Origin of the sequence: Bradyrhizobium sp. OK095 (genome assembly GCF_900109945.1) — a bacterium.
In the GTDB taxonomy this organism is placed as follows: domain Bacteria; phylum Pseudomonadota; class Alphaproteobacteria; order Rhizobiales; family Xanthobacteraceae; genus Bradyrhizobium.
In genome coordinates this window covers 1-57,671 of record NZ_FOBX01000009.1, presented here as the reverse complement: position 1 = coordinate 57,671, position 57,671 = coordinate 1, and the positions used below count along the sequence as shown (strand labels likewise).

The 57,671-nt window shown below is 63.9% G+C and carries 49 protein-coding genes (1 of these 49 running past the window's edge); 23 read left to right on the top strand and 26 right to left on the bottom strand.

Translation table 11 applies throughout. From position 1 onward, the window contains the following. Positions 1-2,929: the 5' portion of a bifunctional diguanylate cyclase/phosphodiesterase gene (locus BMW89_RS23450; protein WP_177196259.1), read on the bottom strand. Its footprint begins 1,187 nt before the window's first position; only the first 2,929 of its 4,116 coding nucleotides appear in the window; the start codon lies at positions 2,927-2,929; its stop codon lies off the left edge, out of view. A gap of 296 nt (positions 2,930-3,225) precedes the next feature. Here BMW89_RS23450 and BMW89_RS23445 point away from each other — a divergent pair, with 296 nt between their 5' ends. From BMW89_RS23445 to BMW89_RS23435, 3 genes are read left to right on the top strand one after another with little or no spacing between them, the layout of a single operon-like run. After that, positions 3,226-4,278, top strand: a complete 1,053-nt coding sequence (locus tag BMW89_RS23445; protein ID WP_092029395.1) for an Ldh family oxidoreductase — start codon at positions 3,226-3,228, stop codon at positions 4,276-4,278. Positions 4,279-4,298: 20 nt separating this feature from the next. Continuing rightward, the gene (locus BMW89_RS23440) at positions 4,299-5,666 is read left to right on the top strand and encodes an LLM class flavin-dependent oxidoreductase (protein ID WP_092029394.1); all 1,368 of its coding nucleotides are present in this window, start codon (positions 4,299-4,301) and stop codon (positions 5,664-5,666) included. A 15-nt stretch (positions 5,667-5,681) separates the two neighbouring features. Beyond that, positions 5,682-6,467, top strand: a complete 786-nt coding sequence (locus BMW89_RS23435; RefSeq protein ID WP_092029393.1) for a fumarylacetoacetate hydrolase family protein — start codon at positions 5,682-5,684, stop codon at positions 6,465-6,467. Between the two features lie 135 nt (positions 6,468-6,602). On the opposite strand, the gene BMW89_RS23430 is transcribed toward BMW89_RS23435, so the two are convergent. After that, on the bottom strand, positions 6,603-7,058 hold the full coding sequence (locus tag BMW89_RS23430; RefSeq protein WP_092029392.1) for an Lrp/AsnC family transcriptional regulator: 456 nt from the start codon (positions 7,056-7,058) through the stop codon (positions 6,603-6,605). Positions 7,059-7,211: 153 nt separating this feature from the next. On the opposite strand from BMW89_RS23430, the gene BMW89_RS23425 reads away from it, so the two are divergent. After that, positions 7,212-10,661 carry an indolepyruvate ferredoxin oxidoreductase family protein gene (locus BMW89_RS23425; RefSeq protein WP_092029391.1) on the top strand — a complete coding sequence of 1,150 codons (3,450 nt, stop codon included), beginning with the start codon at positions 7,212-7,214 and terminating at the stop codon, positions 10,659-10,661. Between the two features lie 76 nt (positions 10,662-10,737). Beyond that, a complete protein-coding gene (iaaH, locus tag BMW89_RS23420) occupies positions 10,738-12,162 on the top strand; it encodes an indoleacetamide hydrolase (protein ID WP_092029390.1) in 1,425 nt (474 codons plus the stop codon). Here the strand turns inward: iaaH and BMW89_RS23415 are convergent. Beyond that, entirely contained in the window at positions 12,157-13,065 is a 909-nt protein-coding gene (locus BMW89_RS23415) for a LysR family transcriptional regulator (RefSeq protein WP_092029389.1), read from the bottom strand. The genes iaaH and BMW89_RS23415 overlap by 6 nt on opposite strands. A 287-nt stretch (positions 13,066-13,352) precedes the next feature. On the opposite strand from BMW89_RS23415, the gene BMW89_RS23410 reads away from it, so the two are divergent. From BMW89_RS23410 to BMW89_RS23400, 3 genes are all read left to right on the top strand, one after another. Further along, positions 13,353-14,534 (top strand): HlyD family secretion protein, encoded by a 1,182-nt coding sequence (locus tag BMW89_RS23410; protein WP_092029388.1) that lies wholly within the window; start codon positions 13,353-13,355, stop codon positions 14,532-14,534. Positions 14,535-14,651: 117 nt separating this feature from the next. Then, complete coding sequence (locus tag BMW89_RS23405) at positions 14,652-16,268, top strand: MDR family MFS transporter (RefSeq protein ID WP_092029387.1); 1,617 nt, start codon at positions 14,652-14,654, stop codon at positions 16,266-16,268. 29 nt (positions 16,269-16,297) lie between these two features. After that, positions 16,298-16,759 carry a carboxymuconolactone decarboxylase family protein gene (locus BMW89_RS23400; protein WP_092029386.1) on the top strand — a complete coding sequence of 154 codons (462 nt, stop codon included), beginning with the start codon at positions 16,298-16,300 and terminating at the stop codon, positions 16,757-16,759. Positions 16,760-16,993: 234 nt separating this feature from the next. On the opposite strand, the gene BMW89_RS23395 is transcribed toward BMW89_RS23400, so the two are convergent. The 6 genes from BMW89_RS23395 to BMW89_RS23370 form a co-directional block, all read right to left on the bottom strand. Further along, a complete protein-coding gene (locus BMW89_RS23395) occupies positions 16,994-17,854 on the bottom strand; it encodes a D-amino-acid transaminase (RefSeq protein WP_092029385.1) in 861 nt (286 codons plus the stop codon). Between the two features lie 93 nt (positions 17,855-17,947). Next, entirely contained in the window at positions 17,948-18,679 is a 732-nt protein-coding gene (locus BMW89_RS23390) for an amino acid ABC transporter ATP-binding protein (protein ID WP_092029384.1), read from the bottom strand. A 12-nt stretch (positions 18,680-18,691) separates the two neighbouring features. Then, positions 18,692-19,384 carry an amino acid ABC transporter permease gene (locus tag BMW89_RS23385; RefSeq protein ID WP_092029383.1) on the bottom strand — a complete coding sequence of 231 codons (693 nt, stop codon included), beginning with the start codon at positions 19,382-19,384 and terminating at the stop codon, positions 18,692-18,694. A 4-nt stretch (positions 19,385-19,388) separates the two neighbouring features. Further along, positions 19,389-20,120: an amino acid ABC transporter permease gene (locus tag BMW89_RS23380; protein WP_092029382.1), complete on the bottom strand. Its 732-nt coding sequence runs from the start codon at positions 20,118-20,120 to the stop codon at positions 19,389-19,391. Between the two features lie 129 nt (positions 20,121-20,249). Further along, positions 20,250-21,161, bottom strand: a complete 912-nt coding sequence (locus tag BMW89_RS23375) for an amino acid ABC transporter substrate-binding protein (protein ID WP_092029381.1) — start codon at positions 21,159-21,161, stop codon at positions 20,250-20,252. A gap of 114 nt (positions 21,162-21,275) precedes the next feature. Next, positions 21,276-22,661 (bottom strand): M20 family metallopeptidase, encoded by a 1,386-nt coding sequence (locus tag BMW89_RS23370; protein ID WP_092029380.1) that lies wholly within the window; start codon positions 22,659-22,661, stop codon positions 21,276-21,278. A gap of 264 nt (positions 22,662-22,925) precedes the next feature. Here BMW89_RS23370 and BMW89_RS23365 point away from each other — a divergent pair, with 264 nt between their 5' ends. After that, positions 22,926-24,305 carry an LLM class flavin-dependent oxidoreductase gene (locus BMW89_RS23365; RefSeq protein ID WP_092029379.1) on the top strand — a complete coding sequence of 460 codons (1,380 nt, stop codon included), beginning with the start codon at positions 22,926-22,928 and terminating at the stop codon, positions 24,303-24,305. A 14-nt stretch (positions 24,306-24,319) separates the two neighbouring features. Here BMW89_RS23365 and BMW89_RS23360 read toward each other — a convergent pair whose 3' ends face one another. The 5 genes from BMW89_RS23360 to BMW89_RS23340 form a co-directional block, all read right to left on the bottom strand. Then, the gene (locus BMW89_RS23360) at positions 24,320-25,981 is read right to left on the bottom strand and encodes a thiamine pyrophosphate-binding protein (RefSeq protein WP_092029378.1); all 1,662 of its coding nucleotides are present in this window, start codon (positions 25,979-25,981) and stop codon (positions 24,320-24,322) included. Between the two features lie 180 nt (positions 25,982-26,161). Then, positions 26,162-26,662, bottom strand: a complete 501-nt coding sequence (locus tag BMW89_RS23355; protein ID WP_092029377.1) for a GFA family protein — start codon at positions 26,660-26,662, stop codon at positions 26,162-26,164. 81 nt (positions 26,663-26,743) lie between these two features. After that, positions 26,744-27,871, bottom strand: coding sequence for an alkene reductase (locus BMW89_RS23350; protein WP_092029376.1), 1,128 nt, complete (start codon positions 27,869-27,871; stop codon positions 26,744-26,746). Positions 27,872-28,032: 161 nt separating this feature from the next. Continuing rightward, positions 28,033-28,896: an outer membrane protein gene (locus BMW89_RS23345; RefSeq protein ID WP_092029375.1), complete on the bottom strand. Its 864-nt coding sequence runs from the start codon at positions 28,894-28,896 to the stop codon at positions 28,033-28,035. Between the two features lie 209 nt (positions 28,897-29,105). Continuing rightward, positions 29,106-30,602, bottom strand: a complete 1,497-nt coding sequence (locus tag BMW89_RS23340; RefSeq protein WP_092029374.1) for an aldehyde dehydrogenase family protein — start codon at positions 30,600-30,602, stop codon at positions 29,106-29,108. Between the two features lie 193 nt (positions 30,603-30,795). On the opposite strand from BMW89_RS23340, the gene BMW89_RS23335 reads away from it, so the two are divergent. Continuing rightward, positions 30,796-31,641 carry an SDR family NAD(P)-dependent oxidoreductase gene (locus BMW89_RS23335; protein ID WP_092029373.1) on the top strand — a complete coding sequence of 282 codons (846 nt, stop codon included), beginning with the start codon at positions 30,796-30,798 and terminating at the stop codon, positions 31,639-31,641. On the opposite strand, the gene BMW89_RS23330 is transcribed toward BMW89_RS23335, so the two are convergent. Continuing rightward, on the bottom strand, positions 31,638-33,281 hold the full coding sequence (locus BMW89_RS23330) for a S53 family peptidase (protein WP_177196258.1): 1,644 nt from the start codon (positions 33,279-33,281) through the stop codon (positions 31,638-31,640). The genes BMW89_RS23335 and BMW89_RS23330 overlap by 4 nt on opposite strands. A 210-nt stretch (positions 33,282-33,491) precedes the next feature. On the opposite strand from BMW89_RS23330, the gene BMW89_RS23325 reads away from it, so the two are divergent. Beyond that, complete coding sequence (locus tag BMW89_RS23325) at positions 33,492-35,048, top strand: flavin monoamine oxidase family protein (protein WP_143062809.1); 1,557 nt, start codon at positions 33,492-33,494, stop codon at positions 35,046-35,048. Positions 35,049-35,115: 67 nt separating this feature from the next. Here BMW89_RS23325 and BMW89_RS23320 read toward each other — a convergent pair whose 3' ends face one another. From BMW89_RS23320 to BMW89_RS23295, 6 genes are all read right to left on the bottom strand, one after another. Further along, the gene (locus BMW89_RS23320; RefSeq protein WP_092029370.1) at positions 35,116-35,322 is read right to left on the bottom strand and encodes a hypothetical protein; all 207 of its coding nucleotides are present in this window, start codon (positions 35,320-35,322) and stop codon (positions 35,116-35,118) included. 72 nt (positions 35,323-35,394) lie between these two features. Then, positions 35,395-35,808 (bottom strand): Rieske (2Fe-2S) protein, encoded by a 414-nt coding sequence (locus BMW89_RS23315; protein WP_092029369.1) that lies wholly within the window; start codon positions 35,806-35,808, stop codon positions 35,395-35,397. 15 nt (positions 35,809-35,823) lie between these two features. Beyond that, positions 35,824-36,936 (bottom strand): amidohydrolase family protein, encoded by a 1,113-nt coding sequence (locus BMW89_RS23310; protein ID WP_092029368.1) that lies wholly within the window; start codon positions 36,934-36,936, stop codon positions 35,824-35,826. A 15-nt stretch (positions 36,937-36,951) separates the two neighbouring features. Beyond that, positions 36,952-38,013: an amidohydrolase family protein gene (locus BMW89_RS23305; protein WP_092029367.1), complete on the bottom strand. Its 1,062-nt coding sequence runs from the start codon at positions 38,011-38,013 to the stop codon at positions 36,952-36,954. 208 nt (positions 38,014-38,221) lie between these two features. After that, positions 38,222-38,497: a YiaA/YiaB family inner membrane protein gene (locus tag BMW89_RS23300; protein ID WP_092029366.1), complete on the bottom strand. Its 276-nt coding sequence runs from the start codon at positions 38,495-38,497 to the stop codon at positions 38,222-38,224. Between the two features lie 41 nt (positions 38,498-38,538). Further along, entirely contained in the window at positions 38,539-39,234 is a 696-nt protein-coding gene (locus tag BMW89_RS23295; RefSeq protein WP_092029365.1) for a PspA/IM30 family protein, read from the bottom strand. Between the two features lie 102 nt (positions 39,235-39,336). Between BMW89_RS23295 and BMW89_RS23290 the strand changes: the two genes are divergently transcribed. Both BMW89_RS23290 and hydA read left to right on the top strand, forming a co-directional pair. Next, on the top strand, positions 39,337-39,957 hold the full coding sequence (locus BMW89_RS23290; protein ID WP_092029364.1) for a TetR/AcrR family transcriptional regulator: 621 nt from the start codon (positions 39,337-39,339) through the stop codon (positions 39,955-39,957). 72 nt (positions 39,958-40,029) lie between these two features. Then, positions 40,030-41,484: a dihydropyrimidinase gene (gene hydA / locus BMW89_RS23285; protein ID WP_092029363.1), complete on the top strand. Its 1,455-nt coding sequence runs from the start codon at positions 40,030-40,032 to the stop codon at positions 41,482-41,484. A gap of 21 nt (positions 41,485-41,505) precedes the next feature. Here hydA and BMW89_RS23280 read toward each other — a convergent pair whose 3' ends face one another. Together BMW89_RS23280 and BMW89_RS23275 are read right to left on the bottom strand one after the other, a co-directional pair. Next, positions 41,506-42,255 (bottom strand): SDR family NAD(P)-dependent oxidoreductase, encoded by a 750-nt coding sequence (locus BMW89_RS23280; protein WP_092029362.1) that lies wholly within the window; start codon positions 42,253-42,255, stop codon positions 41,506-41,508. A gap of 107 nt (positions 42,256-42,362) precedes the next feature. After that, positions 42,363-43,040, bottom strand: a complete 678-nt coding sequence (locus tag BMW89_RS23275) for a peroxiredoxin-like family protein (protein WP_092029361.1) — start codon at positions 43,038-43,040, stop codon at positions 42,363-42,365. 98 nt (positions 43,041-43,138) lie between these two features. On the opposite strand from BMW89_RS23275, the gene BMW89_RS23270 reads away from it, so the two are divergent. Continuing rightward, positions 43,139-44,020, top strand: coding sequence for a LysR family transcriptional regulator (locus BMW89_RS23270; protein ID WP_092029360.1), 882 nt, complete (start codon positions 43,139-43,141; stop codon positions 44,018-44,020). Positions 44,021-44,110: 90 nt separating this feature from the next. Further along, positions 44,111-45,730, top strand: a complete 1,620-nt coding sequence (locus BMW89_RS23265) for an ABC transporter substrate-binding protein (RefSeq protein WP_092029359.1) — start codon at positions 44,111-44,113, stop codon at positions 45,728-45,730. Here BMW89_RS23265 and BMW89_RS23260 read toward each other — a convergent pair. After that, positions 45,727-47,070 (bottom strand): glycoside hydrolase family 3 N-terminal domain-containing protein, encoded by a 1,344-nt coding sequence (locus tag BMW89_RS23260; RefSeq protein ID WP_092029358.1) that lies wholly within the window; start codon positions 47,068-47,070, stop codon positions 45,727-45,729. The two genes, BMW89_RS23265 and BMW89_RS23260, sit on opposite strands and share 4 nt — an antisense overlap. Positions 47,071-47,259: 189 nt before the next feature. Between BMW89_RS23260 and BMW89_RS23255 the strand changes: the two genes are divergently transcribed. Genes BMW89_RS23255 through BMW89_RS23245 form a run of 3 tightly spaced genes read left to right on the top strand, consistent with a single transcriptional unit; the run spans position 47,260 to position 51,065 of the window. After that, positions 47,260-48,765, top strand: a complete 1,506-nt coding sequence (locus BMW89_RS23255; RefSeq protein WP_177196257.1) for a DUF4153 domain-containing protein — start codon at positions 47,260-47,262, stop codon at positions 48,763-48,765. Between the two features lie 12 nt (positions 48,766-48,777). Further along, positions 48,778-49,482 (top strand): response regulator, encoded by a 705-nt coding sequence (locus BMW89_RS23250; protein WP_092029356.1) that lies wholly within the window; start codon positions 48,778-48,780, stop codon positions 49,480-49,482. After that, the gene (locus BMW89_RS23245; RefSeq protein WP_092029355.1) at positions 49,479-51,065 is read left to right on the top strand and encodes an ATP-binding protein; all 1,587 of its coding nucleotides are present in this window, start codon (positions 49,479-49,481) and stop codon (positions 51,063-51,065) included. Before BMW89_RS23250 ends, BMW89_RS23245 begins: the two co-directional genes overlap by 4 nt. On the opposite strand, the gene BMW89_RS37990 is transcribed toward BMW89_RS23245, so the two are convergent. Then, positions 51,062-51,202 (bottom strand): hypothetical protein, encoded by a 141-nt coding sequence (locus tag BMW89_RS37990; RefSeq protein WP_008133926.1) that lies wholly within the window; start codon positions 51,200-51,202, stop codon positions 51,062-51,064. The genes BMW89_RS23245 and BMW89_RS37990 overlap by 4 nt on opposite strands. 268 nt (positions 51,203-51,470) lie before the next feature. On the opposite strand from BMW89_RS37990, the gene BMW89_RS23240 reads away from it, so the two are divergent. The 3 genes from BMW89_RS23240 to BMW89_RS23230 all read left to right on the top strand — a co-directional run bounded on the left by BMW89_RS23240 (position 51,471) and on the right by BMW89_RS23230 (position 53,456). Beyond that, positions 51,471-51,881, top strand: coding sequence for a DUF3606 domain-containing protein (locus tag BMW89_RS23240; protein ID WP_092029354.1), 411 nt, complete (start codon positions 51,471-51,473; stop codon positions 51,879-51,881). Positions 51,882-51,907: 26 nt separating this feature from the next. After that, positions 51,908-52,402 carry a hypothetical protein gene (locus tag BMW89_RS23235; protein ID WP_092029353.1) on the top strand — a complete coding sequence of 165 codons (495 nt, stop codon included), beginning with the start codon at positions 51,908-51,910 and terminating at the stop codon, positions 52,400-52,402. Between the two features lie 124 nt (positions 52,403-52,526). Continuing rightward, positions 52,527-53,456: an alpha/beta hydrolase gene (locus tag BMW89_RS23230; RefSeq protein WP_092029352.1), complete on the top strand. Its 930-nt coding sequence runs from the start codon at positions 52,527-52,529 to the stop codon at positions 53,454-53,456. A 34-nt stretch (positions 53,457-53,490) separates the two neighbouring features. Here the strand turns inward: BMW89_RS23230 and BMW89_RS23225 are convergent, their stop codons facing one another. Then, positions 53,491-54,543, bottom strand: a complete 1,053-nt coding sequence (locus BMW89_RS23225) for a DUF3047 domain-containing protein (protein WP_244547666.1) — start codon at positions 54,541-54,543, stop codon at positions 53,491-53,493. A 380-nt stretch (positions 54,544-54,923) separates the two neighbouring features. Here BMW89_RS23225 and BMW89_RS23220 point away from each other — a divergent pair, with 380 nt between their 5' ends. Continuing rightward, the gene (locus tag BMW89_RS23220) at positions 54,924-55,904 is read left to right on the top strand and encodes an AraC family transcriptional regulator (RefSeq protein ID WP_244547665.1); all 981 of its coding nucleotides are present in this window, start codon (positions 54,924-54,926) and stop codon (positions 55,902-55,904) included. A 309-nt stretch (positions 55,905-56,213) separates the two neighbouring features. Further along, positions 56,214-57,437 (top strand): ABC transporter substrate-binding protein, encoded by a 1,224-nt coding sequence (locus tag BMW89_RS23215; protein ID WP_177196296.1) that lies wholly within the window; start codon positions 56,214-56,216, stop codon positions 57,435-57,437. The last annotated feature ends 234 nt before the right edge of the window (positions 57,438-57,671 follow it).

Below are 57,671 nucleotides of genomic sequence, written 5' to 3'. Positions count from 1 at the left end.
CGAGCAGCAGCAAATCGCCGGCCTCGTGACCGAGCGAATCGTTGATGACCTTGAAGCGGTCGAGGTCGATGAACAGCACCGCAAAACGGTGGTCGTGGCGCTGCGCTTCATCGATCGCCTCGCGCAACAGCCCGTTGAAGGTCTCGCGGTTGGGCAGGTCGGTCAGGCTGTCGTGCGAAGCGAGATACTCGATCCGCTCGTCGGCCTCGCTCTTCTCATCGGCGCGATCGAAATTCTCCATCGCGAAGGAGACGTTGTCGGCGAGACGTTGCAACAGCTCGACGAATTCTTCCGTGAAGGTGTCCTGCTCGGTCGACATGTAGATCATGACGCCGACAGGCTTGCCGTGCGTGATCAGCGGGAACGCCGCGCCGGAGCGCGCGCCGTCGCCCTGCAGCACCGTATGAAAGGCGCTCACACGGCTGTCATTGACGTAGTCATTGCTGACACAGGGCTGCCGGGTGCGGAACGCCGTGCCGCTCATGCCGCGGCCCTCGGGCCGGTCGGCGTCGATGGAGAGACGAACGCTTCGCGTGGTCTCGGCAGACGGCCCTGCGGCCGCGACGATCGCGAGCTGATCGCTGTCGGCGCTGGCCAGCGCAATGGTCGTGGAGGTGAACTTGCCGCCGGTGGAAGCGGCCTGACACACGAGCTCAAACAGCTCGGTGCGCGACTTGGCGCGCACGATCGCTTCATTGGTGGCGCTCAGCGCCGCGAACATGCGCGTCAGGCGCTCCTTCTGGGCCTCGGTCCGGGCGCGCTCCTCGGCGCGGTCGAAATTGTCGAGTGCAAAGGAAACGTTTTCCGCCAGGCGCCCGAGCAACTGGATCAGGTCAGGCGTGAACGTGCCTTCGTCCGGCGAGAGGAACAGCAGGATGCCGATGGCATCGGCACCGTTCTTCAGCAGCGGGAAGCAGCCGCCGGATTTCGTCCCCTGATCCCGCGCAACCTGGCGCCAGTGCGTCGCACGAACGTCCGTGAGGAGCTCGTTGGCGACACAAGGCGCCTTGGTGCGAAACGTGGTGCCGGCGAGCCCCCGCCCTTCGATCTCGTCGGCGGAGGTCGCGAAGCGCCATTTCTCGACTTGGCTGCGGCATTCGCCCTTGGTGACGGCGATGTCGAGGTCGCGCCCCGTCGGATCGACCATGGCGATGGTGGCCGAGGTGAAGGTGCCGCCGAGCACGGCCGCCTGGCACACCGCTTCGAACAATTCGGCGCGGGTCTTCACCCGCATGATGGCTTCGTTGGTCGCGCTCAGGGCTTCGAGCATGTCTCGCAGACGATTGCGCTGCATCTCGGCTCTCGCCTTCGCGTCCGCGCGATCGAAATTCTCGAGTGCGAAGGCGACATTGGCCTGGAGCCGCTGCAGCAGCTCGACAAATTCGGGCGTGAACGTGCCGCGTTCCCGCGAGTTGAAGAGGAATATTCCTTCGACGCGGTCGCCGTTGAACAGCGGCAATGCCGCGGAGGATCCGATGCCGTTGCGGCGGGCGTTGGCCTGCCAGGGTATGATCCGGTCGTCGGACAGCACGTCGTTGCTGATGCAGGGTTGGCGCGTCCGGAACGCGGTGCCGGTCAGTCCCCGCCCCTCGGGCACCTGGTCGGACGTGGAGAACTTGAAGTTACGGACCTGATCCGCGTTCGGGCCGTAGCAGGCGACGACGCGGAGCAGTTCGGCATCGTGATCGACCAGCGCGATGTTGGCCGAGGTGAACTTGGCGCCCTTCGCGGTTGCTTCGCACACGAGGTCGAACAGTTCGGCCCTCGAATGCGCGCGCAGGATCGCCTCATTGGTCGCGCTGAGCGCCGCATACATGCGCGCCAGGCGTTCCTCCTCCTCGGCGATCCGGGCCTTTTCGGCTTCACGATCGAAATTGTCGATTGCGAAGCAGACGTTCTCGGCGATGCGCAGCATCAGCGCGACGATCTCCTCGTCCTTCGCCCAGGACGCACTGAGGAAGGCGAGGATGACGCCGACGCTTTCACCACGCCTGATCAGAGGCGCCGCGACGCATGCGGCAACGCCGGTGTTGGTATTGGCCTGCTCCCACGGCGTTCCCCTGGTGCGGCGAGCGAGATCGCGTTCGACAAAGGGCTTCTGTGTCCGAAACACCTCACCGGAAATGCCGCGGCCGTGGGGATTTTCGGCATCGACGGAGTAACGGGCCCGGGCCACGATCTCCAAATTCTCACCGCTGCCGGCGACAGGCTTCAGCCAATGCGAGTCCGGCTCCTTGAGCAGAACAAAGGTTGCAAGCGATTTGCCGCCGTGGACGGAGGCGTCGCACACCAATTGATAGAGCTCCTGCTCAGTCTTGGCGCGCAGGATGGCCTCGTTGGTCGCGCTGAGCGCGCCGAACATACGGTTCAGGCGCCGCGTCGCGCGCTCGCCGGTCTGGCGGGCGGCTTCGCGCGCAAAATTGTCTAGCGCATAGGAAATGTTGGCCGACATCCGCTCGAACAGCGACACCATCTGCTCGCTGAGCGAACCGGCCTCGCTGCGGGTCACGAGCAGCACGCCGACGCTCTTGCCGCTGCACAGAAGCGGCAACGCCGCCGCGGCGCCGACATGCGCTTTGGCCGCGCCCTCACGCCACGCGCGCGAGCGTGGGTCGTTCAGAAAATCGTTGCTGATGCAGAGCTTCCGGCTGCGGAACGCCTCCCCACTGACGCCCGATCCCTCGGCAGTGCCGGCTTCCGTGGTGATCTCGATCGCGCTCAGCCGCGGGACGTCGTCGCCGCGGCCGGCGGAAAAGCGCAGCCGGCGGCCGTCCGGCTCCACGAGGAACACGGCGACCGCCATGAAGTCCCCACTCGCAAACCCGGCGTCGCAGACCTTCTGGTACAGCTCGTCCGGCGATTTCGCATAGAGGATCGCTTCGTTGATGGCGCTCAACGCTGCAAAGGTGCGCGCGAGGGTCGTCTGCACGATCTCAACTCCCGGGCATTTCTGCCTAATTCTCCCGGGTGCTTTTATGAACGGCCATCGCCTAAGTGGTCGTTATTGCGCGCCGCAAACCCTCGATCAAAGTGAACGAGCTGCGAACGACAGGCGCCAAACTGTCGGGAATGCCGCCGCACGGGAAGAATCTTCGACCAAAGGCGCGCCCTGTTTACGAATTTGCAGCCCTGTATTGGTTTACGGGAGATTGATATCGCTGCCGCGCTTTGAGACGATGGCACCCAACAAGCAGCCCGTTAAGGGCATCATGCCGGGGAAACGCCATGCCCATCGTCAAGGCCGACCGCCTCACGCGCATCAGCGCCGCGCTGCTCCGCGCCGCCGGAGCTTCAGAGGAAGAGGCAGATGCCGTCGCAATCGGCTGCGTCAACGCCAATCTCGCCGGCCATGATTCCCACGGTGTGATCGCGGTTCCCACCTATATCGACCGGATCAAGGCCGGACACATCGTCCCCGGCGCGACATGGACCATCGTCCAGGAATCGCCGACTACGACCGTGATCGACGGCCATTGGGGTTTTGGTTTCCATGTCAACGCCAAGGCGATGGCACTGACGATCGAAAAAGCGAAGACGGCGAACGTCGCGGCCTGCACCGTGTTCCGGCAAAGCCATGTCGGCCGCCTCGCCGCCTATCCGCTGATGGCGATGCGCGAAGGCATGATCGGGATCGCGACCGCGGATTCCGGCCGCTCGCCGAAGCACGTGGCGCCGTTCGGCGGCAAGGAGGCGCGGCTCGGCACCAACCCGATCTCGATCGCGGTGCCGTCCGATCTCGACGCGCCGTTCTATCTGGACATGGCGACCTCGGCGGTCGCGGCCGGCAAGATCCAGCTCGCGGTCGCCCGCGGCGAGGAGATTCCCACGGGCTGGATCATCGATGCCGAGGGACGTCACACCACCGATCCGACGCAATATCGCAAGGGCGGAGCGCTGCTGCCGCTCGGCGGCACCGAGGGCTACAAGGGCAGCGGCCTGGCGGCCATGGTCGAGGTGCTGTGCGGCCTGCTCACCGGTCTCGGCTTCGGCGTCGAGCCCACGGGGCGGCACAATGACGGATGCTTCATGGCGGTGTTCAACGTCGCGGCGTTCCGGCCGCTGAAAGAGTTCAAGCGCGAAGTCGCTGAATTCGCGCAATATCTGAAATCGACGCCGCCGTCCGAGGGCAGCAAGGGCGTCTACTATCCCGGCGAGATCGAGGGCGTGCGCGAGCAGCAGCGCCTGCGCGACGGCATCGAGATCGAGGATGCGACCTGGGAGAAGCTGCGCGCGCTGGCGCGGGAATACAGGCTCGACACCGTCCTCGATCTGGCCTGACGGAATTGGAGAACAGCAGCATGAATCGCCAGATGGTACTTGTCGGCTTCCTTCAAGCGCAGAACTGCACCAATTTGCCGAGCTCCTGGCGGCATCCTGACTCGCGCGACGATTCGATGTCGGCGGATTACTATCAGGAGATCGCCAGAATCCTCGAAGCCGGCAAATTCCACATGGCGTTCTTCGACGATCGCCTGGCGATGCCGGACCGCTACGGCAACGACCACGCCCACACCGTCGAATACGGCATCCGCTGCGTGAAGATGGATCCGCTGATCGTGCTGACCACGATGGGCCTGGTCACCGACAAGCTCGGCCTTGGCTCGACCTGCTCGACCACCTATTACGAGCCCTTCGATCTCGCGCGCCGCTTCGCGACACTCGATTTGATGTCGGGCGGGCGGGCGGGGTGGAACGTCGTCACCTCGCTCAATGACGGCGAAGCCCTCAACATGGGGCGCGACTCCCATCCGGAACACGATTCTCGCTACGACAAGGCCGACGAGTTCATGGAGGTCGTGCTCGGCCATTGGGACACATGGGAAGACGGCGCGCTGATCATGGACAAAAAGAGCGGCCGCTTTGCCGATCCAAGCAAGGTGAAGCGGCTCGATCACAAGGGCGCCGCCTTCAAGTCCCGCGGCCCGTTCACCGTGCCGCGCTCGGATCAGGGCCATCCCGTGATCATCCAGGCCGGCGCGTCCGGCCGCGGCCAGCGCTTTGCCGGGCGATGGGGCGAGGTGATCTTCACCGCCGCGCGCAACCTCGCTGCCGCCAAGGAGGGTTATGCTTCCGTGCGCAACGAGGCCGCCAAGGCCGGCCGCGATCCCGATCAGATGTTCCTCTGCAATCTGACGACGCCGGTTTGCGCCGCCACGAAAGCCGAGGCTGAGGACAAGATGGCGTTGATCAACAAGCTGCCGCTCGAGATCGACGCGCTGTCGCTGCTCGCCGAAGCGCTCAACTACGATTTCGCCTCCAAGGATCTCGATGAACCGCTGACGACGGACGAGTTGAAGAGCATGCAAGGCATTTTGGGCATCCGCGACGGCGTGCTGAAGAACTCGGGTAAGAGCAATCCAAGCGCGCGCGACTTCGTCACCTTTTCCGGCCGCGGCCAGGTGCATGACGCCATGGTCGGGGGCCCCAAGGAGATCGCGGACAAGTTAGAGGAGATGTTCGTCGAGCGTGGCTGCGACGGCTTTGTCATCGCCGCGACTTACGTGCCCGGCTCCTACGCGGATTTCGTCCAACACGTCGTGCCGGAATTGCAGCGCCGCGGCTTGTTCCAGAAGGACTATCGCGGCAAGACATTGCGGGAAAATCTCGGGCTCAAGCGGCCCGCGGCCGGCGCCTGGAAGGTGCAGCCGCGCGAGGCGGCAGAATAACAACGAGGACACACCATGCGCTGGCTGAAATTCACCGCCTCGGACAAGACATCCTGGGGGATCGTCGAAGGCGACCAGGTGATCGCGGTCGACGGCGATCCCTTCGGCGAATGGCAGCGCACCTCGCGCACGCATCCGCTTGGGGACGTCAAGATCGAGCTGCCGCTGATCCCGCGCACGTTCTATTGCGTCGGCTTGAATTACCTGAAGCACCTGAAAGAAGCCGCAGACAAGCGCGGCGAGGTGCCGGCCGTGCCAGACCGTCCAGAGATCGGCTACCGCGCCCAGAACGCGCTGATCGCGCATGACGAGGTGGTCGTGATCCCGTCCTTTGCGACGGACAAGATCCACTATGAAGGCGAGCTTGCCGTCGTCATCGGCAAGAAGGTGAAGCATCTCACCAAACAAAACGCGATGGATTGCGTGTTCGGCTATACCATCGGCAACGACGTCAGCGAGCGCAGCTGGCAGAAAGCCGACCGCAGCCTGTGGCGCTCGAAGAACGCCGACACATTCAAGCCGATGGGTCCGTGGATCGAGACCGAGGCCAATCTCGCCAAGATGCAGACCGTGGTCCGCGTCAACGGCAAGGAGACCAACCGCTTCCACACCAACGACATGATTTTTGGCGTGGTGCCGTTCCTGGTCGAGCTGACCAAGTATTTTACGCTGTGGCCCGGCGACGTGATCTGGATGGGCACGGATGGCGCCTCGCCTGACATCAAGCACGGCGATGTCGTGGAGATCGACATCACCGGTGTCGGGACGCTGCGGAACCGGTTTGTGCGGGAGGAACGGTAGCTCTCAATCCTCATCCTGAGGAGCGCGTCTTCGCGCGTCTCGAAGGATGAAGGCCCGGCTCTCGGCCTCGCCCTTCGAGACGGCCGCTGCGCGGCCTCCTCAGGGTGAGGAGATAGACTTGCGAACGCCGCCAAATCAAAACGGCAGTGCCACGCCCGTCTTGATCTCCTTCAGCACCACGTTGCTGCGGACATAGCGGATGCCGGGAATGCGGAACATGAACTCGTCGAGGAATCTGTTGTAGGCCGCCATGTCCTGCACGACGACGCGTAAATGATAATCGGCGTCGCCCGTGGTCGCAAAACACTCCAGCACCTCGCGGCGTGTGGTGACCCGGGACACGAACTCCTCGACGAATTTTGCGTCATGCCGCTCCAGTGAGACATGGAGGATGGCCGACATCGTAAAACCCGCCTGCTCACGTGCGACCAGCGCTGCATAGCCCTGGATGATTCCGGTCTCCTCCAGCGCACGCACCCGGCGCCAGCAGGCCGAGGTCGACATGCCGACCTCGTCGGCCAGCTGCTGGTTGGTGGCGCGGCCGTCCTTCTGGAGGTGGACGAGAATCCGCGTGTCCTGCTCTTCGATCATGGAAACCTCTCAATTCGAGAGAATCTACCAAATTCTGGCATACAATGCAAAATTCTACCTAGTTTTCGCTTCCGATCGGGCAATTAGGTAAGACCTACCAACCTCCCCGGCATACCCTTCCCTCATCGGCAGGGACGCCGCGCGAGGTCCGCCATGGACGCCATTCCGTCACTCGATGCTTACGAGCTCTCCGACCGCTACGATCGCGAGGAGGGCCGCGTCTTTCTCACGGGCACGCAGGCCATCGTCCGCGTCGCGCTCGACCAGATCAGGCGCGACCGTGCGCGCGGCCTCAACACCGCCGGCTTCATCTCCGGCTATCGCGGCTCGCCGCTCGGCGGTATCGATCTCGAGCTGTGGCGTATCCAGGAGCGGCTCAAGCGGGACCGCATCGAATTCCTCCCTGCCGTGAACGAGGACCTTGCGGCAACAGCGGTGCTCGGTTCGCAACAGGTCGAGACGCAAGCCGACCGCGAGGTCGATGGCGTGTTCGGCCTCTGGTACGGCAAAGGGCCCGGCGTCGATCGCTCCGGCGATGCCCTCAAGCACGGTAATGCCTACGGCTCCTCGCCGCATGGCGGCGTGCTGGTGGTCGCCGGAGACGACCATGGCTGCGTGTCATCGTCGATGCCGCACCAGTCCGACGTCGCCTTCATGAGCTGGTTCATGCCGACGCTGCACCCCGCGAGCGTCAGCGAATATCTGGAGTTCGGCGAATATGGCTACGCGCTGAGCCGCTTCTCCGGCATGTGGGTCGGCTTCAAGGCGATCTCCGAGATCGTGGAGTCGGGCGCCTCCGTCGCGCTGCGCCCGCCGCGTGCCTTCCGCACGCCCGACTTCACGCCGCCGCCTGATGGACTGCACTATCGCTGGCCGGATCTGCCGGGCCCACAGATCGAGGAACGGCTGGAGGCGAAGAAGCACGCGGTCTACGCCTTCGCAAAAGCCAATCCGATCGATCGCCGCATCTACGACATTCCCGATGCCACCTACGGCATCGTCACCACAGGCAAGGCGCATCTCGACCTGATGGAAGCGCTGCGTCTGATGGGCCTCGATGAAGCCGCCTGCCGCCGCATCGGCATCGACATCTACAAGGTCGGCATGGTCTGGCCGCTGGCGCTGCACGACGCCATGGATTTCGTGAAGGGCAAGCGCGAGATCCTCGTCGTCGAGGAGAAGCGCGGCATCATCGAAAGCCAGTTCAAGGAATATTTTTACGACTATCCCGGCAGCAAGCCCGAGCGCATGGTCGGCAAGCACGACGAGCGAGGGGCGCGGCTGATCTCCTGGATCGGCGAATTATCGCCGCGCGCGCTCGCGTCCGTGCTGGCGCGGCGGCTCGATCCGATGTTTCCGGGACTCAATCTCGCCGCACGCGCAGCCGCCCTGATGCCGGAAGCCGAGCGCGCCATCAACGTCGCCGGTGCGACGCGCACGCCGTATTTCTGCTCCGGTTGCCCGCACAACACATCGACGAAGGTCCCCGAGGGATCGAAGGCACTGGCCGGCATCGGCTGCCATTTCATGGCGAGCTGGATGGACCGCGAGACCTCCTCGCTGATCCAGATGGGCGGCGAGGGCGTGAACTGGGCGGCATCGTCGCGATTCACCGGCAACAGGCACATCTTCCAGAACCTCGGCGAAGGCACCTATTATCACTCGGGCTCGATGGCGATCCGGCAGGCCATCGCCGCCAAAGCCAACATCACCTACAAGATCCTGTTCAACGATGCGGTGGCGATGACCGGCGGTCAGCCGGTTGACGGCCCCATTAGCGTACACGCCATCGCGCACAGCGTCCGCGCCGAGGGTGTGACGCGCATCGCCCTGGTGTCGGACGATCCCGCGCAGTTTTCGCCGGCGGATTTGCCTGATGGCGTGAGCATCCATCCCCGCGAGGAGATGGACGCCGTGCAGCGCGAGCTACGTGATATCTCCGGCGTCTCGGTGCTGATCTACCAGCAGACCTGCGCCACCGAGAAGCGGCGCCGCCGCAAGCGCGGCCAGATGGCCGACCCCAAACGCTTCGCCTACATCAACGATCTCGTCTGCGAGGGCTGCGGCGACTGCTCGGTCGAGTCCAACTGCCTCAGCGTCGAGCCCAAGGAAACGCCATTCGGCCGCAAGCGCCAGATCAATTTGTCGTCCTGCAACAAGGATTTTTCCTGCCTCAACGGTTTTTGCCCGAGTTTTGTGACGGTCGAAGGCGCAACGCGCCGGAAGAAGAGCGCGAGCCAGATCGACGCGATCGGTCGCGCGGCGACGCTTCCCCTGCCCGCCCCCGCCACGCTCGACCGTCCCTACGATTTGCTCGTGACCGGCGTCGGCGGCACCGGCGTGATTACAGTCGGGGCGCTGATCGGCATGGCTGCGCATCTCGAACGCCGCGGCGTCTCGGTGCTCGATTTTACAGGCTTTGCGCAAAAATTCGGGCCCGTGCTGAGCTTCATCCGCCTCGCTGGATCTCCCGAGGCGTTGCACCAGGTCCGCATCGACCAGGGCGCGGCCGACGCGCTGATCGGTTGCGACCTCGTCGTCAGCTCTTCGCCGAAGGCGTCCGGCACCTATCGAAAGGGCACGCGCGCCGCGGTCAACACCGCGGAGATGCCGACCGGCGACGTGGTTCGCTTTCGTGACGCCGATCTCGCCTCGCCCGCCCGCCTGCGCGCGATCCGACAGGTCATCGGCAACGACAATCTCGACACGATCAACGCGAACGCGTTGGCCGAACGGCTGCTCGGCGATGCCGTCTATGCCAACATCATCATGCTTGGTTTTGCCTGGCAGCGCGGACTCGTGCCGATTTCGCTGCAATCGCTCTTGCGCGCGATCGAGCTGAACGGCGTTGCCGTCGACCGCAACAAGCAGGCCTTGGCCTGGGGCCGGATCGCCGCCGCCGATCCGGACTTTCTGCCGAAGGCGGACGAAACGCCAAAAGCCGAGACGCTCGACCAGCTCATTACCCGCCGCGCCGATTTCCTCACCGCCTATCAGGACGATGCCTATGCGGCGCGCTATCGGTCGATCATCGAGAAAGTTCGCAGCACCGAAGCTCCAGTTGGCAGCGAGGCACTGACCGAAGTGGTCGCGCGCGCTCTGTTCAAGCTGATGGCCTACAAGGACGAATACGAGGTCGCGCGCCTGCACATGCAGACCGGTTTCCTCGACGAGTTGAAGCGCGAGTTCGAGGACGGCTTCAGCATCGAGTACCATCTTGCCCCGCCCTTCCTGCCGTCCGAACATGACGCCCGCGGCCGGCCGCGCAAGCGTGCTTTCGGCCAGTGGATCCAGATGCCCCTTTCCGTGCTGGCGCGGCTGAAACGATTGCGCGGAACGCCGTTCGATCCGTTCGGCTACACCGCCGAGCGGCGAGCGGAGCGGGAGCTGATCACATGGTATGAAGACCTGATCGAACGAATGCTCGGCCAGTTCGACGCAGCGCGTCTGCCCGACCTCGTCGCCATCGCAAAGGCGCCGATGGACATTCGCGGCTACGGACCAGTGAAGGATGCGGCGATCGCCAAGGTGAAGCCCGAGGTCGAGCGGCTATTCACGAATTTGACGACATCGGTAACGCAAAAGATGCACGCCCACCGTTGACGCGGCGCCGGTGAGGCCTCAGCCTCGGGACTTTAAGTGGCGCCCTGTTGGCGCCTCCGCAATCAGGTGGCGCATCATGGATTTCGACCAGTTGACCCTGACCCAGGCCGTAGCCGACCTCCGCGCCGGAAAAGCCACGAGCAGCTCGCTCACCATGGAAGCGATTGCCCGCGCCAAAGCCAATGCCGACCTCAACGCGTTCGTCACCCTGGACGAGGCCGGCGCCCTGAAGGCCGCAGCCGCATTCGACGCGACAGGCGACAAGACAAAACCGCTTGGCGGCGTGCCCATCGTGATCAAGGACAACATCGAAGTCGCGGGACTGCCGTGCAGCGCCGGAACGCCCGCACTGAAAGGCTACGTCCCGAAAGCGGATGCGCCCGTCGTGGCAAAACTGCGGGCCGCTGGCGCGGTGATCATCGGCAAGACCAGCATGCACGAGCTCGCCTTCGGCATCTCCGGCTACAACACCGCATTCAAGACCGGCGCCGAGTACGGCGTGCGCAACGCCTATGATCGCTCGCTGATCGCCGGAGGCTCCTCGTCAGGCACGGGCGCTGCGATCGGCGCACGGATCGTCGCGGGCGGGCTCGGCACGGACACGGGCGGATCAGTGCGGGTGCCCGCCGCGCTGAACGGATGCGCCTCGCTGCGCCCGACTATCGGCCGCTACCCGCAGGACGGCATCGCGCCGATCTCGCACACCCGCGATACCGCGGGGCCGATGGCCGCGACCATGGCGGATGTCGCGCTGCTCGATCGCGTCATCGCGGGCGGCGACGCCATTGCGCCGGCCGATCTGAAGCAGGTGCGGATCGGCATCGTGAAGGCGATGCTGACCAATCTCGACGCCGACACCGACGCCGCGTTCCAGGCGGCCGTCGTCAAAGTGAAGGCGCAAGGCGCCACGGTCGTCGAGATCGAGATGCCGCAACTGCCTGAAATCAACGGTCAGGTCAGCTTTCCGGTTGCTCTGTACGAGGCTTATGACGATCTGGTCGCATATCTCAAGCATACCGGCACTGGCCTCAGCGTCGAGGCGCTGGCGCAGGAGATCTCCAGCGCTGACGTGAAGGGCACCTATGATGGTCTGGTGATCCCGCGCAAACTACCCGCCCCTGATGGCACGCTGCTCGACGCCAAGCCGATCTACGACGCAGCGATCAAGACCGCGCGCCCCGCACTTCAGGTGCTCTACAGCAAGACTTTCGCCGACAACCGGCTCGATGCCATCGCCTTCCCGACCACGCCGCGCGTCGCTATTCCTTCCAACCCGGAGTCCAGCACGCTAGAGAATTTCGGCCTGTTCATCCAGAACACCGATCCCGGCAGCAATGCCGGCATTCCCGGAATTCAAATTCCGATCGCGCTCGGTGCCACCAGCAAATTGCCTATTGGCCTCGAACTGGACGGCCCCGCGGGAAGCGATCGCCGCCTGCTCGCGATCGGCATGGCGCTCGACGCCGTGTTCGGGCGGCTGCCGCCGCCGCGCCACTCATGAATACGGATTGATCAGCTTCTGTTGCTCGGCGCTGTGGTGGACGAGCATATCGATGAAGGTCCTGACCTTCGCCGACAGATGATGGCGATGCGGATAGACCGCGTTCATCGACATTTCCACGGGCCGATACTCCGGCAGAAGGCGCACCAGTCGGCCGGCATCGAGATCCTCGCCGACCAGGAATCCGGCGGCGAGGCTGATGCCCGCCCCCTGTAGCGCGGCCTCGCGCAGGGCTTCGCCGCTGTTGGTGATCAGATTGCCGGAGACGCGCACCGAGGCCGGCGTGCCCTTGCGATCGAAGAAGCGCCACTCGTCGAACGGATAGTTGATGTGGCGGACGCAATTGTGCTCGGCGAGTTCTTCGAGCCTCTCGACGCGCCCATGCGCCTCGATATAGGCGTGCGAGCAGCACAGCACGTGCCGCCAGGTCGCAAGGCTTCGCACGATCAGGCTGGAGTCCGGCGGCGCGATCATGCGCAGCGCGAGATCAAAACCCTCCTCGATCAGGTCGACATTGGTCTCGCCCATGCGCAGATCGACCTTGACCTCCGGATAGGTCGCGAGGAATTCGGCCATCACCGGGGCCACGAACGGCACCATGTGGGTGGCGGTGTGGATGCGCAGGGTGCCGCGCGGCGTTGATTGCAGCGCGCCGGCGATGTCGTCGGCCTGCTCGATATCGGCGAGGATCTGGATGCAGCGGTCGTAATAGGCCTTGCCGATCTCGGTGAGGTTGACCTTGCGCGTGGTGCGCTGAAGCAGCCTCACCCCGAGCCGGTCCTCCAGCGCCTGAACGTGGTTGCTCACCATGGTGGTCGACATGTTGAGCTTGCGGGCTGCGGCGGAGAAGCCACCGGTTTCAACCACCCGGCTGAACACTTCGAGGCTGGTCAATCGGTCCATCCGCCTGATTATCCGCTTTCGATCGATAATCGCAAGGAAATCACCCCGATTATCTATCAGATCATCCACACAGTCCCACATGCGCGGCGGGGCGCTCGCGTTGACAGCAATCGCGCGACAGACGCGGCAATCGCTCTGGGGCAGCCGCAGGTCTGTTTCGCTAGAACATCAAAACCAAGGAGACGCCTCCGACTATCCACCCCTGATGGATAATCCTTCCGGCATTTCGCCAATTATCGAGCGAGCTGGAAAGACCGATAGTGTCACCAAGCCGACAGGAGATTGCCATGTCCGAGATGCCCCGCACCGAGAATTTCCAGCAAGCAGCTGAAATCACTCATGATTACCCCAAGACGCGACCGACTGTCCCGGCCCGGGCCATGGTCCGGCGCGCGGCTCTGGCGCTCGCGCTGCTCCTGGGCACGACAGCCGTTGTCTATTACGGATACGACTACTGGACCAATGGCCGCTACCTCGAGAGCACCGACGACGCCTATGTGAAGGCCGACTCCACGATCATCGCACCAAAAGTCTCCGGCTACATCGCGAAGGTGCTGGTTGGCGACAACGAGAAGGTCAAAGCGGGCCAGCTGCTGGCCAGGATCGACGACCGCGACTTCAAGGCGGCGCTTGACCAGGCCAAAGCCGACGTCGCCGCCGGCGAAGCCTCGGTGCGCAACATCGATGCCCAGCTCGAACTGCAGCAGCCGGTCATCGAGCAGAGTACGGCAGATGTCGCCGCGGCCGACGCCAATCTGAAATTCGCGCAGGAGGAGCGCGCCCGCTACGACGACCTCATGAAGTCGGGCTCCGGCACGATCCAGCGCGCACAGCAGACCGACGCGGCGCTGCGCGCCAGCAACGCGCAATTGCAGCATGCCAAATCGGGTCTCGTAGCCGCGCAGCGCAAGGTGGACGTGCTCACCACCCAGCGCGCCCAGGCCACGGCCCAGCTCGACCGCGCCCGCGCTGTGGCGCAGCAGGCCGCGTTGAACCTGTCCTATACCGAGATCACCGCCCCGGTCGACGGCACGGTCGGCGCCCGCAGCTTGCGCGTCGGCCAATATGTGCAGGCCGGCACGCAATTGATGGCGGTGGTGCCGCTCGATGCGGTCTATGTGGTCGCCAATTTCAAGGAGACGCAGCTCACGCATGTGCGTCCCGGCCAGCCGGTCGAACTGCACGTCGACAGTTTTCGCAATCGCACGCTGCACGGCCATGTCGACAGCCTCTCGCCGGCCAGCGGACTTGAATTCGCACTGCTGCCGCCTGATAACGCCACGGGCAACTTCACCAAGATCGTGCAGCGCGTCCCGGTGAAGATCGTGCTCGACGATTACAGCCTGACCGGCCTGCTGCGGCCCGGCATGTCGGCGGTGCCGACTGTCGACACCAAGGCGACTGTGCTGGCAGAGCGTGAGACGACCAAGCGTCTCGCCGACAACTCGTCCCGCCCGAACGGCGGCTGAAGCCGGGAGGGGCCGGCAGGATTATCAAGTCTTGCCGGATGATCCTTCCCAGACTTCGTCGATTATCGAAACCATCCGCCTAATGCATCCTGTCTCCATACCAGAGACGAGGCTTCCATGAGCACGCTTCAACCGACCCTCAACGCTGCATCCGCCGCAAATCTGCCAGCCCCTGTTGCCCCCGCAACACCGGCGGTTTCAGCAAAAACGTGGATCGCGGTGATCGGCGCCACACTCGGTGCCTTCATGGCGGTGCTGAACATCCAGATCGTCAACGCCTCGCTCGCCGACATCCAGGGCGCGATCGGTGCCGGCATCGACGACGGCGGCTGGATCTCGACCTCCTATCTGATCGCCGAGATCGTGGTGATCCCGCTGTCCGGCTGGCTCGCGCAAGTGTTCTCTATCCGGGTCTATCTCCTCGTCAACGCGACCTTGTTTCTGGTGTTCTCCGCGGCCTGCGCGCTGGCGCAAGACCTGCCGCAGATGATCGTTCTCCGCGCCGTGCAGGGCTTTAGCGGCGGCGTCCTGATTCCGATGGCCTTCACGCTGATCATCACACTCTTGCCGAAGGCGAAGCAGCCGGTCGGACTTGCGCTGTTTGCGGTCTCTGCGACATTCGCGCCCGCGATCGGCCCGACCATTGGCGGTTACCTCACCGAGAACTGGGGCTGGCAGTACATCTTCTATGTCAACCTCGTGCCCGGCGCAGTGATGATCGCAATGCTGTTCGTCTCGCTGGAAGCCAAGCCGATGAAGTTGTCGCTGCTGCGTGAAGGTGACTGGGCCGGCATTGCGACGATGGCGATTGGCCTCTCCGCGCTTCAGACCGTGCTGGAGGAAGGCAACAAGGACGACTGGTTCGGCTCGCCCTTCATCGTGAGACTGTCGGTGATCGCGGCCGTGGCTCTGACAGCGTTCCTGATCATCGAGCTCACGGTGAAGAAACCGCTCCTCAACCTGCGCCTGCTGGTTCGCCGCAATTTCGGTTTCGGCATCCTCGCCAACTTCCTGCTCGGCATCGCACTGTACGGTTCGGTGTTCATCTTGCCGGTCTATCTGTCGCGCATCCAGGGCTACAACGCCGAACAGATCGGCATGGTTCTGGCGTGGACCGGCTTGCCGCAGCTGTTGCTGATCCCGCTCGTGCCGCGGCTGATGCAGCGCTTCGATGCCCGGATCATTATCGGCATCGGCTTCGCGCTGTTCGCCACCTCCAATTTCATGAACATCTACATGACGAATGACTACGCCACGGATCAGCTGTTCTGGCCCAACGTCGTTCGCGCCATTGGACAGGCCTTTGTGTTCGCGCCGCTCTCGGCCGTCGCCACGGCCGGGATCGAGCCGGAGAATGCCGGCTCCGCATCGGGCCTATTCAACATGATGCGCAACCTCGGCGGTGCCATCGGCATTGCGGTGCTGCAAACGCTCCTGACCAAGCGCGAACAATATCACTCCAACGTGCTGATGCAGTCGGTCTCGGTGTTCGAGCAGGCCACCCGCACGCGGCTGGAACAGCTCACGCAGTATTTCGTCAATCACGGCGTGCTCGATCGTACCGACGCTGCGCATCGCGCCTATGTCGCGATCGGCCATATCGTGCAGAAGCAGGCCTTTATCCTCGCCTTCAGCGACACCTTCTATCTGCTCGGCCTCGCGCTGATCGTCGCCTTCATCGCCTCCCTCTTCCTGAAGAACCCCGGCCACGTCTCGGCCGGTGGCGCCCACTGACCTGCCCCCCCCAGCAAAGGAGAACCACCATGAAACCTCGCATGAATTTCTACCAGGCCGCACCCGACACGATGAAGGCGCTGATGGCGCTGGAAGAGCAGATCCAGTCGACGGGTCTCGAGAAATCGCTGATCGAGCTGGTCAAGATCCGCGCGTCGCAGATCAACGGCTGCGCCTTCTGCATCAACATGCACACCGAGGACGCCCGCAAGCGCGGCGAGACCGAGCAGCGCATCTATCTGCTCAATGCCTGGCGCGAGTCCCCGCTCTATACCGACCGCGAGCGCGCCGCTTTGGCCTGGACGGAATCAGTGACGCTGATCGCAGACACGCATGCGCCTGACGATGTTTACGCGCAGGTCCGCGCGCAATTCTCCGACGCGGAGACGGTGAACCTGACTATGCTGATCGGCGCCATCAATGCATGGAACAGGATCGCGATCGCGTTCCGCGCGGTGCATCCGGTGAAGGTGAAGGCGTCGGTGGCGTGAGCTGATCGCGGCGACGGAAGCCGTGGCGGCAGCCCCTCACCCCACCCTCTCCCCGTAAGAACGGGGCGAGGGAGTGAGGGAGTTCAGCGTCCCTCACGGAATGGAAAGTTGATCGAGATGCGCTTTTAACCTCTCCCCGCCCTTCTGCGGGGAGAGGTCGGATCGCGCAGCGATCCGGGTGAGGGCAAGGCAATATTTGGCCGAGTGAAAAGTCCGTCCGACTCGCAGAACTTCCTAAACCGCCGTGGCCTTGGCGAACTCAACATAGATCTCGCGGAGCCGCGTCGCCATCGGGCCGGGCTTGCCGTCGCCGATCGTCTTGCCGTCGACGGCGACCACCGGCTGCACGAACGACGAAGCCGAGGTGATGAAGGCTTCCTTGGCGGCAAGCGCCTCGGCGACGGTGAAGGAACGTTCCTCGACGCGAAGCTGGCGCTCCTCGGCAAGTGCGATCACGGCCTTGCGCGTGCAGCCCGGCAGGATCGCGTTGGAGTTCTGGCGGGTGACGATGACGTCGTCCTTGGTCAGGATGAACGCCGTGGACGAGCCGCCTTCGGTCACATAGCCATCTTGCAGCATCCAGGCTTCGCCGGCGCCGGCTTCGGCCGCGGCCTGCTTCGCCAGCACCTGCGCCAGCAGCGCCACGCTCTTGATGTCGCGGCGCTCCCAGCGGATGTCGGGCACCGTGATCACGTTGATGCCGGTCTTCGCTGCCGCGGAGCCGATGATGTCCTTCTCGGACGTGAACATCACCAGGCTCGACTTGACCTCGCCCTTGGGGAACGGGAAGTCACGGCCCTTGTCGGCGCCGCGCGTCACCTGGAGATAGACGAGGCCGCTTTCGATCTTGTTGCGCGCGATCAGCTCCTTCTGGATCTCGGTGATGCGCTCGACCGTCTCCGGCAGCTTGAGCTTGATCTCGCCGACCGAACGCTCCAGCCGCGCCAGATGCGAGGCGTTGTCGACCAGCTTGCCGCCCAGCACCGCCGAGACCTCGTAGATGCCGTCTGCAAACAGGAAGCCGCGATCAAGCACCGAGATTTTCGCGTCCGAGAGCGGGACGAATGAGCCGTTGACGTAGGCGATCGAGTCCAAGGCAGGTCTCCTGAGCGGAATGGCGGATTTGGCGTGGTTATACGCGAAACAGGGGCGCCAAGCACCCCTCTATTCGTCATTCCCGGGCGCCGATTAATGCGACAGAATCTTCGACAAAAACTTCTGCGCGCGGTCGCTGCGGGGCTTGCCGAAGAAGTCGTCCTTCGGCGCGTCCTCGACGATCTCGCCGCGGTCCATGAAGATGACGCGGTTGGCGACCTTGCGGGCGAAACCCATTTCGTGGGTTACGACCATCATGGTCATGCCCTCATGGGCGAGGTCGACCATGACGTCGAGCACCTCGCTCACCATCTCCGGATCGAGCGCCGAGGTCGGCTCGTCGAACAGCATGACGATCGGGTCCATGGCGAGCGCGCGCGCGATCGCCACGCGCTGCTGCTGGCCACCGGAAAGCTGCGCGGGAAACTTCTGCGCCTGCTCCTTCAGGCCGACGCGATCCAGCAGTTGCTCAGCTTTCGCCACCGCCTTGTCGCGCGACCGATCGAGCACCTTCTGCTGCGCGAGACAAAGGTTATCGATGATCTTGAGATGCGGAAACAGCTCGAAGTGCTGGAACACCATGCCGACGCGCGAGCGCAGTTTCGGCAAATTGGTCTTGGGATCGTTGACCTTGGTGCCATCGACCGAGATGTCGCCCTCCTGGAACGGCTCCAGTGCATTGACGCATTTGATCAGTGTCGACTTGCCCGAGCCCGAGGGGCCGCAGACCACGACGACCTCGCCCTTGGTGACGCTGGTGGTGCAGTCGGTCAGCACCTGGAAGGTCGGGCTATACCATTTGTTGACGTGGCTGATTTCGATCATGTTCGACGAACTCTACCGGATGATGGCGATGCGCGCCTGCAGGCGGCGGACGCCGAAGGACGCAACGCAGGAAATGGTGAAATAGACGATTGCGGCGAACAGATACATTTCAACAAGCCGTCCGTCGCGCTGCGCGACCTTGCTCGCCGCGCCCAGGAAGTCCGGAACCGAGAGCACGTAGACCAGCGAAGTGTCCTGGAACAGCACGATGGTTTGGGTCAGCAGCACCGGCAGCATGTTGCGGAACGCCTGCGGCAACACGACGTAGCGCATGGTCTGGGCGTAGGTCAGGCCGAGCGCGTTGGCCGCAGCCGGCTGCCCCCGCGAGATCGACTGGATGCCGGCGCGCATGATCTCGGAGAAATACGCCGCCTCGAACAGGATGAAGGTGATGAGCGAGGACGCGAATGCGCCAACGCTGATCGGCCGCGACGCACCGGTTACCCACTGCCCGATATAAGGCACCAGGAAGTAGAACCAGAAGATCACCAGCACCAGCGGCAGCGAGCGCATGAAGTCGACATAGAGACCGGCGATGCGGCCGAGCACCTTGTAGCCGGACAACCGCATCAGCGCGATCGCGGTGCCGAAGATCAGGCCGCCGAGTCCCGCGAGCGCCGTCAGCGTCACCGTGAACGTCATGCCCTCGTAGAACAGATAGGGCAGCGCGCGGCGGATGACGTCGAAATCAAGATTGCTGAACATGATGCTATTTCCCCGTGATGTAGCCGGGGATCGCGACGTAGCGCTCGAGGAAGCGCATCGCGGTCACGACAGTTGCGTTGACGAGGAGATAAATCAGGGTCGCGGCCGTGAACGCCTCGAACACCTGGAACGAAAACTCCTGCATCGAGCGTGCCTGTCCGGTCAGCTCGAGCAGGCCGATGGTGATCGCGACCGCCGTGTTCTTGATGGTGTTGAGAAACTCCGAGGTCAGCGGCGGCAGGATGATGCGGAACGCCATCGGCAGCAGCACGTAGCGATAGCCCTGCACGGTGGTCAGGCCCAGCGCGGTCGCGGCCATCCTCTGCCCGCGCGGCAGCGAGCCGATGCCGGCCTGCAATTGCACGGCGACGCGCGCCGACATGAAGAAGCCGATGCCGATCGCAGCAGTCCAGAACGGTGCGTTCGGCAGTTGCTTCAGCCAGGTGCCGGCCGATTTCGGCAGCAATTCCGGCAGCACGAAGAACCACAGGAACAGCTGCACCAGCAGCGGCATGTTGCGGAAGAATTCGACCCAGCAGAAGCCGATCCAGGACGCAGTCTTCGCTGGCAACGTGCGCAGCACGCCGACGATCGTGCCGAAAATCAGCGCGATGATCCAGGCGAGCACGGCGGTCTTCAGGGTCAGCGCCAGTCCCGACAGCAGCATGTCGAGATAGTTGCCGGTCCCCATCGGGTTCGGCTCGAAGAAAATTCCCCAGTTCCAGTGGTAGTTCACGTGTCCCCCGCGCGAACGCGCCAATCACAGATGTCTTCAAATAGCTCTTGGGCGCCTATGCAAATGTCCGGCCACTCTGGTGTCAAGAGTGGCCGGACATGGTCTCGATCCCAGGATCGAGGTTATATCTTACTTATAGTCGTCCGGGTTCGGCGAGTCCGAAGGTTTTGCGAACTCGTTCTTCAGCTCGGCTGAGATCGGGCTGTTGAGGTTCAGCCCCTTCGGCGGAATCTTGGCCGTGAACCACTTCTCGTAGATCTTCTGGCCTTCGCCGGAGGTGTAGAGCGCGCCAACCGCGGCATCGACCACCTTCTTGAAGGGCGCGTCGTCCTTGCGCAGCATGATGCCGTAGGGCTCTGGCTTAGAGAACGCATCCTTGGAGATGACATAGTCGTCCGGCGACTTCGAGCCGGCGACGAGGCTCGCGAGCAGGATGTCGTCCATCACGAACGCGACTGCGCGATCGGTCTCGACCATCAGGAAGGATTCGGCATGATCCTTGGCCGGGATGATGTTGGCGCCGAGGCTCTTCGCGACGTTGGCCTCGGTGAGCTGCTTGATGTTGGTGGTGCCGGCGGTCGAGACCACCGTCTTGCCCTTGAGATCGTCGATCGACTTCAGGCCGCTCGACTTCTTGAAGACATAGCGGCTGGCGGTCAGGAAGTGTGTGGGAGCGAAAGCGACCTGCTTCTGGCGGTCGGCGTTGTTGGTGGTCGAACCGCATTCAAGGTCGATGGTACCGTTGGCCATCAGCGGAATACGCGTCGCCGAAGTCACCGGGTTAAGCTTGACCTCGAGCTTGTCGAGCTTGAGCTCCTTCTTCACGGCGTCGACGATCTTGTAGCAGATGTCCATCGCGTACCCGATGGGCTTCTGGTTGTCGTCGAGATAGGAGAACGGAATCGAGGAGTCGCGGAAGCCGAGCGTGATGGCGCCGGTGTCCTTGATGTTCTTCAGCGTGCCGGTCAGCTCCTCGGCCCCTGCCTGGCTGACGGCGAAGGTCGCGGCGAGCGCGATGCCGATGTGACGGAAATGTTTCACTTTTTTGTTCCCCTTTCAGGATGATGCGGCCGGATGCAAGCACAAATCAGACCGGATTAGAATGTGACTTTCGGCGGGATGACGGCTCAGGTTAACGGGCTCAGGTGAGTGGGCTTAGGTCAAAGGTCTGGGCAATTCCCCGAGATCCCAGAACAGCCCGGCCATCACCGTCAAGGCCTCTTCGGTCAATGGCAGCAGGATGTGCTCATTGGGCGCATGCTGGGAGCAGCCGGGATAGGAATGCGGGACCCAGATCGTCGGCAAGCCGAGAATCTCGGAAAACACGTCGTTGGGCAGCGAGCCGCCGAAATTCGGCAAAACGGCCGGCACCTTGCCGGTGGTCTCCTTCACCGAATCCGCCGCCCATTTGATCCAGGGGCTGTCGAAATCGGTGCGCGACGCGACAAAGCTTTGTGCCGCCCGCACCTCGACCATCGGAAAACCCTTCTGGACAAGATGCGCACGGACGGCGTCGATCAGCCCGTCGGTCTTGGTGCCGACGACAAAGCGCAGTTGCAGCACGGCATTGGCGTTGCCGGGGATGGCGTTCGCCGGCTTCTCGATATTGCCGGATGACATTGCGAGCACTTCGAGCGTGTTCCAGGCATAGAGCCGCTCGGCCGCCGACAGCCCCTCCTCGCCCCAGTTCTCCGCAAGCTGTGGCTCGTCCTCGGTTGGCACCACCTGCACATCGGCGAGATAGCTGCGGATCTGGTTGGTGAGCCGTGGCGGCTTCAGCGCGTCGAGAAGGAGACGGCCATGGCCATCGACCAGCGTCGAGATCGCGTTGACCAGAATGGTCGCGGGATTGGCGAGCACGCCGCCCCAATTGCCGGAATGATGGCCGCCGTCGCGCAAATTCACATCCAGATGGATGCGGATGCCGCCGCGGCAGCCAAGGAAGAGCGTCGGACGATCTGCTGACAAACGTGGCCCGTCGGAGGCCATGAACAAATCGGCCTTGAGCGCATCACGGTTGAGATCGCAGACCTTGCCCAAATCAGGCGAGCCGATCTCCTCGCCCATCTCGACGATGAATTTGGCATTGAAGCCAAGCTTGCCGCCGCGGGCCTCGCGCACCGCGCGGAGCGCGGCCATGTTGATGCTGTGCTGGCCCTTGTTGTCGGCGGTGCCGCGGCCGTAGAGGCGCGTGCCCGCAACCGTCGTGCGCCAGGGATCGCGGCCATCGCGCCACTCGCCCTCCATACCGTCGACGACGTCACCATGGCCATAGATCAGCACGGTCGGCGCGGACGCGCTCTCGTGATGCTCGGCAAACAGGAACGGTGCCTTGCCGCTGGGGGATTCGACGATGCGGCTGGTGAAATCAAGCGCGGCGAAGGAGGGCATCATCTCCTGTTCCAGATAGGCGCGCAGCTCGGGCCCACGCGACGGATTCTGGCTCTCGGTCTTGAAGGCGACGCGGCGGTCGAGCTCAGCGAGGAACGCGCCGGATTTGAAATCGTCACGGGCGCGGGTGATGGCGTCGGCTCTGGTCATGATTTGTTTTTCGAGGCTTTGGGACGAAGGACCTTACCCGAGACAGGCTAGCCTTCGAAAGTGGCGGGGACTTGGGTAGTTCTTGTAGTTCTCTTGTAGTTCTCTTGGGAATTCGTTCTTGCTCTCTTGAGATTGGCTTGCCAAGAGCGGGAGCGCCGCTGTTTTTGGCCTTGCCAAGGTCGCGTTATATGCAAGAACTTCGCCAGATTGGGGCGCACATCTATCATTCGAAGAGCGCTCAGTACAGGGCGCCGGGGGACCAGCATGGCCAAAGAGATCAGGCTCAACGCCTTCGCGATGAATTGCGTCGCACACCAGTCACCGGGCCTGTGGACCCATCCGCGCGACCGCACCGCCGAATATAACCGCCTGCCCTACTGGATCGATCTGGCCAAAACGCTGGAGCGCGGCCGTTTCGACGGGCTGTTCCTGGCCGACGTGCTCGGCGTCTACGACGTCTATGGCAACAGCCCTGACGCAGCCTTGCGCAATGGGGCACAAACGCCGTCGAACGAGCCGCTGCTGCTGCTGTCGGCAATGGCCGCGGTGACCAAGAATCTCGGCTTCGGCGTCACCAGCAATTTGTCGTTCGAGCCGCCCTACCCGTTCGCGCGGCGGATGTCGACGCTCGACCATCTCACCGAGGGGCGGATCGGCTGGAATGTCGTCACCGGCTATCTCGACAGCGCCGCACGCGGCGCCGGCAAGGAGAAGCAGACCGGGCACGACGACCGCTACGACATCGCCGACGAATATATGGAGGTCGTCTACAAGCTCTGGGAAGGCAGCTGGGAAGACGACGCGGTGCTGCGCGACCGGGCGCGCGGCATCTTCACCGATCCTACAAAGATTCATCGCGTCAATCATGAGAGCGCGAACTTCCGTATCAACAACACCATCCATCTGAGCGAGCCGTCGCCGCAGCGCACGCCCGTGCTGTACCAGGCCGGCACCTCGCCGCGCGGCCGGCAGTTTGCGGCCAAGCATGCCGAATGCGTGTTCATGTCGGGGCCGTCGGCCAAGATCATCGCGCCGCGCGTCGCGGCGATCCGCCAGGAGGCCGCTGCGCTCGGCCGCAACCCGGCCGAGATCCTGATGTTCAACATGATGACGATCATCCTCGGCAACACCGAAGCCGAAGCGGCTGCGAAACATGCCGACTACCGGTCACATATCAGCCCGGAAGGCGCGCTGGCCCTGATGTCGGGATGGACCGGCATCGACTTCTCCGGCTACGAGCTCGACCAGCAGGTGCGCCACGTCCAGAACGATGCCGGCCGCAGCGCACTCGATAACGTCACCCGCGGCGACCCCGACCGCGTCTGGACCGTGCGCGACGTCATCGAGCATGTCGGCATCGGCGGCGCCGGCCCGGTCGTGGTCGGCACGCCCGAAAGCGTCGCTGACAAGATCGAGGATTGGTTCGAGAAGACCGATGTCGACGGCCTCAACGTCGCGTTTGCGATCTCGCCCGGCGATTTCGAGGACATCGCCGACATGCTGGTGCCGGAGCTGACGCAGCGCGGGCGCTACAAGCCGGAATACGCGAAAGGCACGCTGCGGGAGAAGCTGTTCGGTGACGGGCGTGCGCGGCTCGACGCGCCGCATCCGGCGGCGGGGTATCGGGTGGGGAAGAAGGGGTAGCGGGTGCCCCTGCCCTACACCTTCCCGTCCACCATCACCTCGATCAGCTTGGTGCCCGGCCGATTGAACGCAGACACCAGCGTCGCCTTCAGCTCGCGCGGATCGCTCACCTTGATCGCCTCGCAGCCCAGCGCCTTCGCGATCCCGGCAAAGTCCACCGGCGGATCGATGAAATCCATGCCGACATAATTGTCGTCGCCATGGAAGGCGAGCAGGCGCTGCTTGATGATGCGGTAGCCGCCATTGTTGGCGATGACGACGTTGAGCGGCAGCTTGTGATGCGCCGCGGTCCACAGCGACTGGATCGAATACATCGCGCTGCCGTCGCCGGAAAAGCACACCACGGGGCGATCCGGATTGGCGATGCTGGCGCCGACCGAGGCCGGCAGGCCCCAGCCGATGCCGCCGGAGGCAAGGCCGTGATAGCCGAAGCGATCGCGATGCGCGCGCAACGACGTGATCTGTCGGCTCGAGGTGAGGCCTTCGTCGACGAGGATGGCGTTGGCAGGCATGGCGTCGACCATCTGCAGCACCAGCCAGTCCGGATCGATGGGGCTACGGTCGGCCGCTTTGCCGATCTGCTCAACCAGCGCGCCGCGCCGCGCGGTCCAGTTCTTCGGTGCCAGCTCGGCGAGGCGTTGCTTCGCTCGCTGTGTCAGCGCGGCGCCGCCCATCTCCTTCAGCACCGGGATCAGCGCACGCAGCGTTTCCTTGAGATCCGCCTTCAACGCGATCTCGACGCCATAATTCTTGGCGATCTCCCAATCGACGAGGCCAACCTGCACGATGCCGAGACCATCCGGCAGCGCATCGACCTCGCTATAGACCGACATGCGCAGGGGATCGCCGCCGAGCGCGATCAGGAGGTCGTAGGGCGCGAGCGTGTCTCGCGCGACCTTCTGCACGCGCGCGAGCGTTCCGACGAAGCTCGGGCTTTCGGACAGGAAGTGCGAGCCATATGGCGTCGAGGATTGGTAAGCGGCAGCGCCCAGCAGCTCGGCGAGTTCGGCGGCCTCCTTCAGCGCGTCGCTCTTGACCACCTCGTCCATGGTGACAATCACCGGGCGCTCGGCCTTCAACAGCCGCGCTGCGAACGCTTTCAGCGCCTCGTCCGAGGGCCTTACGCGCGCATCGATGCGGGTGGAGCGGCCGAGATCAATGCCGGCCTCACTGTTGAGGATGTCGCCGGGCAGCGAGATGAACACCGGCCCGGTCGGCGGCGTCATCGCCACCTTCGCAGCACGGCGCACGATGCGCGGCAAATCTTCCAGCCGCGTCACCTCGACCGCCCATTTCACCAGCGGCTCGGCCATGCGCACCATGGGGCCGTACAGCACCGGCTCCATCAGGCCATGGCCCTGCTCCTGCTGGCCGGCGGTGAGGATCATCGGCGTGCCCGTGAACTGGGCATTATAGAGCGAGCCCATCGCATTGCCGAGACCGGGCGCGACATGGACGTTGCAGGCGACGAGTTTTCCGGAGGCACGGCTGTAGCCGTCGGCGATCGCGACCACCAGGCTCTCCTGCATCGCCATCACATAAGTGAGATCAGGATGGTCCTTCAGCGCATGCATGATCGGCAGTTCGGTGGTGCCGGGATTGCCGAACAAATGCGTGATGCCCTCGTCCTTGAGCAGCGCGAGAAAGGCGGAGCGGCCGGTGATCTTGTTCTTCATGTTTCCTCCAGGAGCGGGCGTTGCCGCAAGGACGGATCACATGATGGACGAAGTCACCAGAGGCGCGCAAGGAAGCGCGGTCATGGCTGCGTTGCGTGGGAGCGGCAAATTCCGCTCTCATGTCCCGGACGCGGCGCAACGTGAAACGTTGCGACGCAGAGCCGGGACACGAGAGCGGAGCTACATCTCCTCTCGCCCCAGCTCGAACGGATCCTCGCCGCTGGCGCGCTTCTTCTTTTTCGAACGCTGCCAGACCACGCCGGGAAAACCTTTCAGCGGCACCAGGGGCTCGCCGGTATAGGCCCATTCCTGAAGCTCTTCGATGGCGATGTGATAGAGCGGCTGGCGGCCGGTGCGCTCCCTAAACAGCGCACGCGGGATGTTGACCATGTGCGGCCCGCGTGGACGCTCATAGGCGATCGGCGTGCCACAATGTGAGCAGAAGCTACGCGCGGTCTTCGTGGCCTTATCCTCGTAGCGGGTGAGCGCGGTTTTGCCTGACAGGATGCGAAAACGCTTCTTCCAGCTGCCAACATAGGTCGCGTAAGCCGCGCCATGGGCGCGGCGGCTGGCGGCGGAGTGATCGTGCCAGGCCCAGCGCGCGGGGATGTCGATCTCGAAGGTGACCTTGCCGCAGAGGCACTGGCCGGTGGCGGTCCCTGCGGCGGCGGCTTTGGCCATGGTGCTTGCTCCTTGCGAGCACAGCATAGCCTTGTAGCCCGGATGAGCGAAGCGACATCCGGGCTACGGGTGCAACGCGGATTACGCCGGCGTCAGTTCGTCATACGCCGGATAGTCCGTATACCCCTTCTCCTCGCCGCCATAGAACGTCGCGCGGTTGTACGGCGTGATCGGGTAATTATGCTCCAGCCGGCGCGGCAGGTCGGGGTTGGAGATGAAGATGCGGCCGAAGGCGATGATGTCGGCATGGCCGTCGGCGATCGCGGCATTCGCCGTCTCGCCGGTGAAACCGCCGGCGGTCATCAGCACGCCGCTGTAGTGCGGACGGAACAGCACCATTGCCGACGGCACGTTCTCCCAGTGGACATCGGCGCGACCCGCGCCGCTGGAGCGCGGCTCAATGAAGTGCAGATAGGCCAGACCGAGCTTGTCGATCGCTTTGACGACGTGGGTGTAGAGCGGCATCGGATCGGGCTCGCCGGAATCGTTCGCAATCCCGTGCGGCGACAGCCGCACGCCGACGCGATTGGCGCCCCAGACGTCGATCGCGGCCTGCGTGACCTCGAGCAGCAGACGCGCGCGGTTCTCGATAGACCCGCCATATTGATCGGTGCGCTGATTGCTGCGCGACTGCAAGAACTGCTCGAGCAGATAGCCGTTGGCGCCGTGGATCTCGACGCCGTCGAAGCCGGCAGCGAACGCGTTCTTGGCGCCCTGCCTGAAGGCCTCGACGACGCCCTTGACCTCGTCGGTCTCCAGCGCGCGCGGCGTCTCGTAGTCGCCGATCTTGCCGTCCGCCATCATCGCCTTCACGCCCTCGGCCTTGATGGGGATCGCCGACGCCGACACCGGCCGCTGACCGCCATGATAGGACGAATGCGAGACCCGGCCGACATGCCAGAGCTGGAGGAAGATGATGCCGCCCTTGGCATGCACGGCATCGACCACCTTGCGCCAGCCGGCTACTTGTGCCTCCGAATAGATGCCCGGTGTCGCCGGGTTACCGCGACCGTGCGAGAGCACGGGAGATGCTTCGGCGATGAGCAGGCCGCCTTGCGTGGCGCGCTGGCCGTAATATTCGGCGTTGAGCGGCCGCGGCGAAAAGCTGTCGCGCTCGGCGCGCATGCGCGTCAACGGCGCCAGCGCGACGCGATGCGCGAGCTTGTACGGACCGACCTGCAACGGTTTGAACAACGCCTCGAACTTCATGTGATCCCCGGAATGATCGATGAGAGGACGGGGATCATATGACAAAGCGTGGCGGCCCGGAAGCCGCATGGGCGGATGACAGGCCAGCCGAAAGATGCGGTGGAAACAAAAAAAGCCCCGGGGCCGGGCCCGGGGCTTGCTGCCTGTCCAGAACGGCGGGATCAATATTTAGCGACGACCGGGCCCGCGCCGAACTTGTAGTTCAGGCCGACCCGCGCGATGTGGCCGGTGAAATCCGCGGTTGCGTCAAGGCCGCGCGCCGGGCCTGGAGTGAACGGGAACAGCGGATTGAAGATGGTGTATTTCTCGCTACCGAGATCATAATAGAGATATTCGAGCTTCACGCTCCAGTTCGACGCGAAGTGGTACTCGCCGCCACCGCCCACGGCCCAGCCCACGCGCCAGCTTTCCGACGTCCCCGCGCTACAGATCACGTTGAGGCAGGGCGTACCGGCCGGAAGCGTGGGATCTACGAGCGTCGTCGACGCCTTGACATGTCCATAGGCAAGACCGCCCGTCGCGTAGAGCATCAAGTCGGGCGTAACGGTGGCACCGATCCGGCCGCGTACCGTCCCCAACCAGTCGACCTTCTGCTCTTGCGTGGTCGTGATGGCGGGGAAGACCGGCAGGGTTCGCGCAACCGTTGAGGTGCCCTTGATGCCGGCGGCCGCGATATCGGCTTCGACACCCCACACCAGGGAGCCCGTCTGCGCATTGTAGCCGGCCTGCACGCCGCCCAGCACACCACGCGGGTTCGTTGCCAGGGACGCCGGGACGAGGCCGCCCGCGAGGGCCACGTCGAGCACGCCCGCGGTGAAAACCGGATCATGCGGCGCAAGCTTGATCGCATCATCGCTCCAGCCATACCCGACATTCACGCCGGCGTAGAAGCCCGACCAGTTGTAGGCGACGGGCAATTGCGGCGCCTTGTAGAGCGGCGCACGTGCGGCCATATCGGCTGCCAGCGCGGGCTGCGCCGAGGCGACGCCCAAAGCCACAAACATGATCGAAGCGAAGCGAAGCATTCTCGATATCCCAGACCCGAACATTGATGGCGATCAGAACTAACCGGCCGACGTTCGAAATGGGATAACAATCCTCGCCAGATCGCGGCGGACAGCCGTTTCAAAATCGCTTGTAGCGCCCGGGCAACAATTTCAGGTCGCCGCAAGCAGACCTGCGTCGCCGCAAGCAAGATCGACCATCGAAGCCCGGACGCGACCGCAAGAACGCCTTACGCCGTCTTGATCCAGACGGCCTTGACGTTGAGATATTCCTCGACGTGCTGCTTGCCGGACTCGCGGCCGTAGCCGCTCATCTTGTAGCCGCCGAACGGCACGGCCGGGTCCATCGCCTGGTAGCAATTCACCCACACCGAGCCGGCGCGCAAGCGCTTCGCCACCGCATGCGCCTTGCTGACGTCACGCGTCCACAGGCCCGAGCCGAGACCGAACGTGGTGTTGTTGGCACGCTTGACCAGTTCGTCCATGTCCTTGAACGCGATCGCGGAGATGACGGGACCAAAGATCTCCTCCTGCGCGATCCGCATATTGTCCTGGACGCCCGCAAACACCGTCGGCGAGACGAAGAAACCCTTCGACAGCGCGCCTTCAGTGACGCGGCCGCCGCCGGCGAGTGCTCGCGCGCCTTCCTTCTGGCCGATGTCGAGATAGCTGGTGACACGCTCGAGCTGCTGCGCGGAGACGAGCGGGCCGATCTGGGTGTTGGGATCGAGGCCATTGCCGACCTGGAGCTTCTTGCCGAACTCGGCAACGCGGCCGACGAACTCTTCGTAGATCGACTGCTCCACGAACAGGCGCGTGCCGGCGCTACAGATCTGGCCGGAATTGGCGAACACCGCCATCGCCGCACCCGGCACGGCTGCATCGAGATCGGCGTCGGCGAACACGATGTCCGGCGACTTACCGCCAAGCTCGAGCGAGACGCGCTTGAGGTTACCAGCGGACGCACGGATGATCGACTGCCCCGTGACGTGCGAGCCGGTGAAGGCGACCTTGTCGACGTCGTGGTGCGAGGCAAGCGCGGCACCCGCGGTCTCGCCATAGCCCGGCACGACGTTGACGACGCCGGGCGGAATGCCCGCTTCCATCGCCAGCTCGGCGATGCGCAGCGAGGTCAGCGGCGCCTCTTCCGCGGGCTTCAGCACCACGGTGCATCCCGTCGCGATCGCAGGGCCGATCTTCCAGAGCGTCGCGGTGAGCGGGCCGTTCCAGGGAATGATGGCGCCGACGACACCGATCGGCTCCTTCAGCGTGTAGGAAAAGATTTCGCCGGGCAGCGAGTTCTCGATGGTCTCGCCGTGGATCGCAGTGGTCTGGCCGGCGTAATAGCGCAGCATGCCGACGGCGCGCAGGCGATAGGCGCGCGTGCGGCTCAGCGGCGCCCCCATGTCGAGCGTATCGAGCTGCGACAATTCGTCAAAGTTCTTCTCGACGAGGTCGGCGAGCTTGAGCAGCAGGTTCTGCCGCTCGAACGGCTTGACCTTGCTCCAGGGACCTTCGAAGGCACGGCGGGCGGCGGCAACCGCACGGTCGATGTCTTCCTTGTCGCCCTCGGCGACGGTGGCGAGCAATTCGCCGGTGGCGGGGTTATGGGTCTCGAAGCGCTTGCCGGAGGCAGCGTCGACCCATTTCCCGTCGATCAGCATCTGCTTGTAGGACCCGTTGGCGAACGGGTGGCGCGTGATCGGAATAGCCTGCGACACAGCCATGGCTGCACTCCCTAGTCAGGTGATTGATTGGGTTCGATCTGGGCGGGATCGTTAGGTGGAATAGAATACAGCGCTGCCGGATGGGCGTAAAGGCGGCGCGGAACGAAGACCTCCCATGCCAACTTGTGCAGGGTCGCATTGCCGCCATGTTATAGCTCGACCGAACCTGACACCTTCCCCCGGAGAATGAGCCATGCCGCATCCTGTCGTCGCCAAGGGCAATGTCGCCGTGATCACCGGGGGCGCATCCGGCATTGGCTTCGCCGCCGCCATGGCCTTTGCCCGCGCGGGAATGAAGGTGTGCATCGCCGACGTCGACCAGGCGCGGCTGCAAGAAGCCGCAACAAAACTGTCATCCGTCGCGCCTGCCGGCAATGTGATGACATCGGTTGCCGATGTCAGTCGCGCCGAAAGCGTGACGGAACTGGAACGCGCCGTGGGCGCGCATTTCGGCGGCGCCGATCTGCTCATGAACAATGCCGGCATCCAGCCCGGCAGCACGCTATTCGGCGATCCCGACAGCTGGCAGCGCATCATCGCCGTCAACATGTGGGGCATCATCAATGGCTCGCGCATCTTCGCACCCGGCATGATCGCGCGCGGCAAGGCCGGGCTGATCATCAACACCGGCTCGAAGCAGGGCATCACCACGCCACCCGGCGATCCCGCCTACAATGTCTCGAAGGCCGGCGTGAAGGCTTTTACGGAAGCGCTCCAGCACGAGCTGCGCAACACCAAAGACTGCCACATCACGGCGCACCTGCTCATCCCCGGCTTCGTCTTCACCGGGCTCACCGCGAAGGGCCGCACCGAGAAGCCGGCCGGCGCCTGGACGGCGGAGCAGACCGTGGACTTCATGCTGGCGCGGCTAGAAGCTGGCGATTTCTATATCCTGTGCCCGGACAATGACGTGCCGCGCGCGCTCGACGAGAAGCGGATGCTGTGGGCCGCCGGCGACATCGTCGAGAACCGCCCGCCGCTGTCGCGCTGGCATCCGGACCATGCGGATGCTTTCGCGAAGTTCGTGAAGCAGAACTAGACGGATCCGCCCAGGGCCAGCAACAGCGAGGCGCCGATCGGCACGCCCCAACCGGAGACAGCGTCAAATCCGGGGCCGGCCTTGAATCCAATGCCCGGCTTTGGGTTGGAGACGTTGTTGCCGATCGTGATGTCATGGCAGACAAGCCGGCCCATCGCGAAACCGTGAGACGTCTTCGCGTAGAGGAGCGGTGTGAGCCAGCGCTGGCGCTTGCGGGACGGCAACAGCGCGTTGACACGCGCGATCAATGAGGCCAGCACAGGCGTCGACGCGCTGGTCCCGCCGCCCGGGCTTCGCTCGCCCCGGAAGATCAAGTCGTACATTGGTGGACCGGCCAGCGCGGTGAGGTCGGGAACGACGCGTCCCTTGAAGCCACCCTTGTTCAGCGACGCGACCGAGACTTTTTGCCAGCCCGGCTTGGCGAAGATCGAGCTGACCCCGCCACCGGTCGCACCACCGACGTCACGGATGCGCCGCCCCTTGCCGACGCGCCACGTTTGTTCGACGGCCTTGCCGGCCTTGTGTCGAATCATGGAGCCGCCGACCGCCAGCGAATAGGGACTGGAGCTTGGAAAATCGACATGCGCGCGCTTGTCGGTCTGCATATCGCCGGACCCGTCATCCCCCGAAGCGCAGCAAACGGTGATGCCGAGCAGCGCAGCGAGATTCAGCCGCTCGTTGATCGCATTCAGCGCCGCCTTCGACCAGTCGCCGGAATCCTCGGCGGCGCCCCAGCTGATCGAAAGTGCCACCGGGCGATCCTTGATGGTCTGATTGAGGAGGTCGACCCAGCCCTTCTGATGGTCTTTCGCGAAGTAGACCAGGATCTCAGCCTCCGGGCACAACCCCGCGACGATCTGCACGTCCATCATCACTTCGCCGGTGTAGCCGATTTCGTCGCGCCGCTGGGCGGGCTTCAGGCGCTTCATCTGCGCGAGGTTCCGGATCGGCGCATCGATCGAGATGCGCTTCACGGTCGGCAGATCACGATCGAACAACTTGCAATAGGCGGCGAGATCTTCGGCAAAATAGCCACCACCGAACTCCGCCACTGCGATCCTCTGGCCAGACCCGCGCCCGTGAGGAAAACGATAGTGGTTTTCGATATCCTGTGGCGCGAATGGCTTGAGAGGATGTGTGGCCTTTGCAGCCGTCTTCGACGGCTTTCTGCCTGCGACGCGCCGTTCGCCAAATCCCAGCACTGCGGTGATGATCGGCTGAAGTTCCGCGGGCACCTCGTACTCGCCCTCGCGATCGCGGAACGTGCCTTGCTTCGCACTCTCGTAGATTCCGAGGTTGGGATGGAAGGCCGCCTCCATTTGGGCAACAGTGCCACTCACCTTCATGCTGCGCGTCTCGAGCGAGACCTCATCGATGCTCAGCCCGAACTTGCGCAACACCTGCGAGACCTTGTTGGCATCGGCCCTGGAGGCTCCGCACCTCGCCCTGAACTGCGCCAGCGACGGGGGGCGCCTCGCGAAAATTGCTGCGTCCGGCAGTTTCGGCCCGCGCAGCGTCAGGGTTACGTCAACCCGCTGCTGCGGGCTGGCGTCCCTCAGGCGCTTCGCACCCTTCTGACGCGCACGTGCGCTGTTCCGCACGACGACCAGCTGTTTCGCGGGTACAGCTTGACGACGCATCCGGCTGCCAACATGCCGCGGCGCGGCACCCGTCCTTGCACGTGATACCATCGCCGGCCCCTCACCCTCGACACGACCAAAGGTTGCAGGTTATCGTCGATCCTCAGATGCGTCAATTTTGCGATCCGGCCGGCGCGCCGCCATTTGTCGCGACCAGCCCGGACGTTCGAGATTTTTTTCGATTTTTGATTGCGACCCGAGGATTTGCTGATGCGCTCGATCTTCGCGCGGCTCAACCGCCGCTACGGCACCAAGTTCATTGGCTTCGACCGTCAACGGCTGGTCAGTTCGACCCTGACGAACGCCGCCGTCGTTTCCGCAGTGACGCCGCCTCGCCTGATGCCGGATCGGACGCGGCGCCGACATCGGCCGCGCGTCGCAATCGTTGGGGCAGGCCTCGGCGGGCTGATGGCCGGCTACACGCTCGCTCATCGCTGCGACGTGACAATCTTCGAAGCGCGCGAACGCGTGGGCGGCCGCGTCTGGAGCAAGAACAAGTCGAGCGGCGTGGTCGAGGCCGGGGGCGAGCTGATCGGCTACAATCATCCGCTCTGGCTGGCATTGGCGCGACGGTTCGAGCTGGGCCTTTCGCTGTTCACGCTCGATACGAATTTCGACGCGCTCGATCTCGACATGCCGATCTATCTCGACGGCAGAAAGATTTCGAACCCGCTCGCCCTCAAGGACCTGTTCGAGCAGATGAAGGCAGCGTTCGGTCGCATGGCGCGGCGCGCGCAGCACGTCCACAAGCACGCGCCCTGGCTCACCCATGATGCCGATGCGCTGGACCAGCAATCCATGGCGAACTGGATTCGCGGCGAACCCTGCTCGCCGCTCGCCAAGCGCGTGATCAGGGAGCAATTTGCCAATGACGCCGGCCAGCCTGTCGAAGCGCAGAGCCTGCTCGCCTATCTCGCGGTCGTCCATGGCGGGGCGCTGAAGGGACATCCGAGCGCGTTCTTCACGCAAACGGAAACGCTGCGCTGCTCCGAGGGCAATCAATCCCTGGCCGAGCACCTCGCCGAGGAAATCAGGGCAGTCGGCGGCGTGGTCCATCTCTCATTGCCGGTGATCTCGATCGAGATCGACAAGGAAGGCGTGACGGTCACACCGGAGGGCAGCGCGGCATTCCGCGCCGATTACGTCGTCCTGGCAATTCCGCCGAGCCTGTGGCCGGGCGGCCGCTTCGCCAAGATCAGCATCACGCCGCCGCTCACGCCCGACCACAAGATCTCGATGGGCACGGCCGTGAAGTATCTCAGCCCGGTCAAGCGGCGCTTCTGGATCGACCACGGACTGGCACCCGCGGCGACATCGAGCCGCTTCGGCGTCACCTGGGAGGGAACCGACAACCAGATCGCACCTCGGGGGCGTGAGGTCGAGCTCAGCCTGTTCGCCGGCAGCGAGCCGGCGAGAGAGGCGATGCGGCAATGGGAGCGCGGCGGCAAGACCGCCGTCGATGCGTTCTATGCATCCCGGATCGGCCAAGTTTACCGCGGCTACAAGGACAATCTCTCGCAACCGCCGGAGTTCGTTCCATGGCCGGCCGATCCCTGGACCGGAGCCGGCTATTCCTGCCCGGCGCCGGGCGAAGTCACGCGTGCCGGCCCGCTGCTGAACAGCGCCTTTCACAAGCGAATGTACTTCGCCGGCGAGCACACCTGCTTTGCCTATTACGGATACATGGAAGGCGCGCTGCAATCCGGCCACAAGGCCGGGTCGGCAATCCTCAGGGCCATCAAGCGCAACCGGCATCGTCGCAGGTAAAGCGCGATGCAAGCGGGATGAATCGTCACCGCATTCGCGGGGTGCGCCCCGGTCTTCGCGCTGAGGCCTACAGCGTTTCCTGCTGATGCCCGCAATTCTTGCAGGCGAACTTGACGCGGCTTTGGCCTTTTTCCGCCTGGACCCGGTTCGGCGCGCCGCACTTGCCGCAGACGGCCTCGATACGGGTCGCGCCCTGCTTCACGACGATGGTCTTCTTTTCCATCGATTCGCGGATCAGGCGCTCGGCCTCTTCACGCAGGGATTGTTTCGACAAAGCTCATCTCCGCCTCTGAAAGCGCGAGAGCCATAACGCACCTGCGTTCGAATCTCAATCGGCAATGCCGGCTCAGACCTCGACAATCACATAACTGTCCTCGACATGGACCGGAAACGTCTCGGCAACGTACGGCCCCTTCTGGAGCTCGTCGCCGCGTTCCACCGCAACCGGATATGACCTTATCTTGACCCGGTTCGGATCGAACCAGGATTGCCCGTTGCGCATGTCGAACTCCCAGCCGTGCCAGGGACAGCGCAGCATCTCGCCGACGCGCGAGCGCTCGTAGACACCCGGCTCCGGTGAGGTCAGCCGCGCCACGCACGCGGCCTTCTCCAGCGGCGCCCCTTCGTGCGGGCAGCGGTTCAGCAGCGCGAAGAACTCGCCATTGACGTGGAACACGACGATGTCGCGGCCGGCGACACCGACGACCTTGTTGCCGCCGGGCGGGATCTCCGAGGTGGTCGCGACGATGTGACGGGCCATATCGGTTCGGAACCTTCAGAACTTGTAGACCGCACGGGCGTTGGTGCTAAAGATCTTCCTCCGCTCGGCCTCCGTCAGCGGCGTCTTGAAAGCGAAGCGCGGATCATCAAAGTCCCAGTGCGGATAGTCCGACGAGAACAACAGGCGGTCGATGCCGACCCAGTCGATCAGCGCGCGCAGATGCCGCGCCTCGTCCGGCTCGTCGATCGGCTGCGTCGTGAACCAGAAGTTTTCACGCACATATTCCGACGGTTTTCGCTTGAGATGCGGCACCTCGCTGCGGAAGCGCTCGAAATGCTGATCCATGCGCCAGACCGCCGAGGGGATCCAGCCGAAGCCGCCCTCGATGAAGACGAACTTCAGTCTCGGAAATCGCTCCGGCACGCCCTCGATGACGAGGCTTGCGAGCTGTGCTGCGATGGTGTGTGCGTTGGACTGGTGCTCCTCGACATAATAAGATGGCCACCCGCCGCCGGTCGGCGCGTGCCCGCCATAGCCGCCGACATGGATGCCGAGCGGTAGGTCGAGTTCCTGCGCGCGCTCGTAGATCGGCCAATAGCGGCGGCGGCCGAGCGGCTCGTTGGCGCGCGGCGAGACGTTGATCTGGATGTATTCACCGATCTTGGCGCAACGCTCGATCTCTGCGATCGCAAGATCCACCCCATCCTGCCCAACCAGGATCGAGGCCTTCAGGCGGGGATCCCGGTGCGACCAGAACGCAAGCTGCCAATCGTTGATGGCGCGCTGGATCGCCGCGCCGAATTCGAGGTTCTGCTGCGAGAAGATGAAGAGATCGAGCACCTGCAAAATCCCGAACTCGACGTCGAGCGGATCGAGATGCTGCTTCTGCATGAAGGCAAGGTCCGAGCCGGGCGGCCCGCCTGTCGGCGGCCAGGCATCGCGGCGTGCGATCAGCGGCGAGGAGCGCGGATAGGGCGTGGTGAACAAATACGGCGTCCGCAAATGGCTGCCATATTCCTTCAAATGCTGCTGCCAGCGTTTTGGCAGGAACTCGTTGAGATCGTCCGCCGATCGCAAGCTCGGATGCACGTCGCAATCGACGATGCGCAGCCGCGTCGCGGCGGATTTCTCTTCGTCCAACAGCGGGCGGTCGATGACGTCACTCATGCGATCCTCCAATGATCAATTCAGCGACAACCGCGGAAACGTCTCCAGCGGATTGTCGACGCACATTTTTTCGATGATGCTCTTCGGCAAATGCGGCGGGATCGGATCATCGCCGTCGAACTGCCAGTGCGGATAGTCGGACGCGAACAGAAACATTTTTTCGGAGCCGATCTGGTCGATGATCTCCTCGACGCTCCTGGCGTCGGCGGGCGCATCGAACGGCTGCATGGTGACGCGAAAATTGTCGCGGATGATCGCGGCCGGCTCACGCTCGACCCAGGGCACCTCGACGCGGACGCCGCGCCAGGTCTTGTTGGCGCGCCACATGAAGGCCGGCAGCCAGCTCACGCCCGACTCCATCAGCACGACCTTGAGGTTCGGGAATTTGCCGAACACGCCCTCATAGATCAGGCTCAATATCTGCGCCTGAAACGCCTGCGCTTCGACGAAGTAATATTCGTAGCGATGCGACGGCCAGCCGGCCGAGCTCGGCGCCTGCCGATATTGCGTGCCCGCGTGAATCGCGAGCGGCAGCTTGTATCTTTCCGCGAGCCGATAGACCGGCCAGAAATGCCGCCGTCCCAGCAGCGTCTCGCCCTGCGCCAGCACCAGGATGGAGACGAAACGGTTGTCGCCGGCGCGGCGCTCGATCTCCTCGATCGCCAGATCCGCGTCCTGCATCGGCACCACGATGGAAGCTCGCAAGCGCGGGTCGCGCGACAGCCATTCGGCGGCGATCCAGTCGTTGATGGCCTTGCAGAAATCGGCCGCCATGTAGGCGTCGAACACGGCCTGCGCACCATAGAGCACGTTGAGGATGGCGTGGCTGGCGCCGAGCTGCTCGAACGCGCCCTTCTGCACCATGGCGAGATCGGAGCCGGGCTTTTTGCCATTAGCGGGCCGCCAGTCGGTACGGCCCGACAGCGGCATGCTCGGCGGATAGGAGGTGAGATCAAGCCCGTCGATGGCACGGCTCACCACCTGCTCTTTCCAGTGATCGCTGAGATAGGGAAGCAGCGTCGTGCGCGTGCCACCAACAGCCGGATGGATGTCGCAGTCGATCCGCGTCACCGCCATGGAGCTTCCTCGCGAGTCGTTCTTGTCGGCGTTCTTACGCACCGCCTGTGCAGAGTGCTCCGGCCGCCGCCGCCGCGCAAGGGCGCACGCCCGCGCGATCCGTCATGGCTCGGTTGCATTTCGCAGGCGCGATATGAGGTTCGATGAAACGCGCGGCGGCGGGGCAAGTTGCTCCGCCGCTCTCTTGCTCGTTTGCACTGGCCTTTGTTCAGGCCGCCTTGGAGACTTCCATCAGCAGGCGCTCGGCCTTGGCATCCTCGATGCGGTTCACCATCCGGCTGCTCTCGTGATTGTCACGCACCGTCTTGGTGAGGGTGATGCAGGTCTGGATCAGCATCACGATGCCCATCGTGAGATAACCCTTCATCCAGAGGTCGATCGGCAGGAAGAAGATGCCGATCGCGACGAGGAAGGCGGAGGCTGCGAAGGACGCGTAAGTGAAGGTCACCCAGGCGCCGCTGTGGGGCTGGCCGTTCTGGTTCATGATGGTCTCCTGTTGGTGCGAATGATGACGGAGTTTTCAGTTCAGGCAATCGGCATGCGCTTGGACTTCAACCGCGCCAGAACGTCGTCCGCGGTCGTCTTGAGCCGGGGGCCGAAGCCCTGTTCGGCGAGTCTCTCGGCAGTTGCGAGCGGACCGGAGGCTGCGTCGAGCTCGACCAGCGCGTCGTCGGCAGCCTGGGCCTCCAGCTGTCGGTCGCGCAGGCGCCGCAAGGTGCTCTCTGCTTCCGGCAGCGTGGACTCGTAAGGGCGTGCCGCCTCGATGCCGCTGCGGCGAAGCGAGCGGACCGCTTCCGAGGCGCGGGCGACACGGCGGCCGCGGTCGAGCTCGATGATGCGGGCCTGCGCGTTTGCGACGTGGCGCTTCAACCGGGTGATCTCGGTCGCGAACAATGCGCGTGCCGTCATAGCCGCATCGCGATCGGCCTCCAGACCCGCGATGGCTTCGGCGGCGTCCTTGGCGAGATCCTCGCGACCGCCGTCGAGCGCCGCAACCGCGCGGGTCTCGAGATCGGCAATGCGAGCGACGGTCGCCTCTAACTTGCGGCCTTCCTGCTGATCCTGGGCGATCGCCAGCGCCAGCGTCCGCTTGCTGCGCTCGACGGCGGCGGCCGCGTCACGCATCTGCTGGTCGAGGATCAGAAGGGCCGAGCGGTCTTCCAGCTCCTCGCCTGCGGCGGCAACGCTGCCGCGGAAAAGTGTCACTACGGTCTTGAACATCTGCAGCTCCCTGTTATGAGCGTTGCTCACAGATCTTTTGTAGCGAGAACTTGAACATAGTTCAATAAATATTTGAGCGACGCTCATAGCCTTGGTTAACAAATGACTAAGACCTTGGAACGGCGAGAGAAACTACGGTCCGACCTGATCCAGGCGGCCGAGCGGATGATCGCCGAGCGGGGATTGGCCGGGCTGAAAACCCGTGATTTGGCCCGTGAGATCGGCTGCGCCAATGGCGCGGTCTACAATCTGGTCGCGGATGTGGACGAGCTCGTCCTGCGTGTTGGCTCGCGCACACTGCGTCGGCTCGACGATGCACTCAGCACCGCGGAAACGGGTGAGCCCTCGCCCCGGGAGACGTTGGTTCGCATTGCGATTGCCTATTGCGATTTCGCCGCGGAAAATCTCCAGCTCTGGCGCGCGCTGTTCGAGCACCGCATGGAGACCGACAAGGCCCTGCCCGACTGGTCGGTCGATGACCAATTGCAGCTGTTCCGCCACATCTACAAGCCGCTGGCCGCACTGTTGCCGAAGCGAGGTGCGGAGGAGCTCGGCATCACCGCACGCAGCCTGTTCTCGGCCGTGCATGGCATGGTGGCACTGGGACTGGAGCAAAGGCTGGTCGCCGTTCCCCTGCCGGCGCTGCGCAAGGAGATCGCGGGCCTCGTGCGGGCGATGATTGACGGCTTGATCACACGCGAGCAAGCCGCATCGCCTGACTAAAATTTCGCCTGTCGCATCGCGGGCGGCACGCTTAGCTTTCGCGGCGTCTCGTCCTCTCTTTCGGAGTCCCCCATGCCCCTCCTCATCCGCGGCGGCACCGTCGTCAATCACGATCATTCGCGCCGTGCGGACGTGCTGATCGACGGCGAGACCATCGTCGCGATCGGAGCATCGCTCGATACGCCCAAGGGCGCGGAGATCATCGATGCCGGCGGCGCCTATGTCATCCCGGGCGGCATCGATCCGCACACCCATCTCGAAATGCCGTTCATGGGCACGGTGACCGCCGACGATTTCGAATCGGGAACCAAGGCGGCGCTGACCGGCGGTACCACCATGGTGGTGGATTTCTGCCTGCCCGATCCCGGCCAGTCCATGCTCGCCGCCTATCAGGAATGGCGGCACAAGTCCGAAAAGGCGGCGACCGACTACGGCTTCCACATGGCGGTGACGTCGTGGTCGAAGCAGATCCATGACGAGATGGAGACCGTGGTCAAAACCTACGGCATCAACACCTTCAAGCATTTCATGGCCTACAAGGGCGCGCTGATGGTGAACGACGACGAGCTCTACAATTCGTTCGCGCGCTGCGCCCATCTCGGCGCCATGCCTGTTGTGCATGCGGAGAACGGCGACGTCGTCGCACTCATGCAGGAAGCATTGATCGCACGCGGCGTCACCGGCCCCGAGGGTCATGCCTATTCACGGCCACCGGAGGTCGAGGGCGAAGCCACCAATCGCGCCATCATGATCGCTGATATGACCGGCACGCCGGTCTATATCGTGCACACGAGCTGCCGCGAGGCGCATGAGGCGATCGCTCGGGCGCGAGCGGCGGGCAAACGTGTCTATGGCGAGCCGCTGATCCAGCATTTGCTGCTCGACGAGCGCGAATATCAGAACAAGGACTGGAATCACTCCGCGCAGCGCGTGATGTCGCCGCCGTTCCGCGACAGATCGCATCAGGACAGTCTCTGGGCCGGCCTGCAATCAGGCTCGCTCCAGGTGGTCGCGACCGACCATTGCGCCTTCACGACCGAGCAGAAGCGGTTCGGGCTCGGCGATTTCAGGAAGATTCCGAACGGCACCGGCGGCCTCGAAGATCGTCTCGCGCTGCTGTGGACCGCGGGTGTCGCCACCGGGCGGCTGACCAAGGAAGAGTTCGTCGCGGTGACCTCGGCGAACATCGCCCGCATCCTCAACATCTATCCGCGCAAGGGCGCGGTCGCAGTCGGCTCGGATGCCGATGTCGTGGTGTGGGATCCCAAGGCAAGCAAGACCATCAGCGCCAAGCGGCAGATGAGCCGGATCGATTACAACGTGTTCGAAGGCTTTGCCTGCACCGGCGGACCGGCGGCGACGCTGTCGCGCGGCCGCGTCGTCTGGAAGGACGGCGATCTGCGCGCGGAGGCCGGCGATGGCCGCTATATCGAGCGGCCGGCCTTCTCACCGGTGCATGTCGCGAACTCGACATGGAAAGAGCTGACCGCCCCGCGCGCGGTCGCACGCGGTGCGGTAACGCCATAATACTCCGACTTCGCGGCTGGATCAGACCTGCGTGATGCCGCCATCGGCAACGAGATCAATGCCCGTGCTGTAGCTGCTGTCGTCCGAGGCCAGGAACAGGATGGCGGAGGCCATCTCCTCGGGGCGGCCAATGCGGCCGAGCGGCGTGATCGAGGCGAAGAACGCGCGCGCGCCGTCGGCCTCCTCGCGGGTTTTGAACTGACCGTCGATGATCGGCGTGTCGATGGCGCCCGGCGACAAGGTGTTCGCGCGGATGCCCCGATCCTTCATTTCCATCGCCCAGGTTCGCGCGAACGAACGCAATGCGGCCTTGGTGGCGGCATAGGTGCCGTGCTCGGGCAGGCCCTTCAGATGCAGGCCGGACGACACCAGCACGATCGAGCCGCCCTTGCGCATCAGCGGCAAGGCCTTCTGCACGGTGAAATAGGCGCCCCGCGCATTGATGCCGAACGTCTTGTCGAAATGCGCCGGCGTGACGTCCTGGGTAGACGCGCGCTCGACGAAAGCGGCACTGGCAACCACGATATCGAGCACGCCTTTCTCGTCCTTCACTCGGGCATAAAGCCGGTCGAGATCGTCGAGATCAGCGACGTCGGCCTGGATTGCGGTGACGTTGCGCCCGATCTCGGCTTTCGCCTTGTCGAGTTCGCTCGCGCGCCGTCCGACGATGAAGACGTAGGCGCCTTCAGCCACGAACCTCTTCGCCGCCGCAAGGCCGATACCGCTGGAGCCGCCGGTGATGACGGCAATCTTTCCTTCGAGCTTTGACATGACACAGTCCTTTGTTTTGGGCGTGCGCGTTCGTTCGGCGCATGCACGCCGTTGAGCGAGGGATTTGAAAGAGATGCCGCCGCGCAGAGCGCGACGGCTAGTTCGGATCAGGCCGCCTTGCCAGCTTGCAACCGGTCCAGCACCGGTAACAGCTCGGATGGATCGGGGCGGTGCGTGTAGTCCGGGTTGACTTCCGCATAGGCGATGACGCCGTCGCGGCCGATGACGTAGCGCGCGGGCATCGGCAACACCCATGATGGATCGTCATTGAACGTGGGCAGGTCATTCTTGAACGATTTGTAGAGCGCGACGAGATCGCCCGGTAGCGCGAAGCGGATGCCGAAGGCGTCGGCGACGTCGCTCCTGACGTCGCTCAGGATCGGGAAGCCGAGCTTGTTGTCACGCTGCGACTTGCGGCTGTTCGGCGCGGTCTGCGGCGAGATCGCAACGAGGCTAGCGCCGCGCGCGGCGATCTCCGGCAGCGCGTCCTGCAAGGCCTGGAGCTCGAGGTTGCAGTACGGGCACCAGACGCCGCGATAGAACGATACGACCAGCGGTCCCTTCGCAAGCAGATCGCGCGAGGACACCGGCTTGCCGTCCGGGTCGGTAAGCGTGAATTCCGGCGCGACCTCCCCGGCCTTTTTGGCGCGCTGGGCCTGCCCGCTCGCGATCAGTTCAGCGGTGGCACGGTGCATGGTGTCGAGCGCTTCCTTCGGCGGTTTGAGCGGGAAGCGCCCGCCTTCGAAATCGGCTTTGAAGGCGTCGAGTTTGTCTTGCAGGGCCATGGGAAGCTCCAGTCGGTTGCTGTTGGCCCGCCCTATCTGGATCATTTGAGAATGGAGGGGTATATGGCGGATACGGAGAACATTTATTTGGAATTCAAATGGGTGATCGGCTTCAGGAATTGACCGTCTTCGTCCGGGCGGCGGAGAGCGGCAGCTTTTCGAAGGCCGCGCGCGAGCTCGGCCTGTCGCAGCCCTCGGTGTCGCGCATCATCGGCGAATTGGAGAGCCGGCTCGGCGTCAAGCTGCTGCTGCGGACCACGCGACGCATCACGGTGACCGACGCCGGCGCGCTGTTCCTGATCCGCGCGCGCGACGTGCTGGCCGACATCGAGGATGCCGAGGACGCCGCGCGCGGCGTCGATTCCCTGCGCGGGACGTTGCGCATCACGATGCCCATCGTCTACGGCACAAGGCACATCATCCCGCGCCTGCCGAAATTCCTGCGCGCCCATCCCCTGCTGCGCGTTGAGCTGTCCGTCGCCGACGAACGGCACAACCTCGTGGCAGAAGGCACCGACATCGCCATACGCCTTGGCCCGCTCGGCGACTCCGGCTTTGGCGCACGAAAGCTTGCGACGTTGCCTCGCTTTCTCGTCGCCGCGCCGTCATACCTCGCCGAACGCGGCACCCCGAAGACGCCGGCCGATCTCGCCTTGCATGACTGCATCTTCGGTCCCGGCCTGTTCGGCCATACCACCTGGTCGTTCACCCGCAACGGCACGGAGACCTCGGTCGATGTGCACGGCCGCATCACCACCGATTCCGGCCCCGGCGTCTTCGCGAGCGTGCTGGCGGGGCTTGGCGTCGCGATGACGTCGCCGGTGATGGCCGGCCCCGAGATCGAATCGGGTGCACTGGTGCCGCTGCTGAAGAGCTACAAGCTTGCCCCGCTCGACGTCTACGCGGTGTTTCCGGCAGGTCCGCACCCCTCGACCAAGGTGCGTGCGCTGGTCGACTTCCTGGCCGAGGCGTTGAGATAGGCCGCCGGGTACCGCTTGCGACACCTTGAAGCGCGCCGATGGCATGCGCCTTGCCTCTTTGCGTTGCAAATACTGAGGAGTGAGGCACCGATGAGCACATCATCTTTCGACATGAGCCGCCGCAGCGTGATGCTCGGAGGTCTGAGCGTTGCCGGAATGACGGCGGCCCCGCGCTTCGCCTCTGCGCAGGGGCGCGCGGAGACGCTGCTGGTGGTGCAGGAGCTGGGCCCGAACTCGCTCGACATGCAGGGCGTCGGCTCCAACCAGACCGTGAACGGCCTGTCCTGGAATTGCTACGACCGCCTGCTCTCCTACGCCTCGAAGACGCTGCCCGATGGGACCGTGTCCTACGACCGCGAAAAGCTCGCGCCTGAACTCGCCGAGAGTTTTGAGGTCGCCGCCGACGGCATGTCCTGCACCTTCAAGCTTCGCAAGGATGCAAAATTCCATGACGGCACGCCTGTTACCGCCAAGGACGTCAAATGGTCGTTCGACCGTGCGGTAAAGGTCGGCGGCTTTCCGACATTCCAGATGTCGGCGGGGTCGCTGGAAAAGCCGGAGCAGTTCGTGGTGGTCGACGACCACACCTTCCGCATCGACTATGTCCGCAAGGACAAGATGCTGCTGTTCAACGTCGCTGTCGTCGTGCCCTTCATCATCAACTCGGAACTCGCAAAGAAGAACGCGACGGCGGAAGACCCGTGGGCGCTGGCGTGGCTCAGGACCAACGAGGCCGGCGGCGGCGCCTACAGGATCGAGAGCTGGAAGCCCGGCACCGAGACTGTCTTCATGCGGTTCGACGACTGGAAGAGCGGATCGCTTCCCAAGCTGAAGCGTATTATCGCGCGCGACGTCCCCTCCGCCGGCACGCGCCGCGCCATGCTGGAGCGAGGCGATGCCGACCTCTCCAGCGGCTTTGCGCCGCGCGACTTCGAGCAAATCCTCAAGGAGGGCAAGGTCAAGGTCTCGGGCGTGCCGATTCCCAATGCGCTCTGGTACGTTGCGTTGAACACGGCAAAGCCGCCGTTCGACAATGTGAAGCTGCGCCAAGCCATCGCCTGGGCGATGCCTTACGAGCAAATCCAGAGCAGCGCGTTCTTCGGTCGAGCGGTTCCGATGTATGGCGGTGCGACGGAGGTTTCAAAGCCGGTCTGGCCGCAGCCTTCTCCCTACGTCACCGATCTCGACAAAGCCAAGGCGCTGATGAAGGAGGCGGGATTCGAATCCGGCCTGGAGACCACTTTGTCGCTCGACACCGGCACCGCAACGGTCGGCGAGCCGACCGCGATCCTAATCCAGGAAAGTCTCGCCAAGATCGGCATCAAAGCGGCGATCGAAAAGATCCCCGGCGCGAATTGGCGCACGACGCTGAACAAGAAGGAGCTGCCGCTCGCGCTCAACCGCTTCAGCGGCTGGCTGGATTATCCCGAATATTACTTCTACTGGAATTTCCACGGCAACAACTCGATCTTCAACATCTCCTCCTACCAGAACAAGGAGATGGACGCGCTGATCGACAAGGCGAGGTTCACCGCGGATGCGGCCGAGTACGACAGGTGCGTAAAGGATTTCATCGCGCTCTGCATGCGTGACGTTCCCGTCGTTCCGCTCAACCAGCCGATCCATGACGTCGCCATGCAGAAGGCCATCACCGGCTACGAATTCTGGTTTCATCGCGAGCCGGACTATCGCCAGTTCGCGAAAGGCTAGCGCCGATCGACGACGCGGACAGCGCGCGAGCCGACTCGCGCCTGCTCGGCCGGAAAGCCCCGCTCCAACCGCACCTCGCTCGCGTGCAGCATCGCCGCGTCGAGCTTACCCTGCCGTGATCCCTCCAGCGCGCATTCAAAGACCCGGTAGAACTGCGCGCCGTCATAGGCGACCAGCAGCAGATCGATACCGGCGTTGATGGCCTCAACCACGGCCTTGCAGACGTCGTTCTGGTAGATCGCACCCATCACGAGGTCGTCGGTCATCACCACACCCTGGTAATTCCATTTATCGCGAATGATGCCCTGGACGACACGCTTCGAATGCGATGCGGCGCGGTCGGGATCGACGGCCGTGAGCGTGACATGGCCGACCATGAGCGCGCTGCGCGAATGCGACAGCACCTCGCGGAACGGAAGCCAGTCGGTCACTTCCAGCTCCCTGACCGGCGTATTGAGATTGGCACTGAAATGATGCGTGTCGGTGCGCACGCGACCGATGCCGGGAAAATGCTTGAGCGTGGCGCCGACCCCGGATTCTTCCAGCCCGCGAACATAGGCGCTGGCGATCGCGCTGACGACGGCGGGATCGGTCGCAATCGCGCGCTGGCCGATCAGCGTGTGGAAATCGAGGCGGTTGCGCCGAACCGGCGGCTTGAGATCGAGCACCGGCGCGAGATTGAGGTTGACGCCGAGACCGGCGAGCTCACGGCCGTGGATGCGGCCGAACTCTTCGGCCTTGGCCTGCTGCTCGTCGGGTGCGAGCCCGGTGAGTGTCGCCAGCGCCGGCAGCTTTGTCAGCGGCGGCGCGAGATGTCCGACGATACCGCCTTCCTGATCCGCAGCGACGACCAGCGGCGTCAAGCCTGCCGCGCGCCGCTGGTCCTGGAGCGCCGCGATCTCGGCCCGCAGCGTTTCGACCGTTCGTCCACGGATGTTGTGCCGGGTGACGTAGATGCCGCCGATCAATCCCTGCTCGGCAAGGCGCGCGACCTCGGGAAAGGAGGAATAGCCGACCATGAAGTGTGGCCCGAGCTGACGTGCCTCGGTAGCGCTGGCCTTGAGGACGTCATGCTTGCGCAGCTCGAATTTGAGATGCGCCGCCGACATCAGCAGCGGCGGCAGGCACCAGAGCATGACGAGCAGTTTGCCCGCGATGGTTCGCCACCGTCCTCTGCGCAGCAGGACGATGACGATCGCGAGGCTTGCGACGACGAGCGCGATGTTTCCGGCGCCGCGCAACGGGACCAGATAGGGATCGTTCTTGTTGGCAGCCGCAAATGCAACGAGAGGCGCGGCCAGCCAGAGCAGGATGAGACCGATACGAGGGAGGAATTTCATGATGCATCACGCGCTAGGAGTGGCGAATGCTTCGCACCTATCAAAGCGAATCATCCCGCGCGAGAGGCAAAAGCGCGTCTGCACGAAATCTGCAAAAGACTCCTGAAACCGTGCAGACAATGATCCCGCGTTCTGCACAAGCGCCGGTCAGACTTCGTGATGCCACCCATCGCGAAAGGTCTTCTGGACATGACGAGCCTGGCTTCGACGATCGCTGCGGAAATCCAGCCGATCAGGCATTCCTCGATTCCGGCCAAGCTCGGCCTTGCGCTGGTGCTGGCCGCGCTCGCCGACTGGCTGTTCTATGGTGAGCGGATCGGGCTGTCGCTGACGCTCTTTGCGATCGCGATGGCTTGCGTGTCGGTGCTGTTCAATCATGCGGCACTGGATCCGCGGCGCGCCACGATCGGCACGGCCATTCTTGTCGCCGGCCTCGTGCCGGCCGTCGAGGAGCTCAACACGCTGTCCTTCCTGATCCTCACAATGGCAGTGGTCATCGCGCTTCTGATCGCGACCAATCCGGAAACGACCGAACTCACCGAACGGGCCCGCGCGCTGCGTAATTTCTTCTTGATCGGTCCCTTCAGGTTCTTCCCCGACGCGCTCCAGGTGTTCAACATGTCGGCGTTCACCCGCGGCGTCGCGCTTTGGCTGCTGCCGGTAACGCTCAGCACCGTCTTCGTCGCACTGTTCGCCGCGGCCAATCCGGTGATCGAGCAATGGGTGTTCCTGCTCAATCCAAAATTCATCTTCGAATATATCAGCATCCCGCGCGTGCTGTTCTGGGCGATGATGCTGGCGCTGGTCTGGCCGTTCATCCATGTGCGGTGGCGGCGCGGGACGATGATCGCCACCACCGTCGCCGATGGCCCCGTGCCGCCGCTCCCGCCCCTGGTCTCGGCGGAGTTTCTGGGCCCCTCGACCATCATGCGCTCGCTGATCCTGTTCAATCTGCTGTTCGCGGCGCAGTCCATTCTCGACGGCATCTATCTCTGGGGTCATGTAGCGCTGCCGGCGAACATGACCTATGCGGCCTATGCTCATCGCGGCGCCTATCCGCTGATCGCGACCGCGCTGCTCGCCGCCGCCTTCGTGCTGGCCGCGATGCGTCCGGGCGGACCGGCGGAGAAGTCAAACGTGATCCGGCCGCTGGTCTATCTCTGGGTCGGGCAGAACGTCCTCCTCGTCGCCTCCTCCATCCTTCGCCTCGACCTCTATGTCGACATTTACTTGCTGACCTATTGGCGCATCGCAGCCTTCATCTGGATGGGGCTGGTGGCGCTCGGGCTGATCCTGATCGTGGCCCGCATCGTGCTCAACCGGTCCAACCGGTGGCTGGTCGGCACCAATCTGATCGCGTTAACGATCGTGCTGTATAGCTGCTCGCTCGTGAACTTCGACGCCGTCATCGCCGACTATAATGTGACCCACAGCCGTGAGACATCGGGTGTCGGCCTGACGGCCGACCTCAATTATCTCCTGACGTTTGGCCCCCAGGCGCTGCCCGCCATCGACAAGATGATCCAGCTTCGCACCGAGGTGGTGAGAAGGAACCTTGTCTGGCGCCGCGACGACCTTGTAGAAGAGCTGCGCCGGGACATGGCCTGGCGCACTTGGGGCTTTCGGAACTGGCGGCTCCAACGCTGGCTGGATGCGCAGGCCAGAAGCCGGTCCGACAGTCAACCGGCAGGGTGAGCGGAGAGTTTCTTGGCGCATCGCATTCTCATCGTCGACGACGAGGGCCACATCCGCGAAGTCATCCGCGTCGCGCTGAAGAAGGCCGGCATGGATGTGATCGAGGCGCGCGACGGCAAGGAGGCGCTCGGCCGCTTTGCCGCCGACAGGCCCGATTTGATCGTGCTCGACATCGGCATGCCCGAATTCGACGGGCTCGACGTCTGCCGCGAGGTGCGCAAGAACTCCGACGTGCCGATCCTGTTCCTGTCGGCGCGCGACGAAGAGATCGACCGCATCCTCGGCCTCGAGATCGGCGGCGACGATTACGTGACAAAGCCGTTCAGCCCGCGCGAGCTGGTGGCGCGGGTCAATGTCATCCTGCGCCGCCTCAGCCCGCGCAATGGCGAGGCCAAAGCAAGTCCGGCCGCGCTTGCGCAAGGCGGCCTGCTGATCGATCCCGAGCAGCATGTGGCGACCTTTGCCGGCACACCGCTGAAACTGACCGCGATCGAGTTCGGCATCTTGCGCGCGTTCCTGACCCGGCCGACTTCGGTGTTCAACCGCGAGCAGCTGATGCGCGCGGCCTATCAGCTCAACATCCAGGTCTCCGACCGCACCATCGACAGCCACATCCGCAACATCCGCGCAAAGCTCGCGGCGCTGGCCTGCGAGAACGTCATCGAGACCATCCACGGCGTCGGCTTCAAGCTCGGCCGCTGCGAGAAAGAGGCATGAGCGCGGCGCCCGACAAATGGCGGCCGTCGCTGGGCCTCGTCATCTTCGCGGTGCTCGCGACCGTCGCGATATTGCCGCTGGTCGGCTTGTTCTTCTTCCGCCTCTACGACAACCAGCTGATCCGCCAGACCCAGGCCGAGCTGATCGCGCAGAGCCGCGTGCTCGCGACGATCTACGCCCAGGAGGTCACCGCAAGGCTCGACAGCGGCCTCACGCTCGGGGCCGAGGTACCGCCGAACGTGCTGCCAGATCCCGGCGATCAGGTCACGCCGATCCGGCCCGAACTCGACCTCACCGCCAACGATCTGCTGCGGCGGCGGCCGGATGCGATACCCGCGCCGCAACCGGCGCAGCCCGCTTATGTCGAGATCGGCGCAAGGCTCAATCCGATCATCCGCGAAACCCAGAAGGTCACGCTGGCGGGCTTTCGCATCCTCGATCCACAGGGCGTGGTGATCGCCGGGCGTTACGAGGTCGGGCAGTCGCTCGCCCATATCGAGGAGGTCGCGGACGCGCTCCATGGGCAATACCGCGCCACCTTACGCAACCGCGTCCCGGATCGGCCGCCGCCGCCGATCTATTCCTTCAGCCGCGGCCTCGGCGTGCACGTGTTCTCGGCGATGCCCGTCATCGTCAACAACCGCGTTGCGGGGGTGATCTACACCACGCGGACACCGAGCAACATTTTTGACCATCTCTATCAGGAGCGCGGCAAGTTCGTGCTGGCGGGACTGGCCGTGATCCTCGGCACGATCGCGATCGGGCTCGTGTTCTCGCGCACCATCACGCTGCCGATGCGCGAGCTGATCGAGCGCGCCGCACGGATCGGCCGCGGCGACCGCGAGGCGTTCCGGCCGCTCCGGCATTACGGCACACGGGAGTTCGCCCAGCTCTCGCACAGCTTCCTCGGCATGGCCGAACAGCTGGCAAGGCGCTCCGACTATATCGCGACCTTCTCCGCCCACCTCACCCACGAGCTGAAATCGCCGCTGACCTCGATCAAGGGCGCCGCCGAGCTGTTGCAGGATTCGGTTCAGGGCAAAGCCGGCAGCCTGACGCCGGCCGAGCAGAAGACCTTCATCGCCAACATCCTGTCGGACACGCAGCGGCTGGAAGCGATGGCCCAGCGGCTGCGCGAACTGGCGCGTGCCGAAAGCCTGCCGCAGAACGAGCGGACCGAACTGGCGCCCGTCATCGCCGACCTCAGAAGCCGGTTTCCGACAAGTTCAATTGACGCCAGCGGCAGCCTCGACCGTGCCATCGGCATGTCCGGCGAGAAGGCGCTGATCGTGCTGTCGCACCTCACTGATAACGCGATGCGGCACAAGGCCGGGACCATCAGGCTGGAAGCGGTGGACGCGCGTACGACCCTGCTGCTGACGGTGAGCAACGACGGCGAGCCGATCTCGGCGCCGAACCGCGACAGGATCTTTGATGCGTTCTTCACCACCCGCCGCGACCAGGGCGGCACGGGGATGGGGCTTGCCATCGCTCGCGCGGTGATGGCGAGCCATGGCGGCTCGATCAGGCTCAAGCCCACCGACGAGGGCGTCGCCTTCGAACTCCAATTCCCTATGGCCTAGATCGCGAACACCCAGGCGGCGACGATGGTGCCGATGGTGACCAGACCGGCGATGGTCCAGCCGGCGGCGTATTCGAGTTCGGGATGTCCGGTCGCCCGCATGATCTCTGTGGGATCGGCGGTATGCTTATGTGCCATGACTGCCTCGCACGTGTTTCCCCGTGTCATGGATAAGTCGCATCAGCCGCCAAAAGGTTCCATCACGGACGTGCGAACAACAAAAAAGTCGAAAACAACCCCATGCACAGTAGAAGCCGCTTTGTGCCGTGAGACCGAGTCGCGCCGCACAAGCATCTGACACGCCGGTGCAAAACGCCCGTTTCGCGCAATCGCTGCCCGCCCACGCCTTGCCCTCCAAATCGCGTTGCATGCTAGACTGGACGGCATCCACGGGCAGGAGGGAAGCATGGCCGACGACAAGACAAAACGGGGCGGAGCCGATCGCAAGCTGATCGCGCTCACCGAAAAATACGAAGTCGCCTACTGGTCGAAGAAGTTCAAGGTGACGCCGGCCAAGCTGAAATATGCCGTCAAGAAGGTCGGCCACTCCGCCAAGAAGGTCGAGGCCTACATCAAGCTCCAGAAGCACCGCGCCGCCGACAAGAGCCGGATCGCGCTGAGCGAGACCTATGAGGTCCGCTACTGGTCGAAGAAGTTCAAGATCACCCCGGCCAAGCTGAAGGCCGCCGTAGCCGCCGCCGGCCACTCTGCCAGGAAGGTCGAGGCCTACCTTGCCGCCCAGAAAGCGGCGAAGAAGGCCAAGAAGACCGCAAAGAAGGCCGCAAAGAAGACGGTCAAGCGGAAGAAGGCGGCCTGAGACTTGAGGCGTCCATGGAGACAAGGATGAAATCCGGTCGAGCAATCTTCGCCTGCGCCCTCGTTCTCGCAACGGCCTCCAACGTCGCCGTTGCCTCCGGCGCGACGCCCGCCAAGGTCTCGGGCGCGACCGCGCTGGCGCTGGCGGGCGTGATCGCGCCATTGTCACCGGACTTGACCGGCGCCGAGAAGAAGGCGATGGCGTTGCTGTTCGCCGCCAATGCCGACATTTCCTACAAGAAAGCCATCGTGGTGACCGCTGACAGGATCGTCTGCCGCACCGGCAATGTCGACATCACCGTTCGCAGTTGCGATATCACCTTCGGCAAGAAGGTCAGGAACGTGAACGGCTCTACCGCCAACGAAATCTTCGCAACCGAAGCACTGGCCGGCATTCCGCCGGATGGCGCGGCCGGATCGAATTTCGAGAGCCTGAGCAAGCTGAGCTGCACGATCGACCCTAACGCCATCCGACGGAAGGACGGCAGCGGGGCGGATTGCACCTTCCAGCCGGGGAATTGAGCCGGCCTGGAGAACCTGCCAAGGGTGCCGTGAAATCGCCTCAAGACGATCCAACTAATAAGGCGAATCGAAAAGACAGGCCAACCGCGCGGGCCAATATGGGACACGCAGGGCCGGCACGAATATGAAGAATTATCTCGCATTTTTCCTTCTTCTCACCATCACGGCCGCCTCCGCGCATGGTCCGGCGCCGATGCGGCCGGGCGTGCCGTCCGACCTCATCCTGACAGGCCTCACCGATTCCGACACCACCGCCGGCGGCACCGCGCGGCTGTGCGAGCAGGTCACCTTCTCGCGCGGCCTGCGCTACGGCGAAAGCGAGGCCAACGTGCTCGATGTCGCCGCCAGCACGACCAAGGCGGATACGCCGCGGCCGGTGCTGCTGTTCGTGGCCGGCGACACTTTCACCGGCGACCGCGGTGCGCCGGACCTGTCACGTGAGATCCAGGACCAGGCCATGTGCTTTGCCGCACGCAACGACATGATCGGCGTGCGCGTCAATTATCGCCTGGCGCCGTCGGCGGCCTGGCCGATGGGAGCGACCGACGTGGCAGCGGCGCTGTCCTGGGTCCACGGCAACATCGACCTGTTCAATGGCGATGCCCGCGAGATCGTCGCGGTCGGCTACGGCGCCGGCGCCTTTCACGTCGCCACCCTGCTGGCGCATCCCGAGCTCCAGACCGAGCGCGCCGACGTCGCGGGTGTCGTGCTGGTGTCGGGAATCTATCGCGCGGGCAAGGACGCCAGCGACGGCGAGAAGGCCTATCTCGGCACGGACGCCACCCAGTATGACAAGCGATCGGCCTTCCCCGGCATCCTCAATGTCGATGTGCCGATCGTGCTGGCCTGGGCCACGGACGATTCCGCCGGCATCGTGGCGCAGGGCGAGATCCTGAAGAAGACGCTCTGCGGCGCCGGCCACTGCCCGCGCGCCTCGCTCCTGCGCAACCGCGACGGCATCGCGAGCGCCTTCGGTCTCGACGGCTCCGGCGACAGTCTTGCGGAGCCGACCCTGCTGCTGGTGCGACAGTTGGAGGCACGGGGGCTGCCGTAGCGCTTGCCTGAGGTCGGGCCGCAGACCTCTCGCGCTAAACCTTGTGCACGGCGTTGTCGGCGGTGGTGACCTTGATATCGGCATAGCGGCACGCGCCGTGACGACGCTGGAACGGCGTCACGGCCAGCAGCCAGATTTTCGAGATCGCCTTCGCGGGTCCGCCGATATTGGCGGCGTAATCTGCTGCGATGTCGCGTTCCTGCTCTTTCCAGCTTCCGAGGCCCGCCTTCCCGGAACGAACGATCATATGTGTCTCGATCGCATTCCAAGCGGGCAACGGGCATCTGAAAACCTTGCCTTCAGGCAGATGTTCGCTCCAGATGTATGTCAGATCCTGCCCGTCTTCGAACTTCACGCCGATCGAAAGGTAATCGTGGGTCGCAGCCTGATCCTCCGCGACGACGGATGGCAGTTGATCGATTTTCCAGCGCCATGCGAGACGCGGACGGGAGGCGAGCGAAAGCGGCAGCGGCCTCTCGATGATGCTGACGTGGCCCGTGATGTCGCAGATGATCTCGCCGTCGGTGCCCTGGCTGAAGACCTCCTGTCCACCCCCAAAGCCGAGCAGGTTCGACCAACCCGTCGGCAGCTTGCCGCCACGCTCGAGACGCACGAGTTCGGACTTGAGCAAACCGCCGACGTCGCCCTGCGCCAGGAGACTCCTGAGGCCGACGCCGGCATCCCCGCGCCACAGCAGGGCGATGCCGGTGATCTTGACATCCGCCTTCTTGTAGATGTCCTCCGGCGTACCCAGTGTCCCGTCCTCGCTGGTCCATTCCGCCGCCGAGCGCGCGACCTCGATCAGTCCATCGTGCGAGGCCGTCATGGTTCCCGTATCCAGCATCGGATTGTAGATTGGCCGGAGCCCGCGCGTGCGCGCGTGAAAGACCAGGCCCGGGCCGAACCAGAGATCGTGTTCACGCGACAGCCACATCTTGCCGATCAGCAGGAACGTCATTTGTTGGCCCCGCGCCGCATCGAGACCGAGATCGGTCCAGGGGAGATCACCGCCATTGATCTCGAAAGCCTTGGAGGCGAGCAGTTCGGGCGATCGCGCCCTGGCGATGATATCCTTGATGCCGCTCACCGCATCCACCGGAGGGGGAGCGCCCTGCTCCGCCGCTTGCGCCGCCCGCGACGCAGAGCTCGCAAAGGGCAGAACCAGGCTGAGTGCCGATGCACGCAACACGACATCACGTCGGGAAAATTTCCCGGCTGAAGGCGACAAACCTAGACAAGCAAAGCACATGCATTCCTCCCTGGTCCCGATCGACGCGGGCGTTTGGCCGTGTCGTCGACGGCGACCCGGATGCTATGCTGTCGCTGCGAATTCAGCCTGCCATGATGTGCCGATATGGCGGCCACTTTGGCGCGTGAGGGCAGATGCACCAGACCGGCTACACCCGTGCGAGCACGCTTGGTCCGATTGCCAAGGTCGTCGCAGCGGCCGGCGGATCGATCGAGCGCGTGTTTCGCCGCGCCGATCTTCCCCTCGCTTTGCTGGAATCGCCGGACACGCTGTTGCCGCTGCGCGATCATTTCCGCCTGTTGATGGTGACCTCGCGGGAATTGCACGACGACGTCTTCGCGGCCCGGCTCGGCCGCCAGACGTCGATGGCGGGCCTCGGCGTTTACGGCAGATGGGTGACCCAGGCCCCGACCTTGCTCGAAGCGATCCAGCGCGCCGGAGCCAGCCTGCCGCATATGCTCCAGAACGCCACTCAGCTGGTCGTCCGCCGTTACGGCGGCGAAATCCACTGGTCATATGAATTGTCCGACCCCGCACGCGACGGGCGCCAGCAGAACGAGATGCTCGCTGTCTGGTACATGATTGCCGTTATCAGGCATTTTGCCGGCACTACGTGGCTGCCGGGCCGGATCGTCCTCGGCGGCCTGCCGAACCGGCTGCGATGTCCGATCGCCGAATTGATGTGTACAGATACGGCGATCGGCAACACGACCAGCGCGATCGTGTTCGACCGGTGGCTGCTGACGGCGGTCAATCCAAATCTCGAACAGAGTGATGGGCTGAGCGCGAGCGAGCTCGGACGCGTTTTTGATCTGCCGGATCCAGAAGACCTGCCGGGCCGCCTCTCCGTGCTGATCGAACTGGAGCTGCTCGATCGGCGCCCCACCTTGTCACGCATCGGAGACCGGTCGGGACTCGCGCGACGAACGCTGCAACGCAGGCTCCGCGAAGGCGGCCTGAGCTATAGCGACTTGTTGCGAAACGCACTGCAACGACGGGCGGTGAGACTTCTGTGTCAGACGGACCGGTCGATCAGCGACATTGCATCAATGCTCGGTTATGACGACCCCGCCCATTTCAGCCGGGCCTTCGAGCGCTGGAGCGGTGTTGCTCCCACCCGTTGGCGGCGTCTCCGTGAATCGCAGGTGCCGCCGGGCACAAAATGCGTCGCCACGACGATCATGAGCCGGACGGAATAGTGCGAGCCATCGAGCCAGGGAGCGGCTCGCGCCTCGGCGGCTCCGGCGACAGTCTCGCCTAACCGACGCTGCTGCAGGTGCACCAGTTGGAGGCGCGGGGGAGGGTTAGGCAGAGGGGGCCACACGGCATACTCTCTCGATCAAAACGCCACGCACCGCCGACAGCCCCGTCAACACGCCTGCCATTTCGTTCGGGCCGCTTCAAAGCGGCCCATCACGCCACAGCTTTGCCAAACGCTTGACGTAGATCAACTCATCTTGGTGCGGATCAAGCCGACCTCGTTGGGGGCCAACGACAAGGTGTCGAGCATGCGCGTCACCGGCAGACTGACGTTCGTTTTGATCGCCGCTCTCGCCTCGCTGGGGGCGATGTCGCAGCAGCGTTCGGAGCAGCCCGTTTCCGACAACGAAATCCGCATCGGCAATGTCATGCCGTATTCGGGGCCGCTGTCGGAGTTCGGTGCAATCGGCCAGGCGGAGGCCGCCTATTTCGACATGGTCAACGCGCGCGGCGGCATCAACGGCCGCAAGATCCGCTTCATCACCCGCGACGACAATTCCGATCCCGCGACCGCGCTGGAGCTGACGCGCAACCTGGTCGAAAAGGACGACGTGCACCTGATGTTCGGCTCGTTCGGCACGCCCGGCAATATCGCCACGCGCTGGTACCTGAACGAGAAGAAAATCCCGCAATTGTTCGTCGCCTCAGGCGACGAGGAGCTGAGCCAGGCCAGGGCGTTTCCCTGGACCATGGGCTGGCAGCCGTCGTTCCGGTCGGAGGGACGCATCTACGCCAATTACATCCAGGCCTATTATCCCAGGAAGAAGATCGTGGTGCTCTGGCAGAACGACCAGTTCGGGCGCGCGCTCTACAAGGGCATCGAGGAAGGTCTTGGCGATCTGAACCGTCTGGTCCTCGTCGACATCGCCTTCGACATTGCCGATGAGCATCTCGAAGGACACGTCTCGATCCTCAAGCGCGCGGGCGCCGATGTTTTCGTCTTTCTCGGCGTGCCCTCGACAGCGTCGAAGGTGATCAAGCTGGCGGCGTCGCTCAAATGGCACCCGGTCTTCATCGTCAACGATGCCTCCGCCTCGATCGCCAATGCGATGGCACCCGCCGGCCTGGAGAATTCGGCCGGCGTGATCTCGGCGGCCTTTTTGAAGGATCCCAGCGACCCCGCATGGAAAAACGATCCCGCCATGAAGGACTGGTTCGCCTTCATGGACAAGTACCATCACGTCGAAAGCACCAACAACAGCGCCGCGCTCTATGGCTACGCCGCGGCCGAAGCGCTGACGCAGGTGCTGAAGCAATGCGGTGACGATTTTTCGCGCGAAAACATCATGCGTCAGGCGGCATCGCTGAAGGCCTATCAGCCCACGGTGGCGTTGCCGAACATCAGGATGAACACCTCGCCGGACAGCTACCTGCCGATCAGGCAGATGCGGCTGGTGCAGTTTGACGGCCGGTCGTGGCAGCCTTTTGGCGAGGTGATCGAGACGGCGTTTACGGAGGGGACGGCGCGGTGAGCTTCACGTGGACCTTTTGCTGAGCTACCCCTCTCCCCTACCCTCCCCCGCAAGGGGGGAGGGAGCGCAGCGTGTCCAGACCGGATAGATAGGTAACACAGTAGACCGGATGGATAGGTGACAGTTCTCTGTCGGCTGGGAGGAACAGCCGATGCCTTGGCGAGAGAGCTGCGCAATGGACCAACGGGTTAGCTTCATCGCGGATCAGCGAAGCGGAATGTGGACGATGACGGA

Bases quoted from the DNA above. Each gene is read 5' to 3' on its own strand.
- BMW89_RS23445 (WP_092029395.1), top strand. From the start codon at position 3,226: ATGCCCATCGTCAAGGCCGACCGCCTCACGCGCATCAGCGCCGCGCTG.
- BMW89_RS23440 (WP_092029394.1), top strand. From the start codon at position 4,299: ATGAATCGCCAGATGGTACTTGTCGGCTTCCTTCAAGCGCAGAACTGC.
- BMW89_RS23435 (WP_092029393.1), top strand. From the start codon at position 5,682: ATGCGCTGGCTGAAATTCACCGCCTCGGACAAGACATCCTGGGGGATC.
- BMW89_RS23430 (WP_092029392.1), bottom strand. From the start codon at position 7,058: ATGATCGAAGAGCAGGACACGCGGATTCTCGTCCACCTCCAGAAGGAC.
- BMW89_RS23425 (WP_092029391.1), top strand. From the start codon at position 7,212: ATGGACGCCATTCCGTCACTCGATGCTTACGAGCTCTCCGACCGCTAC.
- iaaH (WP_092029390.1), top strand. From the start codon at position 10,738: ATGGATTTCGACCAGTTGACCCTGACCCAGGCCGTAGCCGACCTCCGC.
- BMW89_RS23415 (WP_092029389.1), bottom strand. From the start codon at position 13,065: ATGGACCGATTGACCAGCCTCGAAGTGTTCAGCCGGGTGGTTGAAACC.
- BMW89_RS23410 (WP_092029388.1), top strand. From the start codon at position 13,353: ATGTCCGAGATGCCCCGCACCGAGAATTTCCAGCAAGCAGCTGAAATC.
- BMW89_RS23405 (WP_092029387.1), top strand. From the start codon at position 14,652: ATGAGCACGCTTCAACCGACCCTCAACGCTGCATCCGCCGCAAATCTG.
- BMW89_RS23400 (WP_092029386.1), top strand. From the start codon at position 16,298: ATGAAACCTCGCATGAATTTCTACCAGGCCGCACCCGACACGATGAAG.
- BMW89_RS23390 (WP_092029384.1), bottom strand. From the start codon at position 18,679: ATGATCGAAATCAGCCACGTCAACAAATGGTATAGCCCGACCTTCCAG.
- BMW89_RS23385 (WP_092029383.1), bottom strand. From the start codon at position 19,384: ATGTTCAGCAATCTTGATTTCGACGTCATCCGCCGCGCGCTGCCCTAT.
- BMW89_RS23370 (WP_092029380.1), bottom strand. From the start codon at position 22,661: ATGACCAGAGCCGACGCCATCACCCGCGCCCGTGACGATTTCAAATCC.
- BMW89_RS23365 (WP_092029379.1), top strand. From the start codon at position 22,926: ATGGCCAAAGAGATCAGGCTCAACGCCTTCGCGATGAATTGCGTCGCA.
- BMW89_RS23360 (WP_092029378.1), bottom strand. From the start codon at position 25,981: ATGAAGAACAAGATCACCGGCCGCTCCGCCTTTCTCGCGCTGCTCAAG.
- BMW89_RS23355 (WP_092029377.1), bottom strand. From the start codon at position 26,662: ATGGCCAAAGCCGCCGCCGCAGGGACCGCCACCGGCCAGTGCCTCTGC.
- BMW89_RS23350 (WP_092029376.1), bottom strand. From the start codon at position 27,871: ATGAAGTTCGAGGCGTTGTTCAAACCGTTGCAGGTCGGTCCGTACAAG.
- BMW89_RS23345 (WP_092029375.1), bottom strand. From the start codon at position 28,896: ATGCTTCGCTTCGCTTCGATCATGTTTGTGGCTTTGGGCGTCGCCTCG.
- BMW89_RS23340 (WP_092029374.1), bottom strand. From the start codon at position 30,602: ATGGCTGTGTCGCAGGCTATTCCGATCACGCGCCACCCGTTCGCCAAC.
- BMW89_RS23335 (WP_092029373.1), top strand. From the start codon at position 30,796: ATGCCGCATCCTGTCGTCGCCAAGGGCAATGTCGCCGTGATCACCGGG.
- BMW89_RS23330 (WP_177196258.1), bottom strand. From the start codon at position 33,281: ATGCGTCGTCAAGCTGTACCCGCGAAACAGCTGGTCGTCGTGCGGAAC.
- BMW89_RS23325 (WP_143062809.1), top strand. From the start codon at position 33,492: ATGCGCTCGATCTTCGCGCGGCTCAACCGCCGCTACGGCACCAAGTTC.
- BMW89_RS23315 (WP_092029369.1), bottom strand. From the start codon at position 35,808: ATGGCCCGTCACATCGTCGCGACCACCTCGGAGATCCCGCCCGGCGGC.
- BMW89_RS23310 (WP_092029368.1), bottom strand. From the start codon at position 36,936: ATGAGTGACGTCATCGACCGCCCGCTGTTGGACGAAGAGAAATCCGCC.
- BMW89_RS23305 (WP_092029367.1), bottom strand. From the start codon at position 38,013: ATGGCGGTGACGCGGATCGACTGCGACATCCATCCGGCTGTTGGTGGC.
- BMW89_RS23300 (WP_092029366.1), bottom strand. From the start codon at position 38,497: ATGAACCAGAACGGCCAGCCCCACAGCGGCGCCTGGGTGACCTTCACT.
- BMW89_RS23295 (WP_092029365.1), bottom strand. From the start codon at position 39,234: ATGTTCAAGACCGTAGTGACACTTTTCCGCGGCAGCGTTGCCGCCGCA.
- BMW89_RS23290 (WP_092029364.1), top strand. From the start codon at position 39,337: ATGACTAAGACCTTGGAACGGCGAGAGAAACTACGGTCCGACCTGATC.
- hydA (WP_092029363.1), top strand. From the start codon at position 40,030: ATGCCCCTCCTCATCCGCGGCGGCACCGTCGTCAATCACGATCATTCG.
- BMW89_RS23280 (WP_092029362.1), bottom strand. From the start codon at position 42,255: ATGTCAAAGCTCGAAGGAAAGATTGCCGTCATCACCGGCGGCTCCAGC.
- BMW89_RS23275 (WP_092029361.1), bottom strand. From the start codon at position 43,040: ATGGCCCTGCAAGACAAACTCGACGCCTTCAAAGCCGATTTCGAAGGC.
- BMW89_RS23270 (WP_092029360.1), top strand. From the start codon at position 43,139: ATGGGTGATCGGCTTCAGGAATTGACCGTCTTCGTCCGGGCGGCGGAG.
- BMW89_RS23265 (WP_092029359.1), top strand. From the start codon at position 44,111: ATGAGCACATCATCTTTCGACATGAGCCGCCGCAGCGTGATGCTCGGA.
- BMW89_RS23260 (WP_092029358.1), bottom strand. From the start codon at position 47,070: ATGAAATTCCTCCCTCGTATCGGTCTCATCCTGCTCTGGCTGGCCGCG.
- BMW89_RS23255 (WP_177196257.1), top strand. From the start codon at position 47,260: ATGACGAGCCTGGCTTCGACGATCGCTGCGGAAATCCAGCCGATCAGG.
- BMW89_RS23245 (WP_092029355.1), top strand. From the start codon at position 49,479: ATGAGCGCGGCGCCCGACAAATGGCGGCCGTCGCTGGGCCTCGTCATC.
- BMW89_RS37990 (WP_008133926.1), bottom strand. From the start codon at position 51,202: ATGGCACATAAGCATACCGCCGATCCCACAGAGATCATGCGGGCGACC.
- BMW89_RS23240 (WP_092029354.1), top strand. From the start codon at position 51,471: ATGGCCGACGACAAGACAAAACGGGGCGGAGCCGATCGCAAGCTGATC.
- BMW89_RS23235 (WP_092029353.1), top strand. From the start codon at position 51,908: ATGAAATCCGGTCGAGCAATCTTCGCCTGCGCCCTCGTTCTCGCAACG.
- BMW89_RS23230 (WP_092029352.1), top strand. From the start codon at position 52,527: ATGAAGAATTATCTCGCATTTTTCCTTCTTCTCACCATCACGGCCGCC.
- BMW89_RS23215 (WP_177196296.1), top strand. From the start codon at position 56,214: ATGCGCGTCACCGGCAGACTGACGTTCGTTTTGATCGCCGCTCTCGCC.